Genomic DNA, 57,671 nt, shown 5'->3' on the forward strand with positions numbered 1-57,671 from the left:
AAGCTTACACATGGAACGACGGTGTGTGGTCATGGCCTGCCGGCACGGTTGCCCCCGCAGGTAAACGCCGCAAAGTTGTAGCTGTTGATTATGGTGCAAAACGCAACATCCTGCGCTGCCTGGTCACTGCCGGCTGTGATGTGACCGTTGTGCCAGCTACCGCTTCTGCAAAAGAAATTCTCGACCTGAAGCCTGAGGGCGTGTTTCTCTCCAACGGTCCGGGTGATCCGGCTGCAACCGGCACCTATGCTGTCGCTGTTATTCAGGATATTCTGAAAACCGGCCTGCCATTATTTGGCATCTGCCTGGGGCACCAGCTGCTCGCACAGGCCCTGGGCGGCAAAACCTATAAGCTTGAACAGGGACATCGCGGTGCGAACCAGCCCGTAAAAGACCTGGATACAGGCAAGGTTGAAATTACCAGCCAGAATCACGGTTTTGCTGTTGATGCCAAGAGCCTGCCAGCCGATGTGCGCGTAACCCATGTCAGCCTGTTTGACGGATCAAACGAAGGCCTGGCCTCTGAGCGCTACCCGGCTTTCTCTGTTCAGTATCACCCTGAAGCAAGTCCTGGTCCATCAGACAGTTTTTACCTGTTTGAACGGTTCGTTAAACTGATCGACGACCATGCCAGCAAAAACTGACACACACGCCCCTTCCCTCCGCTTTCCCAGCCCGGACCGGGCTGTCTGCCAGAACTGGACGACACACCATGCCTAAACGGACAGATCTTCGCTCCATCCTCATCCTCGGTGCCGGTCCCATTGTCATTGGCCAGGCCTGTGAATTTGACTATTCAGGCACCCAGGCCTGTAAAGCCCTGAAAGAAGAGGGCTACCGGGTTATTCTGGTTAACTCTAACCCGGCGACCATTATGACCGACCCGGGCCTGGCTGATGCAACCTATGTTGAGCCGATTACACCCGAGTATGTTGAGCGCATCATCATCAAAGAAAAACCCGATGCGATTCTCCCCACCATGGGCGGGCAAACGGCACTCAACACAGCCATGGCGCTTGACGCATCAGGCGCGCTCAAAAAACACGGTGTTGAGCTGATTGGTGCCAGTGCAGAAGTTATTGACCGTGCCGAAGACCGTCAGAAATTTCGCGAAACGATGGATGCCATCGGCATTGAAAGCCCACGCAGCTTTATTGCCCACACACTGAGCGAAGCCCATGACGCCCTGAAAGAAATTGGCTTCCCCACCATTATCCGCCCGTCTTTCACCATGGGTGGCTCAGGTGGCGGTATCGCTTATAACCGCGAAGAGTTTGAGCAGATTGTCCTGTCTGGCCTGGATGCCTCTCCCACCACAGAAGTACTGGTGGAAGAGTCTGTTCTCGGCTGGAAAGAGTTCGAAATGGAAGTTGTCCGCGATAAAGCTGACAACTGCATTATCGTCTGCTCGATCGAAAATATTGACCCGATGGGCGTGCACACCGGCGACTCAATCACTGTCGCCCCGGCTCTGACTCTGACAGACAAAGAATATCAGCGCATGCGCGATGCCTCTATCGCCTGTCTGCGCGCTATTGGTGTTGAAACCGGCGGGTCAAACGTTCAGTTTGGTGTAAACCCCAAAGATGGCCGCATGGTCGTCATTGAGATGAACCCACGCGTCTCACGCTCCTCCGCTCTGGCGTCTAAAGCAACAGGCTTCCCGATCGCCCGCATCGCAGCAAAGCTGGCTGTTGGTTATACGCTCGATGAGCTCAAAAACGACATTACCAAAACAACACCGGCCTCTTTCGAGCCAACAATCGACTATGTTGTTGTGAAGATTCCCCGCTTCACATTTGAAAAATTCCCTGGTGCACCAGCCCTGCTCTCCACATCAATGAAATCAGTGGGTGAAGCCATGGCCATCGGGCGGTCCTTCTCAGAAGCACTGCAAAAAGGCCTGCGCTCGATGGAAACAGGCCTGACCGGCCTTGACCCTGTTACCCCTCCCGGCGATGGCGGCACAGATGCTTTCCGCGCGGCTCTTTCACAGCCACGCCCCGAACGTATCCTTATGGCGGCACAGGCTCTGCGTGCAGGTCTTTCCGTTGAGGATATTAACGAGGTCTGCCACTTTGAGCCCTGGTTCCTCAGAGAGCTTGAAAAGATTATTCAGGCCGAACATGCCATTGAAAATCACGGCCTGCCACGCGATACACAGGGCCTGCGCCGCCTGAAAGCTATGGGTTTCTCTGACATCCAGCTCGCCCGCCTCTCAGGCCTTCAGGCTGACGAAGTCACGCGTCTGCGCGCAGAGAAAAAAGTTGTTCCGGGATACAGGCGCATTGATACCTGTGCCGGTGAATTTGCCTCTGCCACACCTTATTTCTACTCTTCTTACGAAGGTGTTTTTGCAGCGCCCTCCTGTGAGGCAAACCCGACAGAGCGTGAAAAAATTATCATCCTCGGTGGTGGCCCCAACCGCATCGGTCAGGGCATTGAGTTCGACTATTGCTGTGTGCATGCAGCATATGCTCTGAGCGAAGCCGGGTTTGAGACCATTATGGTCAACTGTAACCCTGAGACTGTCTCAACTGACTATGACACCTCTGACCGCCTGTATTTTGAACCTCTGACCGCTGAAGATGTGATTTCCCTCATCCAGTGCGAACAGCAGAATGGCAAAATTCGCGGCTGTATCGTGCAGTATGGTGGCCAGACTCCGCTGAAACTGTCTCATGCTCTTGAAAAAGCCGGCATTCCTCTGCTTGGCACTCCGGCTGATGCAATTGATAAAGCCGAAGATCGTGAGCGTTTCCAGGCTATGCTGCACAAGCTCGGCCTGCGCCAGCCTGCGAACGGTATTGCCCGCTCTCCGCAGGAAGCTGAAGAAATTGCCGAAAAAATCGGTTACCCTGTTGTCGTACGCCCCTCTTACGTTCTGGGCGGACGTGCGATGGAAATCGTACACGATCGTACGGCCCTGCAGCGCTACATGCGTGTTGCTTTGCAGCTGGCTGGTGTTGATGTTGCTTCCGGCCCTCTGCTGATCGACCATTATCTCAATGATGCTATTGAAGCTGACGTTGACTGCATTGCAGACGGCACAGATGTCTACGTCGCCGGGGTTATGGAGCATATTGAAGAAGCCGGCATTCACTCAGGCGATAGTGCCTGCGCCCTGCCGCCTTACACGCTCTCACCGGCTATTGTGACTGAACTGAAAGAACAGACCGAAGCAATGGCTCGTGAGCTGGGCATTATCGGGCTGATGAATGTTCAGTTCGCGATTAAAGGTGCGGATATTTTCGTACTTGAAGTCAACCCCCGTGCCTCACGTACCGTGCCTTTTGTTGCCAAAGCCACAGGGGTACCTGTTGCTAAAATTGGCGCACGCGTCATGGCAGGCAGCAAACTGACTGATTTCGACCTGGATGACCGTGCCGTAACCCCGCATGTTGCTGTTAAAGAAGCTGTCTTCCCCTTTAACCGCTTTGCAGAAGCCGACACGATCCTCGGGCCTGAAATGCGCTCAACAGGTGAAGTCATGGGGCTGGATACGTCGTTTGAGCGGGCTTTTGCCAAATCTCAGCTTGGTGCGGGCGTGCGCCTGCCCACTTCCGGCACTGTTTTCCTCTCTGTCAGAGACAGCGACAAGGCGCACCTGCCTGCCCTTGGCCGTCAGCTTGCCAGACTGGGGCTGAACATCATGGCAACCCGCGGCACCGCACAGAAACTACGCGAAGCCGGCATTGAAGTGAAAGTGGTCAGCAAGGTGCTTGAAGGCCGCCCGCACTGTGTTGACGCTATTCGCTCCGGCGAGGTGCAGATGGTCATCAACACAGCACTTGGCGCACAATCAGTGGCAGATAGCTTTGATATTCGCCGCTCTGCCCTTGTTCTGGGCATTCCTCACTACACAACAATGGCCGGCGCACGCGCTGCAACACATGCCATTGCAGCAATGCGTGAAGGACCGCTTGATGTTGCGCCACTTCAGTCATACTTTAGTGGGACGTTCTGAAAACAGCAAAAGCGGGTTTTCACCCTTCTGCCCCTGACCGGGGCAGAAGGGATACTCTTATCATAGCGGCCAAAACCGCTTATTATGTGCAACTTTCAGCCGGCATCATGCCGGCGAATTTACTCTGGGGACATGTCTTGCAGAAAACTCCAATGACCGGCAAAGGCTTACTGCGGCTTGAAGACGAACTGCGCAAACTCAAAACTGAAGAACGGCCAGCCGTTATTCGCGCCATTGCAGAAGCCCGCAGTCATGGTGACCTGTCAGAAAACGCCGAATACCATGCAGCCCGCGAGCGACAGTCGTTCATTGAAGGACGCGTTCTGGAGCTGGAGGAGATTATTTCGACGGCTGAGGTAATCGATCCGACTTCACTTTCTGGTGATCAGGTGAAGTTTGGTGCGACCATTACTGTTGTTGACGAAGATACCGATAAAGAAATGACCTATCAGATTGTTGGCATGCATGAAGCCGACATCAAACAGGGCCTTCTGTCTGTCTCTGCTCCGCTGGCAAAAGCCATGATTGGCAAAAGCGAGGGAGATACCGTGTCTGTTCCTGCCCCCGGTGGTGACCGGACCTACGAAATCCTTTCAGTGAAATTCATCTGATATGATTACTTTTGAGGATATCTCAGCAGCCGCAAAACGGATCGAAGGGAAAGTTATTCGTACCCCGACAATTCCGTCTCATGCGCTTTCCAGAGCGACGGGTGCTGAGGTTACCCTTAAGCTTGAAAATCTTCAGGCTGTTGGCTCTTTTAAAGAGCGTGGCGCGGCCAATAAACTGGCGCTCCTCTCTGCCGAAGAACGCGAACGTGGTGTTATTGCAGTTTCAGCGGGCAATCATGCGCAGGGTGTCGCCCGGCATGCCAGCCTGCTGGGTATTGATGCTGTAATTGTTATGCCCCGCTTTACCCCCGCCGGTAAGGTTGTACGCACCCGCAACTGGGGCGCCCGTGTTGTGCTGGAAGGTGAGAGCTTCGCAGAAGCTGTTCTCTTCGCCAAAGAACTTCAGGAACGTGAGGGACGGACTTTTGTTCATCCCTATGATGACCCTGCTGTTATGGCCGGCCAGGGTACCTGCGCACTTGAGCTGCTTGAAGATGCCGGCCCGCTGGACATGCTGATTGCGCCGATTGGCGGGGGTGGCCTGCTGGCAGGCTGTTCTGTTGCAACCCGCGCGATGCGCCCTGATGTTGAGCTGATTGGTGTACAGGTTGAGAGCTATAACTCTCTCTCCGCCTTTCCTGGCCCGGCAACACACCCGGTGGGTGGAGCGACCATTGCCGAAGGTATTGCCGTTTTGCAAATTGGTCAGCAAACCGACGAAGTCATTCGCGATATGGTGTCACAGGTACTGATTGTGCCTGAAGCTGCAGTTGAAAACGCCATTACGCTGCTGGCTGAGGGGGCAAAGCAAATAAGTGAAGGTGCCGGTGCGGTCTCTCTCGCTGCCATGCTGACTTATCCTGATATCTTCCGCGGCAAAAAAGTTGCCATGCCTGTCAGTGGCGGCAATATCGACAGCCGGATTCTGGCCAACACGCTGCTGCGCGCTATGCTGCGCGATGGCCGGATTCTACGCCTGATTATGGAAATTCCTGACCGGCCTGGCGTTCTGGCTGACATTTCAGGCAAAATCGGTAAAGCCGGTGGTAATATTATTGAAGTCTCACACAGAAGGCTGCTCTCTGCCCCCTCTGTACAGGCAGCAGAACTTGAAGTCATGATCGAAGCACGCGACCCTGAGCACGCTATTTCGATCACAGCTGAGTTACGTCAGTTTTATACCGTTAAATACGCCTGAGTTTTATCGTTTTATAAATTAAAGACTGCATCTGCTTATTATCATCATTATAATGATCTGGTAGTGTGGTCTTTAATTATAAAATCAAAAAGGCGTAGTACTATGACAGTCCAGTCTCACTCTCACGCACATCGTCCTGTTATGCTTGTCATTCTCGATGGTTTTGGATGGCGCGAACATGATTCTGATAATGCTGTCAGGCTGGCGCGTACGCCTGTTTTTGATAAATTATGGAACAGTAACCCTCACGCTTTTCTGCGTACCTGTGGCGATGATGTTGGTCTGCCCGATGGTCAGATGGGAAACTCAGAGGTCGGGCATCTGAATATCGGTGCCGGTCGCGTTGTTATGCAGGAACTCCCCCGTATTTTTAAAGCACTGCATGATGGCTCTGTCGCTCGCAGCCCGATTATGCAGAAATTTATCAGCACATTAAAAAGCACCGGCGGGACGTGCCACCTTGCCGGGCTGGTCTCCCCAGGTGGGGTTCACTCTCACCAGGAACATGCTGCTGCCCTAGCAAAAATTCTGACAGAGGCTGGTATTCCTGTTACATTTCATGTCTTTACTGACGGACGTGATACAGCCCCACGCTCAGCCGCTGATTACATCAAAACATTGCAGCAGGAGCTGCCTGATGGTGTGAAAATTGCAACGGTTTCAGGCCGCTACTATGCCATGGACCGTGATAAGCGCTGGGAACGTGTCGAGCTTGCCTACAATGCCATTGTCTCAGCACAGGGTCCGAAAGCAGCAACAGCCGAAGACGTGATATCCTCAGCCTACACAAATGATCTCTCTGACGAGTTTATTCTCCCCACTGTCGTGGGTGATTATGCTGGCATGAAAGACGGTGATGGCCTTCTGACTTTCAATTTCAGAGCTGACCGTATACGCCAGCTTCTTGATGCCCTGGCAGAACCTGAGTTTGATGGGTTTAAACGCCGGAAAGTTATCAGCTTTGGTGCTGTTATGGGCATGACCCATTACAGCGACACACTTGCTAAGCGTCTTTCCATACTTTTTCCGCCACAGACCCTTGAAAATATTCTGGGAGAAGTTGTCTCTAAGGCTGGCCTTAAACAGCTGCGTATGGCCGAAACTGAAAAATACCCCCATGTGACATATTTTCTCAATGGTGGACGTGAGGAGCCATTCGCAGGCGAAGATCGTATCCTTGTTCCTTCCCCCAAAGTCGCAACCTATGACCTTCAGCCAGAAATGTCTGCCCCTGAACTTACCGACAAAGCTGTAGAGGCTATTGCAAGCGGCACCTACGACCTGATTATTCTGAACTTTGCCAACCCTGATATGGTAGGGCATACCGGCATCCTCTCTGCTGCGATTAAAGCTGTTGAAACTGTTGATACGGGCCTGGGGCGGATTGTTGAGGCCCTGGAAAAACAAAATGGTGCATTACTGGTCACAGCTGACCACGGTAATTGTGAAACAATGAAAGACCCTGAAACAGGTCTGCCGCACACCGCACATACCCTCAACGAAGTACCTCTGATTGCCTTTAACACCGGGACAAAAACGCTGAACAGTGGCCGCCTCGCCGATCTGGCGCCTACTCTTCTTGCCCTGCTCGACATACCCCGGCCAGCAGATATGGGCGGCTCTTCTCTGCTCGCTCCTCAGGCCTGACCGATAGTGCAGCCCCCCTTACCTGCTTTTCTGCACGTTAAGATAACGGGGCTGATGCTGCTGTCATGCTGCACACTCTCAGGCACTGCTCTGGCCACAACCAGAACGACTGAGCACCATAAGGTGCGGACATCTCAGCATCATCCCTCGTCAAAGCCACCACAAAAAAGCAGCCATAGAAAAGTAACACCCCAGGCCACGCATCAGCCGGCAATGACCCGCAATGAGCTTAATGCTGAAAAATCTGTAAAACAGGCGCGCGACGCACTACAGGCGGCACAAACACAGCGTAATGCCGTAAAACAGCAAACAGCGGCACAGGTCGCTGCGGTTAAAACTTTTGAGGTCAGAAATGAAACCGCGCAGACACAGGCACGACAAAGCGCCGCTGTTGCTGCCACATTATCTGCTGCGGCCTCCTCCGCTGCAGCAACATTGCAAAGTACAGAGCAAAATATTTCTGACCTTGAAACTCAGATTGCAGATATCCGCAAAGAGCAGGAAGAGTTACGCGCTGACCTGATCCAGAAAGGTAAAGCCCTCTCTCCTGTTCTGCCACTGGCGGAACATCTCTCTCTTTACCCCTCTGATACGCTGGTTACGGTCCCACTCCCCCAGGACAAGGCCATAACCGGCTTTCTTGTTATCAAAGGCATCTCTCACGGGCTCGAAAGACAGGCGCAGGAAATGCGCGGACAGCAGGAAAAGCTGACATTGCTTGATGCTGAGCAATCAAAAAAACTAGCCACTCTGACGACTCTTCAGCAAACACAGGCCCGGCAACGCGACGTTGTAAAACAGCAGGCGACTAAAGCCCGGACTGCCCAGCTAAAAGCCGGGAGAGCGGCAAAAGATGCGGCCCGACAGCTTGAAAATGCCACAAGAAAAGCCTCAAGCCTTCAGGATGCTGTCGCCCGGCTTGAATCTCTTGAAAGCTCTGCCGAGGCTTCTTTACAAAAAGAACTCGCCTCTGCCGAAAAAGCACATAAAGATGCGCGGGATGCAGCGGCCCGAGCTCTGGCTCAGCAACGGGCTGAAGCCGCAAAACGCAAATTACTGGCCCTGCAAAAACAATCAGGACCAGGCCTTTCTGCACGAAGTGCTGCCTCTTCACAGTCAGCCGGCTCATCTGCTCAGCAGGCATCGACATCATCAGCACCGGCAGTATCTTCTGTTGCCGGCAATGGTCCTGAAAGCGGATCTCGTCCGGTAGCGGGCCATATTCTCACAGCATGGCATGCTTCAACAGAATCGGGACCCGCTACAGGTATTACTTATCGTACACCATCAGATGCAGGCGTACGCGCACCCTGTACCGGCCAGGTCGATTTTGCTGGCAGCTTTCGCACCTACGGCCAGATGGTCATCTTAAATTGTGGAAAACATTACCGTTTTGTTATCGCTGGTCTGGGAGAACTTTCCGTTAATACAGGGCAGGCACTCACCAGAGGTGCGCCTGTTGGCTCTATGGGAAGCCATAATTCTCTGTTTGTGCAACTTCGTCATGCTCAGACACCTATTAATCCTGCACCTTTCCTTTAAGAATTAGACAGCAAAGAGTTTTCCTGCACGGCAGAAACCGCTATTCTACCCCACACGGGTCGCAAAATATTATCTGTGCCCCTGTAAAAACGCCTGGCTACTATGGCTTGCAAGAACTGATAATTGTTAGAAAATGCTTTCAGCACGGGATACAGCCCGGCGACAGGAGATTAAAAAATATGAAGTTTCGCACAGGCCTGATGCTCGGTGCCACGTTTCTCACGGGCCTTGCCGTAACCTCTCCCTCCGGTTTATTCCATGCAGGCAGTAACAACTTCCTGCAATCCGCTTTCGCCGCACCTGCTTCTGACACTGCGACAGAGCAACACCCACAGGCTAAAGCAGCTGACGATTCACCCACAAAAAATCATGCCGAAACCTACCGCCTGCTAACTCTGTTTGGCACGGTCATGGACCTTGTCCGCTCTGATTACGTTGAACCTGTTTCAGATAAAGATCTGATTACTAACGCCCTTAACGGTGCCCTGTCCGGTCTGGACCCTCACAGCTCATACATGACTGAAAAACAGTATGATGACATGATGACCCAGATGAAAGGAGAGTTTGGCGGCCTGGGCCTGGAGCTGCAGCAGCAGGACGGACATATTCGCGTTGTCTCTCCCATTGACGGCACCCCTGGTTTTCGTGCCGGTGTTAAATCTGGTGACTATATTATTGCTGTTGATGGTCGCCCGGTTGATGGCGTACCTCTGGATGAAGCCGTCAAAAAAATGCGCGGCAAACCCAACACGAAAATTAGCCTGACGCTTGTCAGAGCTAAGACACCCAAACCTATTATTCTGACGCTGACCCGCGAAAATATTCATATTGATGTCGTGAAATCAGCTCTTTATGGCCGCATAGGGTATATCCGCATCGCTCAGTTCAATGAAGAAACTGAAAAAGCTCTTGTCAGTGCGTACGACAAACTGAAACGCGATGCAGGAGGGAAACTGGCTGGCCTGGTTATCGACCTTCGAAACAATCCCGGGGGGCTGCTTGACCAGGCAATTAAAGTCTCCTCCAGCTTTATCCGATCAGGTGCTATCGTTTCGACACGCGCCCGCAACCCTAAAGACAGCCAGTTGTGGAATGCTCATGGCGAAGACATGACCAACGGTATGCCTATCGTCGTGCTGATTAATGGTGGCTCTGCCTCAGCATCTGAAATTGTCTCAGGCGCGTTGCAGGACCACGGCCGCGCTGTGGTGATGGGAACCCGCTCTTTTGGTAAGGGTTCTGTTCAGTCCATCATTCCGATTCCTGGAAATGGTGCAATCCGCCTGACAACCGCACGCTATTACACGCCGTCAGGCCGCTCAATTCAGGCAAAAGGCATTACACCTGATATCGTTGTAAAAGAAACCCGCGAAGACCCGGGCTTTAGCATGCATGAAGCTGACCTGGAGCACATCCTTAAAAACCAGGGTGGTAACCAGACCAAGCGCCAGCCTCGCAATGACCTTCCCTCCGTTGCCAAAGATATTCCTGGTGAACCACCAGCAAACTGGCCGGAATTTGACTACACGAAACCAGAGACTGATTTTCAGCTGCAGGAAGCTCTGAGGGTTGTTAAATTTATGGCAAACCTGCCAGCACCTGACCCGGTTGCTTCTCTCCCCCCGGTAAAAACTGACGCCAAAAAAAGCGAAATTAAGAAAAAACCCTGATTTATCAGAGGAATAAAGAGCATGACGATAACATCCCACTGGCAACAAATGCCTTCCTCCGGACGTATGTTTGTCCGTTTCTGGGGGGGATGTTTCGTATTGACCGGTATTCTTGTCATCAGCCTTCAGGTCATGGGCCCTCCCCGGCTGGACGGGGATGATATTGATGTCGCCTCTTCTAACCTCAATCCTGGCTCCCGCAATGTTATTCCGGCCCCCTTACCTGAACTGCAGGAAAAACACCGGGGTCCGAATGGCTTTCCTCTTCCCAAAAAAGACGCAAAGGGACGCACACCACGCCTTGCTTATGCCTCTCCTACTGTTGAGGTCCCGCCGGGTAATGCTGAAGTCGCTCTTGTTATTACCGGCATAGGGGATGCCAGAAACCTGACAAATGAAGCTATGGCTTCTCTGCCGGCACCGGTCACATTTGCTGTTTCGCCTTATGCTCCTGAAATGAAAAAATTGCTCGAGCAGGCACGTCTTAACAACCACGAGACACTTCTTGCCCTCCCTGTTCAGCAGGATTCAAAATATGATCCGTCTGCCGGAGAAGATGTGACAGGCTCTTATGCGCTTGGCCCTGGCCTCTCTCCGGAGGAAAATCTCCAGAATTATAAATGGGCTCTTTCCAGCCTCAGTGGCTTTATTGGTGTCACAAACGGCTTCCCCGGTTCCGGCACTGAAAGCTACACCCTTTCCAATGCCTTCTCACCCATTCTTAAAGATATTGACGACCGCGGTCTGATTTATCTGAATGCCACGCCTGAAACCACACCCAGAACAAACGGCCCTGGCGGCACAGTAGACGTCAACATCAATACAGATACTGACATTATTAAAATTGACATTCAGCTGCTCAAGCTCCAGCAGGCAGCCCGCCGCAACCATAGTGCCATCGGGATTATTGGGCCGCTGCGGCCGGTTGCTCTGGCCTGCCTGAGAGCATGGATCCCTCACCTGGAAGATGTCGGCATTACCCTTGTGCCTCTTAGCATGCTTGCCAAAACCCCTGATATTAAGGCAACAGCATCTGACGCCGGAGCCAATACTCAGGACGCATTACCACATAAAACAATCTTTCATATTGACCTGAATAACCACATGCAGCCAGCCGACAGTGCTCAGTCACCTCAGCCTTAAGCCCTTACTTCAGTTTATAAGATGCAGGATAATTATGATGCGCGACTCTTCCGGTTACAGCCTGCCATATCGCCGTAATGTCGGAGCTCTGATTTTTCGTGCAGATGGTAAAATTCTCATAGCCCGGCGGGCAGATATGCCAGGAGCAGGCGGGCCTTTGTCAGAAGGTGTCTGGCAGTGCCCCCAGGGTGGTATTGATAATGATGAAGCTCCGGATAGTGCGGTACTACGCGAAGCTGAAGAAGAGATCGGCACGACTAAGCTTTGCATCGTGCAGGAATGCTCTGACTGGATAAGCTATGACTTTCCTGACCATCTGATTGGAAAAGCCATGGGCGGGCGTTTTCGCGGGCAGACACAAAAATGGTTTGCGCTGGCTTTTAGTGGTTCTGACAGCGACATTAACCTGAACCTGCAAAACCCACCTGAGTTTGATGCTTTTCGATGGATTGAACTGGAAGCTCTGCCTGAGCAAAATGTTGGGTTTAAAAAACCCGTTTATGAGAAGCTGGTTGCTTATTTTTCAAAGCATCCACTCATTTACCCTGCTGCGACACGCTGACAGCATTATCTCTTCTCTGGGTTCCAGCGCAGACATCGGGCATAAATCCCGTCAACTTTAACAGCACTCTTAAACATCAGGGGTATGATAAACACCCTCATCGTTGCTTGCGCAGCCTTACTAAAAAAGGCCGCCGAAGCGACCTTTTTCAGTAAATTAATGAGCTGGTTTTGCCTTACCGTCTCCTTTAAGAGGAGACAGCAGGTAACATAGTGGCACGCATAAAAAAGCACCGATACCCAGTGTCATAAAGACCTCGTTATACGTCAGAATAGAGATCTGACGTGAGAACTCACTGAACAGACTATGCTGCGCAACAGCAGCCGCAGCCTGATGTGTCGCCCCTCTGGCCTGGGCAGCAGCCTGCACCTGATTGAGGTAATCGTTATAAGGCTGATGATAAGGGGTCATCCAGTGCACCATATGAGCCTGATGAGCCTGCCGGCGTTCTGTCAGCAAAGCCGTCGCACCCGAAATTGCCAGTGACCCCAGCACGTTACGCGCCATTGAAAAGAGAGCAGAAGCATCAGAGTTAAGATGCTTAGGAATAGTCGAGTAAGCAATAGTCGAAAGTGGCACAAACAGAAATGCAAGACAGGCTGTCTGACTCATACGGAAAAGCACAAGATGCCTGAAATCGAGGGTCGGCACGAGGTCGGCTGAGAAAAAGAACGAGCATCCCATAAGCGTAAAGCCCAGCGCGATAACATTACGCACACTGGTCTTCGTCATTAATTTGCCGACCAGCGGGATCAGAAAAATCACAGCAACCCCGCCCGGAGACAATACCAGGCCTGACAATGTTGCCGTATACCCCATCACCTGCTGTGCAAACTGAGGCACAATTAACGCTGAGGCATAAAGCAGCGCTCCCATAGCCCCCATCAGAGTTGTGGCAACAGCAAAATTGCGGTCTTTAAAGACGCGCAGATCAACTGCAGGGCGTTTTGCACGCAGCAGCCAGAAAATAGCGCCTCCTAAACCCAGAACCGCCATAACGGCCATAATACGAATAAAGTCTGAACCGAACCAGTCCGCATCTTCTCCGCGGTCAACCATGACCTCAAGACAACTGAAACCAAGCGTAATCAGACAGATACCAACTGTATCAATAGGAGATTTCTGCTTTACTGCCCACGGCGGATCATCAACTGTGAGAATCACACCAAGAGTTGTCAGAAAACCAAAAGGCACATTGATAAAAAAGATCCAGCGCCATTCAAAGTTATCCGTGATCCAGCCACCAAGCGTCGGCCCGATAACTGGTGCCACTACTGTTGCAATGGCTGTCAGACCAAAAGCAGCGGCACGTTTTGCCGGAGGGAAACTGTCAAGAATGATCGACTGCTGCACCGGCTGCAAACCACCCCCGAAGAACCCCTGCATCATGCGGAACACGATAAGCTGGGTCAGCGATGTCGCCATGCCACACAGAAACGAAGACACTGTGAACATGGTGATACAGATCATAAAATAACGTTTGCGCCCGAAGACCTTACCCAGCCAGCCAGAAATTGTCAGCACAATGCCATTGGCAACCAGGTAAGCTGTCAGCGTCCACGTCGCATCGTCATATGTGCTCGACAGGCTACCCGCAATATGTGGCAACGACACGTTTACAATGGTCGTGTCCAGAATTTCCATAAATGCGGCCATGGTCACTACAAACGCCACAATCCAGGGATTATGGCGGGGCTTCCACTCTGCCGCAGATGTTCCGGGCTGTGTACTCATTATTTTGTATTTTCAGTCACCGTTGATGGAACTGGCTGTGCAGCAGATGTTGTCCGGGGCGGAACACCATCCGGACGTCCGGGAGTATCAACATGCACAACCGGCTCGACTGACAGACCAAGCGCCAGCTGCTGTTCAGGGTTCAGTCCTTCATCAATGATGATTTTAACCGGAACACGCTGAACAATTTTAACATAGTTACCCGTAGCATTTTCGGGAGGGAACGCACTGAATGTTGCTCCCGTTCCCTTTTGCAACGAATCAATATGCCCTTTCAGCTTAAGTGACGGATACGCATCAACATGAATATCCACTTTCTGGCCGGGTCTCATATCAGTGATCTGGGTTTCTTTATAGTTAGCGACAACCCACACTTCAGGCTCTACAACTGACAACACATGCTGACCCGTTGCAACATAATTACCCTGTTCGATATTACGTTCTGAGATCCAGCCATCACATGGCGCACGAAGCTCTGTCCAGCCAAGGTTGAGAACAGCGTTATCAAGCCTGGCCTGAGCTGTTTTAACCTGACCTTCCTGCTGGCTGACCTGAATTTTGGTATTCGACACATTAGGCTGCACCGGCTCGGCGATCTGCAGAAGACCTTCAGCCTGCATAACCTGCGCCTTTGCCGCATCAAGAGCAGCCCGTGCGTAATCAATATCCTGCTGCGATGTTGCAGCACGCTGCACACGCATCTGACGTTTATAATCGGTCTCAGCTTTAAATACCTGAGCCTTCGCTGCGGCAAGGCTGCCCTGAGCTTCAACCAGATGCCCGGGATACGTTTTCTGAGCAACCAGATACATCATCTGAGATGCTTCAAAAGCAGCCTGCACCTGCTCAAGGTTACCCACGGCTTCATCGCGCTGTGCTGTCCAGTCCCGCGGGTCAATACGCGCAAGCAGCTGCCCTTTGCGAACAAACTGGTTATCATTGACATAAAGACCAACGACATAACCACTGACATGCGGTGCGACAGACACAGCCCGGCCGGCGGTAAAAGCATCGTCCGTCTCGACTTCATTACGTGTGAGATAAAAATACACGCCTGCCAGAACAGCCAGAGCAACAATAACAATTGTCAGAACAACCTTACGCGTTCCGCTTTTCTTTGGGGGTGCACTATTTTCTTTTGCAGATACTTCTTCAGACTGTTCACTATGGACTTCGGCCATTCTGCTCCCCGCTTTTCAACATACACCGTGTAGATTTTCCGACTCACGGCACATTCAACACCACACCGCTGACCGATCGGTTCGGTCATTTTGTGGCACGATCATCAAACCACTTCAAGCAGTACTATGCAGAATGTTAACGCTGCCCTATTATAAATGATAGCGTTTTTCATAAAAAAATTATTTAAAAACAAATAATTATACTTTTTACCATTCCTGAAAAGACACTCTACTGCTCCAGACTTTGCGTACGTACAAGACGGGCATATAAACCATTTTTCTCCATAAGAGTGTCATGGTTACCCTGCTCAATAGCCCGCCCGTCCTGCATCACCACAACCAGATCAGCGGCTCTGACTGTAGAAAGCCGGTGCGCCACGATAATTGTTGTCCGGTCATGGCGAATACGTGCAAGAGCCTGCTGCACGGCGGCTTCATTTTCACTATCAAGCGCACTGGTCGCTTCATCAAGCAGCAACAGCCGCGGGTTACGCAAAAAAGCCCTCGCCAGAGCAATGCGCTGACGCTGACCACCTGACAGGAACTGACCGCCGGAGCCGACACAGGTTTTATATCCCTCAGGTAACTCAAGAATAAAAGCCTCTGCCGCGGCTGCCCGGGCGGCTGCATGCACTTCAGCCTCGGATGCATCCGGCTTACCCAGAAGAATGTTCTCATAAACCGGAAAATCAAACAGAATCGGGTTCTGGCTCACATAGGCAATGGCTTTACGCAGGCTCTCAATCTGCAAATGACGAAGATCCTGCCCATCAAGCAGAATACTGCCAGATGTCACATCATGCAGGCGTGGCACCAGTGATAAAGCTGTTGATTTACCCGCACCCGACAAGCCCACGAGAGCGACGACCTGACCAGCCTGAGCCTCAAAACTAAACGAATCAAGTCCAACACGCCCGTCATTATAAATAAAACCAACATCTTTAAATATCAGATGTCCGCCGCCAGCAGGTAAAGGAACAGCATCTGAAGCCTCAGTCACCGCAGGTTTTTCATCGACAACACTGAAAATTCTGACCAGTCCGGCCAGCCCCTCCTGCAAGGCGGCGTGAAGAGCCCCTAATGCTCTGAGAGGACGTGCCGCCAGCAGCAAAGCCGCAACGAACCCGGAAAAATCACCCAGCGTTGTGCCAGACATAGCAGCCCGCCAGCCGGCAAAACCAAGAACCGCAGCCACTGCTGTTCCCCCCAGCACTTCAAGCAGAGGGTCAACTCTGGCACGTCCCTGGGTAATGCTCAGCATCGCCTTATGAAGACGCTCGAAAGATGTAACTGCGCGCGCTGTTTCTTCCTGCTCCATACCGTAGACCCGCACTGTACGGGCCTGAGAAAAGCTCTCTGTCAGAAACGCCGCAGTCTCCCCGATCTGCTCCTGCATCCCGCCTGAAGCCCGTCTGACCTTTTTACCTAATTTCTGAATAGGTACGACCGCAACCGGATACAGTAACGCAGCAATCAGGCTCAGCTCCCAGTCCATATAGAACATTGAGACAATAAGGCCTGCAATTGTGACCGTATCCCCCAGGGAGTTAACAACCTTAATCATCGCTTCACGAATAGAAACAGCGTCTGTTGTAAAGCGTGCGGCCAGTTTTGCCGGTGCTTCCTGCTCTATCCGGGTGACATCTGCCTGTATCAGGTGGCTGAACATGATATTTTGCAGGTCACGAATAACCACCAGCACAAGCCCCTGCGCTGCCAGTGTCTGCGCATATTGTGACACAGCTTTTGATGCTGTCACAATCACCACGAGCATCGGTACCTGATACAGAATACGCGGATCATGCGAGGCAAACATATCCAGCGCGCGCTGAATAACCAGCGGATAAAGCGCCGTGAGGGCCGCCATCACAACAGTCAGCAGCAAAACAGCCAGAATACGCCCCGGGTAGTGCCTGACCTGCCCCCCCCATAACCGGCGCAGCAGCGCACGGGTATCATCCGGAGATAAAACCTTACGCGCAGGTTTTTGTTTTTTCTTTCGCTTACGTCCACGAGGAGCATGCTCTGTATCATCAGATACCGAATGAGCCTGAGAAGCGGAAGACGCAGAATGTGTACCAGAAGCGGAGGAGCGTGAAGACATCATACCGTTCCTCTACCAGCCTCACGACAAGAGGTAAAATCCGTCAGCAAAAAATTCTGCTGCTATTTTATCTGCCTCAGGTTCATGGCTTGTTTAAGGCATGCCTCCAGCCCCGCCTGACACCCATGCTGTTGCCACCACTGGCGCACCTCTGTGAGAACACGACCAATATCCGGGCCGGTAGCAAGTCCTGCGTCGCACAGATGTTTACCTGCCAGCGGAAAAACCGGTACGGGCATATCGCGGATGCGCGCCCTCAGAGCGATAAACGATTCTGCCAAAACAGATGGTGAGAATGACGCGTCAGCCTGCGCAAGCCAGACCAGAGCAAGTAGCAGGTCTTTAGATTTATCAGATAAGAGATAACGTAATGCATCATCGCTGATATCAGTCGCGGGTGCCTTGTTACACGACACTGCTACCAGATAGCGCGTTTCTGCACGTGACAGTTTCAGGCGTCTGGCCAGCCCGGAAGGATCTTCCGCAATTAATGCAGCCAGTCGCAAAACCGGATCGGCGGGGGCGCCAGCTGCAAGTAGCGCATCGAAACGGGAAATCGTAACACCTGAAGGAAAAAGAACAGACAGCACGCCCGTCTCCTCCATCAGGCGAACCTGACCCCGGGCCCCCTGTCCGGTTAGTATTTTCTGCATTTCCGACCAGATGCGCTCAACAGATAAACGCTTAAGCCAGTCTGCATTCTCCCTGATCGCACTTATCGCCTCAGCATCAGGCTCAGTACCACCATAACGTCCCTGAAAACGAAAAAATCGTAAAATCCGCAAAGCGTCTTCACGGATGCGTGCAGATGCCTCTCCCACAAAGCGCACTCTGCCAGCGGCAAGGTCTGCCTGACCACCGAAATAATCCGTCAGCTGCCCATGACGGTCACGAAACATCGCATTAATCGTAAAATCACGCCGCTTTGCATCCTCTGCCCAGTTGCTGGTCCAGCAGACAGAGGCATGACGCCCGTCAGTCGTGACATCGCGCCGCAATGTCGTAATTTCATAAGGCTGCCCCTCCATCACAGCTGTAACTGTTCCGTGCGCCAGGCCGGTGGGTACGACTTTAATACCCGCAGCTTTAAGGCTGGCCAGAACCTCTGCCGGAGGCTCTGGTGTCGCGAGATCAATATCAGACACAGGCCGCCCCGCCAGCAGGTCTCGCACAACACCACCAACCAGACGCGCCTGAGGCAAAACACGCCACAAGGCAGTCAAAGCATTACGCTGCTTCGTCGTAAGCCCGGTACTCCCCTTTGAATAATCCTCTGACACGCCAGGCTGCATCATGCTTCAGGTTCTTCGGGGGGCATTAACGAGAGAGGAAAAAAGCTGTCACAGCTCCACACCCCCATGCAGGGGATACCATGACACTGCCCGGGCTCAGCCAGTGCTGCCAGCTCATACCACACAGAGCGCGACAGGCGCGCCTCAACAGGAAAAAGACCATCACCGGCACGTACAGTCAGGTAAGGCGGACAGGCACCCTCTGCACAAAAATCAGAAGAAATTTGCCATCTGGTCCGAATCGGATGCTCACGGTCAGCAACAACAGGCTCATCTGTATTTGTGCAAAAACACAGTTTCTGCATGCGGCCACACCCCGACCACTCAAGCTTCACAGCCTGAAACGGAGCATCCTCCACATCAATATATCCTGTTTCAACAGGTGTACGAAGCAGATAAGCCCCCTCCGAATCACGAGTCAGAACAGAGCCAAACAGACACACCATCGCCTTACGATTTAAAGGCTCTCCTTTGTACAGCCACTCCCCGTTTCTTTTAATCAGAAACGGCAGCTTTCTGACCTGCGAACCTGAAGCAGACCGATCAGAGGTTGTATCAGAACAAGAATGTGTCGTGTTCAGGTGTAGATCTTCTTCATCGCGCACTGACAGATAATCCTGTAATAACTGTTTCACTGCTCAGGACATGATATAGGGTGAATACCCTACTTGATGTAAGACCCATATCTGCACAGACTGGACACATGGCCGTATCAGACAAAAAACATTCCGCTGCTCTCTCTCCTTCTGCCCCACCAGATGTCAGAAAAGCTGATGATCTGTGTGAGCACCTCAAAGCTGTGCAGCAGGAAATCTCGCGCATCATTTTTGGTCAGGACCAGGTTGTTAACCAGACCCTGATCACTATCCTCGCCGGAGGGCACTGCCTTCTGGTTGGTGCACCGGGACTGGGCAAAACATTACTGGTGACAACGCTGGGCACCGTGCTGGGCCTGGATACACGACGTGTACAGTTTACTCCTGACCTGATGCCTTCTGACATCACCGGCAGCGAAATTCTCGATGAAGATAACTCAGGGCGACGCAGCTTTCGCTTTGTACCCGGGCCGGTATTCTGTCAGCTGCTGATGGCAGATGAAATTAACCGTGCCAGCCCCCGCACACAATCTGCTCTGCTTCAGGCCATGCAGGAACATCAGGTGAGCGTTGCCGGCACCGAGCATCAGCTACCCGCACCTTTTCATGTGCTCGCCACGCAAAACCCGATGGAGCAGGAGGGAACCTATCCGCTGCCAGAAGCACAGCTCGATCGCTTCATGCTGCAAATTCCACTCACCTTCCCTGATGAAGCGGCTGAAAGAGCTATGCTGCTGGCAACCACCGGCACAGAAAAAGCCACCCCTGAACGCATTATCTCCACCGAAATTCTCAGCGAAGCGCAGGCACTGGTCCGTACGCTGCCAATTGGCGAAAAAATAGTCGATGCTATTTTAAAACTGACCCGTGCCGCCCGCCCCGAGACAACCAGAGATGAAACTCTGCGCCGTCATATTGCCTGGGGTCCTGGTCCGCGCGCAGCACAAACCCTTATGCTGGCAACCCGCGCACGGGCGCTGCTGAATGGTCGCCTCTCTCCCAGTATAGATGACGTCATTGCCCTTGCACGCCCGGTTATGGCTCATCGTATGGCACTGACTTTCGCCGCCCGCGCAGACGGTGTGCAGATTGACTCTGTCATGACACAGCTTTTAAAAATTCTGGACTAAAGTCTCTTGAGCACACCGGTCCTGCGCCTCAGAAATTTTCTCGGGCGCCTTTCCTCCAGAGGCAGGCAGAGCGTCGCTGATGATTTTACACATACAGCCTCACAGCCTCCCTCATCGGGACATGCACCAGCTGATGGCTCTCTGTCAGGGTTTATAGCCTCTCAGGCTGACGATCTGGCTTCGCGCCTGCCTGCGCTTCTGCTTGAAGCCAGTCATGTCGCAGCCTCTCTGAGCACCGGGCAGCACGGCCTGCACCGTGCGGGCAGCGGCGAAAGTTTCTGGCAGTATCGCCAGGCTCAGCCTGGTGAACCTGTCTCACAGATCGACTGGCGCCAGTCAGCACGCAGCCAGTATGCTTATGTACGCGAAACCGAAGCAGAAGCACCACAAACAGTTCTGCTCTGGTGTGATTTATCAGCCTCCATGCAATGGCGTTCTGCCTCAGACCTGCCTGAAAAACGGGACCGGGCCCTGCTCCTGCTTCTTGCCACCGCCAGCCTGCTTTTACGCAGTGGTGAGCGCGTACGCATCCTTACACCATCAGGTCAGGCTACACGCCATGCGACAGGGACCCCTCTTGAACGTCTGGCTCTTGGTCTGCTTGAAACCTTACGAAACAATGGTGGCCAGGTGCCCGCCCTACCAGCGGCAGCACTCATACCCCGCTATTGCAGACTGATTATAGTCAGCGATTTTTTATGTGATGACACCGAACTGGGCAAACTGCTCAGCCACTGTGCCGGCCAGCAGGTCAGAGCACATCTGGTGCAAATTGGAGACCCGGCCGAACGTACACTCCCTTACAAAGGGCACATTACCTTTGAGGGACTTGAGCAGGAACCTGAGCTCGACCTGCAGCATGTTCAGTCTTTGCAGGATGCCTATCAGTACCAGGTCAGACTGCGTGAGACAGCTCTCACCGCCCTGGCAACACGCCACAACCATTCGCTGACAGTACATAACACTAACAACTCCCCCCTGCCGGCACTTATGAGCATACAGGCGCATATGCATAATAAAGGTCAACTGACAGAGGTGCCTGCATGATTTTTCTTGCTCCCCTGGCTTTATGTGGCCTTCTGACCCTGCCACTGGTCTGGTGGCTGCTCAGGGCAACCCCGCCACGCCCACGCCAGATGCGCTTTCCGCCATTGCAAATTCTGCGCACGCTGCGCCCGACCGAAAATGATGCAGCCAAATCTCCCCTGTGGCTGCTGATTTTACGCTTACTGGCTGTCAGCCTGCTCATACTGGGCCTGTCACAACCTGTTATTACCGGCACACCGCTGCCTGTTTCAGGCAATGGTGCCATAGCTCTCGTTATTGATAACGGTATGCTGACAGCCCCTGACTGGAGCAAACGTCTGAGAACGGCCTTAAATATCGTTGATAACGCCGCTCTGACCAGACGTCAGGTTTCACTCATTCTCACTGCGACGAGCAATACAGCAGACACGGCAACCTCACCTTTCACGCCCCGGCCGGCTGAGACTGTCAGACGCACACTCACCCAGTTACGTCCTGTGCCGTGGGGTGTGCGACGGGCTGAAATAGCAAAACTCTCAAAAATCCACCCGCCTGGTCATTTTGGCACCGTTATTTATCTGTCAGATGGTGTGGCGTCCGAAGGTGATGCTGCTTTTGCTCAGGCATTACAGACGATGGGGCCTGTACGGGAGATCCGTTTTCCTGATGCACCGGTTTATGTGCTCAAACCTGCGACCGGGGCTCATAATACGGCGATAGCTCAGCTTGTCACTCTGCCCGCACCACATCCGCGCCAGATAACTGTACGCCTGCACACGCAGGAAGGTGGCACACTGGCGACTATTCCCCTCACTCTGCCGGCCAGTGCCACGCAGGCTGATATTTCTGCCAGCCTGCCTTCAGCAGTAATGAACCGTATTGACCGCATCACGCTTAACGGGCTGCCAGGCGCAGCCTCTGCCTTCCTCCTTGATGAAGGTGACCGTATGCACCCTGTCGGGCTGATTACGTCAGGAGCATCTGACACCCGCCTGACAGGCCCCTTATTTTACCTGCGGCGTGCCCTGAGCCCAACGGCAGAACTGCACGAAGGCACAGGGGCGTCACTCCTCCAGCAGTCACTTTCCGTCATTATCGCTCCTGATGGCACGCTGTCTGACCCGGCCGTACGTCATACAATGGCTAAATGGATTGAACAGGGTGGCACCCTTATTCGTTTTGCAGGCCCCACCCTGGCCGGGCACAATCAGGAAAATGCACAAAATACTGAAGCTGCCAGAACTGCTGACGCAGCAACTGATCTTCTCCCGGTTCCCCTGTTGTCAGGAGCACGGCAACTGGGGGGCACCATGACCTGGGGCACTCCACAAAAGCTTGCTGCGTTTGATACGACATCGCCCTTCCACGGCTTGCAGGTACCGGCAGATGTCACGGTCTCACGGCAAATTCTCGCGAGCCCCGTTGCTGATCTGTCATCCCATAACTGGGCCAGACTGCAGGATGGCACTCCGCTTGTTACCTACACGACACTGGGGAAAGGCACGATCATACTCTTTCACGTCAGCAGCACAGCCGACTGGTCCTCACTGCCACTCTCAGGCCTGTTTGTCAGTATGCTTCAACGTCTTATTGACCAGGCAAATGGTGTCAGTGCCCCGGCAGATAACAGCCTTCTTGCTCCGGTCTTAACACTTGATGGTGACGGCGTGCCAGGCCTGCCACCACCCGAGGCACGCAGCCTGAGAGCCGATGCCTTTACCAGCACACCTGTTTCTGAGCAGCACCCTCCGGGGCTTTATGGTCCCAAATCTATGAGACTAGCCCTGAATGCCGGCACAGCCCTGCCAGCGTTAAAGGCTGAAAAGCCCGCCGGCCCGCTGCTTGATCCGTCGGGTCACAGACCAGACACGCACCTTGCAGGCTTTTGCCTGGCAGGGGCACTCATACTGCTTTGCCTCGACACAATGCTTACATTGCTGCTTCGCTCAGGCTTTCCGGGCACAAAACGATCTGTTAAATCAGGAGCCTCTCTCCTTGCCTGTTTCATCATGCTCTCTCCCTCAGCCAGAGCACAGGAAGCAATGCAAAACACACCACCTGCTGCTCTTGAAACCAGGCTGGCCTACATCATCACAGGGCATAAAGAAGTTGACGATGTCTCTCGTCAGGGGCTGCAGGGTTTGTCTGACTACACCAATGCCAGAACATCAGCCCGCCTCGGCTCTCCTGACGGAGTTATACCAGGTAAAAGTGACCTGAGTTATTACCCCATGATTTACTGGCCGGTCACGGCTGATGCGCAGGTCACTCCCGCACAGACGGCTGCCCTGACATCTTTTATGGCACATGGCGGCATTCTGTTTATTGACACTCAGGGACAGGATATGAACGACCAGAGTGCTGGTAGTTCGTCAGAGAATTTTGCCGGCGATGCTCCGGGCACTGCTGCGGCATTACGCCGTGTTACAATTGGCCTGCCTATCCCTCCGCTGACAGAAATGACCGACCACCATCTGCTGGCTCATACTTTTTATCTGCTGCACGAATTTCCTGGCCGGTATGCCGGGCAACCGGTTTGGGTCACCCGCGAGGGAGAAGCAGAAAATGATGATGTAAGCCCGGTCATTATCGGTTCAGCCGACTGGGCCCATGCCTGGGCTGTCGATGATACCGGCAACTCTCCCTATGCTGTTATTCCGCAGGGAGCTGCGCAGCGAAAAACAGCATATCGCTTTGGTGTGAATGCGGTGATTTATGCTCTGACCGGTAATTATAAAGCAGATCAGCTTCATGTACCTGCTCTGCTTAAACGACTGGGAGGGGAGTAAATCATGCTTAACCGTCTTATGCACGAAGCAGACTTCTCTCCTCTGCTGCCGCTCTGGTTTCTCATCTGTCTCGGCATTCTGGCCTTTGCGCTATGCTGCTATGCCATTATGCGCCGCACAAAGGGAGCCCTGTTCAGGCTTGCTGGCATTCTGCTGGTTCTGCTCTGGCTGAGCGGACCACAGAAACTACATGAACACTGGCGCCCACTGCCACAAACTGCCCTGCTGGTTGTCGACAACTCCCCTTCCATGCATATCAGAAACCGCGAACAGCTGGCGCAGCAGGCGGCGCATATTCTCACACAGGCCAAAACTGAAGGTCTTACACTACGCACAGTAACACTTAACAGCCCACCGCAGGACGGAACCCGCCTGTTTGACGCCCTTGAACAGGCAGCTGCCGATATTCCGGCAGACCAGTTTGCCGGGGCAATTATGCTCACCGATGGCCAGGTCTCTGATATTCCTCACACGCTGCCAGAACGTTTCACAGCAACGTCACAGGATGGCGTAACAACGCACCTGCCTCTGCACCTGCTGCTGACAGGCAAAGGCGAAGAAACTGACCGCCGCCTGCGAATATTGCAGGCTCCGCCCTACGCCATTATCGGACAACCTGTATCGTTACGCGTGCAGGTAGATGACAGCGGACCAGGTACTGCACCTGACACAAAAGCAGAGCTGAAAATACAGGTGAATGGTGAGGCTCCCTTCACCATTCCTGTTCTGACTGGCAAACCACAGGATATTTCAATCCCTGTTTCTCACACAGGGCAACTGCTTGTCAGCCTCACGGCTTCTCCTCTCGAGGGTGAAGCCTCTTCTCTCAATAATCAGACCACCGTTAATATGAACGGCATTCGTGACCGCCTGCGTGTACTGCTGATTTCAGGCACACCAAACCAGGGTGAGCGGGTCTGGCGCCGTCTGCTTAAAGCTGATCCTTCTGTTGACCTGATTCACTTCACCATTCTGCGGCCACCGGATAAAGACGACGGCACCCCGATTTCTGAGCTGGCTCTGATCGCTTTTCCGGTAAAAGCCCTGTTTCAGGATAAAATTGATCAGTTCGACCTCATTATCCTTGATGGTTTTGAGAATATGAACATTTTACCCTACGAGTATCTGGATAATATTGCCAGGTTCGTAAAAAAAGGCGGTGGGCTGCTTCTTACAGGCGGACCTGAATTTACAGGTAATGGCTCGCTGCAGGACACTCCTGTAGGCGGCATTCTGCCTGCACATGTCTCTGGCATAACCCAGCAGGCTTTCCGTCCACAGCTCACAGATGCGGGGCGCAAACACCCGGTCACAGCAAACCTGCCCGGTGCGCCGGCACCCGGGGTGAAAACGCCAGCGGAAAAAACGATACCTGGTCAATGGGGCCCGTGGTACCGCGCTCTCAAAGCTGACAGCACTCACGGGCAGGTGCTGCTAAGCGGCCCTGACAGCAGCCCTCTGCTCGTGCTGAACAGAGAAGAAAATGGCAGGGTTGCTTTCCTGCTTTCTGATCAGATCTGGCTATGGTCGCGCGGTGAAGGCGGTGGCGGCCCGCAGGCTGAGCTGCTCCGCCGTATTTCCCACTGGCTGATGAAAGAACCAGAACTGGAGGAAGAACAGCTGCACGCCAGCCTTCATGACGGCACTCTGAGCGTCGTACGCCGCAGTGCAGCAGATAAAAACGCCATAACGGTTCAGGTGCACGCACCTGATGGCCAATCTTCAGAGCTGAAACTCCGCGAAACCGGGCAGACCAGTGGCACTACGCATGGTCAGATGCAGGCTGAGCAGGCAGGGATATGGGAAGTAAGCGACGGCACACATAAAACTTTTACTGCACCTGCCCCTCTGAATACTGAAGAGTTCGCTGACCTGCGCGCAACGGCCGACAATATGAAAGCAATAGTACAAAAAAGCGGTGGCCATATTTTCTGGACGGGTGATCACCCCACTGAAAAGACGCTGCCCGGCCTTACGCTTGCACATGCTCCATCTGATTCGCTGAGTTTTCCACACAGAAATGCTCATATTGTAACCGAGCGCACAGCGACACCGTTGCTGCCATCATGGGCTATCCTTTTTGTATCTTTAGCTTTTTTATTTGCAGGCTGGTGGCGGGAAGGACGTCCATGAGCAGCTTATCCTTGGATCATCACACCCGTTGTGCTAGAGTCAGGAGATATTATTCCCTGCATGGACACATGATGACACGTTTATTGCGTACTTTTCCTCTCGTTATAGCGTGTTCTGGTTTTTTTCTTACGGTGCTGCCGGATCTTTCACACGCTCAGAGCGCCCGTGACCAGGAAGCACAGGCTGAGGCGGCTGAAGCTGCTCAGAAAGCCGAAGCTGCTAAAGCTGCCAAAAGAGCTGCTCCGCCATCAGCCATTCCTGGCGCGGCAGAAGAAGACGGCGAGGATGAACATGGTAGTGGTGATATCGAGCCCACAGCAGCATTGTTTGATGCCATTAACCGCGGCAGTACGCCATCTGCTAAAGAGTCAATCAACCGTGGAGCAGATCTGAACGGGCGCAACATCCTGGGGCAGACCCCCCTGGAGATGTCGATTGACATGAACAGAAATGCCATCACATTTCTTCTCCTGTCGATGCGTGGACAAAATACCCGTGCATCAACGGTATCCTCTGTCAAAGAAACCGTTGCCTCATCAGGAGACCAGCCTGACTCAGGAAGAAAAATAAAACCTGAAAAGTCAGTTGCAAAACCTGGGAAATTACCCGACCAGTCGGGCGGGAAACCACAGCCATCCGTTGGCTTCCTTGGATTTAGTGGCAGTTAAATCAGTTCAGAAAAAGCCGGGGAAATTTCTTCCCCGGCTTTTTTGTATCAACCTGCTGCAGCTGCAGGTGCTTCAGCCATGAGCTGAGCAGTAAGAGCCAGACTTTCCTGACGTAAGACATCAAGAGGCAGCAACTCGCCACCACGTTCGAAATGCCAGAATGTCCAGCCATTACATGATGGGGCGTTTGTCAGTGCAGCACCCATTTTATGGATAGAGCCCCGCTTATTGCCGCTGATAACCGTACCATCAGGTGAAACAACAACGCGAATACGTCTCTTCTTATCATACAACATGGTTCCGGCATCAAGCAGCCCCTGCTCGACCAGGCTACCAAATGGAACCCTTGGCGCTTCACGCTTATCTGGTGTTGTCACGACTGCATCCTCAGCAAGAGGCACTTCCTGCGCAACACGCTGACGCGCTGCTGCAATATAATCAGGATGACGTTCAACACCGATAAAACGACGACGCAAGCGGCGGGCCATTGCAGGTGTTGTGCCGGTGCCTGTAAACGGGTCCAGCACAACATCACCAACTGACGTGGAAGCCAGCAGCACTCTGTGCAAAAGACTTTCAGGCTTTTGCGTAGGATGAAGCTTCAGCCCATGTTCGTTACGCAACCGCTCGTTACCTGTGCACAACGGCAGGCACCAGTCAGAGCGCATCTGCACATCATCATTAAGAGCCTTCATCGCCTGGTAGTTAAAGCGATAACGGCTGGTTTCGCTCTTAGCGGCCCAGATCATCGTCTCATGTGCATTGGTAAAACGCCGCCCACGAAAATTAGGCATAGGATTTGATTTACGCCAGACGATATCATTCAGGATCCAGAACCCCAGATCCTGCAGGATGGCACCAATACGAAAAATATTATGATAAGAGCCGATTACCCAGATCGTACCGTCCTTATCAAGCAGGCGATGCGCTTCTTTCAGCCAGTCACGTGTGAATTTATCATATGCCTGCAGATCTGAAAATTTATCCCAGTCATCATCAACGCCATCAACAAGCGTATCATCCGGGCGACGCAACTCACCCCGCAGCTGCAGATTATATGGCGGATCAGCAAAAATGCAGTCAACTGAGCCTGACGGAAGCGTTTTCATGACTTCCACACATTCACCACACAGAATCTGATCCAGCGGCAGCTCTTTATCTACCGTTTTTGCGCCGCTCATACCTGCTCTCCTGCATAATAAAGTTCGAATTGTTTACGGACTGTGCCGAATGTTTTGCGATGGTGGGGGGTAATACCTGATGCGATCAGTGCCTGACGATGCACCGCTGTGCCGTAACCTGAATTTTTCGCCCATCCATAAGCTGGCCAGCGCTGATCAAGGCTGTTCATAATGCGGTCGCGCGTGACCTTAGCGATCACAGAAGCCGCCGCGATGGACAGGCTAAGGCTGTCACCGCCGACCAGGCACTCCGCACTGCACCCGAAATCTGGTTTTTTATTACCGTCAACCAGCACATGATCTGGCAAACGAGGCAGGCGCGCGACGGCACGCTGCATAGCCAGATGAGCCGCATTATGAATATTAAGGCGATCTATTGCGGGAGCAGAAACAGCCCCCAGGCCAATTTCAACACCCGGAACCTCAGGCAAACGCGCAGCTATAAACGCACGTAACTGAGGCTTAAGTTTTTTGGAATCATCAATGATCGCTGCCAGATCGTCTGGCACACCGGCACCGAAAACAACGGCCGCAGCGACAACAGGACCTGCCAGAGGACCACGGCCAACTTCGTCCACTCCGGCTACGCGGCCGCCATATTGAAGTTCCCGTGTCAGATCCGGCATTACCCCTGCTTTCATCAGTCATGGTACGACTCGATGTTATTTCACGAGTCGTACCAATCGCGACTCCGTAAAGCAAGGAGAATCACTTTTTGCGACTCAGGGCAAGAGTCGCATCAAAAAAAAGTTCAGGAACTTTTTTTACGCGGGAAAATCAGCCAGCTCAGAATAAGAGCAACACCTGAGACAATCCCCAGAGAAAGAAGAGGTTTATCACGCACAAAAGTTGTGGCTTTTTCTACAAACCCTTCACCTTCTTCATAAAGATCGGCAAAGTCCTGACGTGCGCCACCGGCAAACTGGTCAAACTTACCCTCAGCCTGAAGACCAATATCACCTGTCAGACCACCAACCGCATCCTTAGCGCGACCTTTAGCTTCCGTAGCCAGTCCTTCAACTTTATTCGCTACGACTTTAAGTTTATCATCAGCCATCTGGATTTTTCTCCATTCTGTGGTTAACGACCATCAGCATACACTTAAATTTTATTAATACCACATATTGAATCCACTCTTTTTCTACCAATACCCTACACGAGTTCATGATTAATTATGCAAAAGCCTCTTAATTTACCTCTTATCGTTTTACTTATAGCCAGCACTGTTTTTATGGAGCAGCTTGACGCAACAATACTAACAACAGCCCTGCCCTCTATTGCTCATACCCTTCACGTCAGTATAGTTGACACGTCAGCCACATTAACGGCGTACCTCATCGGCCTGACCATTTTTATTCCGGCATCCGGCCCGCTGGCAGACAGACTGGGCAGCCGCACCACCCTTTGTATGGCGCTGTTTATTTTTATTACTGCTTCTGTTGCCTGCGCCTCAGCACAAAGCCTCAGCTTTCTTGTCGCTATGAGAACATTACAGGGCTTTGGCGGCGCCCTGATGTTTCCGGTCGGGAAACTCATTATCCTGCGCATTACGCCCAAAGATAAGCTGGTTTCGACCATGACATGGATGATGCTGCCCGTCGCGCTCGGCCCTCTTCTCGGCCCGGCCGCGGGTGGCTTTATTACTACATATTATTCATGGAGATGGGATTTTTATATTAACATACCCTTTTGCCTCATAATAATTCCTATGATTTATAAATTTGTACCTGAAATAAGAGTAAAAAATGCAAAATCATTCGATATAAAAGGATTCATTATTACTGCATCCGGACTGACCTGCATCGCAATATCCATTGAATTATTTAGCCACAACCAGACATCCAAACTCATATCACTCGCGCTTTTTGCTACCGGCGCCTGCTGTGCCGGCTTATATAATTGCTACACGCACAATCCATTTCTTGACTTTACTCTTCTCAGGCTAAAAATTTTCAGACTGGCTTTTATTGGAGCCGGCGCCTCACGCATTGCTCTGGGAGCATTCCCATTTCTGCTACCTTTATTTTTACAAAGCATTGCCGGACTGACACCCGCCCGAAGCGGCATCATGATCTCCTTCGCACCCATCGGTGCTATTGCAATGACACCTTTCATACCGCGCCTTCTGCGCAGATTTGGCTTCAGATACACTCTTATGCTCAACGGCTTTTCAGCTGCCATTCTTGGCACACTCATTACGTTCTTCCACAGAGGAGAAGCATTATGGGGACTTATGCTGATTATTTTTACAGCAGGCGTGTGTCAGGCAGTTTTATTCTCCGCCTATAATTCCATCGCCTATTCTGACGTCCCCCCTCAACGGATAAGCAGCGCAACCAGTTTTTACTCAACCATGGAGCAGATACTCGTTGCCTTTGGCATTTCAATTGCGGCAGGAACACTGACTTTTTCTTCGCAGTTTCATCACAATACAGTTCCGGCCGCAGCAGATTTTGCAGCATCTTTTGTTATTGTCGGTATTGTTTCTTCAGTTGCCGCACTTGCGGCCTTCAGACTGCCGCACAATACCGGACTACTCCTCAACAAAAGAGATATAACTAAATGATATGGAATAAAAATTAAGTAACTCAACCACTTTAGCTCCCCCAAAAAACATAAAATGTTAATTAAATTTTAATTTTATATTAAAAATGCAAAATCTAAAAATAAATTAATAAATGATGTTTTGTTTAAATAAATATAAGAAATTATAATAATACAAAATTGATTTTTTTTAATTATAAGGATTATATTTTTATTTATGTATTAAAAATTTACTTCTACTGCCTGATAAATATTTATTTAAAACATAAGGCATGTATAAAAATAAAAATTATATAAAAATATCAAAGTAATAGTTGCGAAACAACGATACGTATGCTTTATGTTTAAACGAGAATGGTATTTTGATACTGAATTTCACATCAGTGAAATACCCGGCCCTTCCTCAGGGAAGCACTCCTGCACTGAGGCGGGCAACAATAACTTTGGCGGATGACACTGACCCTCTTATGGATAATGATCTCACAGATTACCCTCAACATATGTCACCGCCACCAGAGCCGCCATCTTCAGATAAGCGGATCACGGTGCGGACGATTATTATTATTGCCGTTGTATGCCTGCTGGCTCTGGGTGTGAAATCCTGCTTTTTTCACGCACCCTCACACCCAAAGAATCAGCCAGGTAATACCTCTTCTGAAAATGATGATACTCAGCCTGTAGCTGTGACCGCTGCCAGGCGCGGGTCGATCCCTGTCAACCTGATTGAACTGGGTACGGTTGTCCCCATTACAAACGTCACTGTTCAGACACGTGTCGAAGGGTACCTGACTGATGTTCTGTTCACTGAAGGGCAGCACGTACATAAAGGGGACCTTCTGGCAATTATTGATCCGCGCCCTTACCAGGTTCAGCTCGAGCAATATGAAGGACAGCTTGCACGTGATCAGGCCCAGCTTGGTCAGGCTCGCGTTGATAATGCCCGCTACCAGCGCCTGATTAAACAGGACAGTATCGATGCAAAAACAGCACGTGACCAGCAATTTCAGGTTGAACAGCTTGAGGGAACAGTAAAGGCTGACCAGGCTCAGGTTGATAGTGAAAAGCTACAGCTTATTTACTGTCATATTGTTGCACCTGTTGATGGTCGTATCGGTATCCGTGCAGTTGACCGGGGGAATTTTCTGTCTGCCGGGCAATCAGGCGGACTGGCCATTCTGACACAGATGCAACCCATCTCGGTTGTCTTTACACTCCCGCAGGAGCAGCTGCCTGAGGTTGCAACCCAGCTAAGAGAGAAAAGAGAGCTGAAGGTTGCTGCATGGGACAGCTCTAACACACATAAAATTGCCGATGGTATTGTTAGCGCCCTCGATAGTCAGATTGATACCTCAACAGGCACAGTGCGCCTGCGCGCCATTTTTGCCAATGAAAATGAACATTTATTTCCTAACCAGTTTGTGAATGCTCATCTCCTGGTTAAAACCCTCGATAATGTCGTTCTTGTACCATCAAATGCTTTGCAAACCGGCCCTTCAGGACGTTTTGTCTATATTGTCAATAATAATGACACCGTTGATATTCGAAGAGTTGTTCCCGGCGTTTCAAACGAAACCACAACGGTTATCAGCTCAGGTCTGAGAGGCGGAGAGCGTGTCGTCACTGATGGCACTGACCACCTGCGTATTGGTACGCATGTGACTATTCCGGTCGCTGAGAAAACTGACCTCTCTCCAGGCTCTTCAACACCGTGAACCCTTCAGCTCTTTTCATACGCAAACCGGTTGCCACGACTCTTCTGATGATCGCCATCATGATGGCGGGCATGCTGGGGTATTATTTTCTGCCTGTTTCAGCACTACCGCAGGTTGATTACCCGACTATCACAGTCGAGACCTTCTATCCCGGGGCCGGGCCGGAGGTTATGGCCACATCAATCACGGCTCCCCTGGAAACACAGTTCGGGCAGATGTCAGGTGTTGATCAGATCACCTCACGTTCCTCAGGTGGCGCATCCATCATTACGATGCGCTTCAGCCTGTCGATGACAATGGATGTTGCTGAGCAGGAAGTACAGGCCGCAATTAATAACGCCAACTCACTTCTGCCCTCCGACCTGCCTGCGCCTCCGGTTTATGCAAAAGTTAACCCTGCTGATACCCCGGTTATCACTCTGGGCATTACGTCAGCGACAATTCCTTTGCCTGAAGTTGAAGACTATGTGGATACACGTCTGTCTCAAAAAATCAGCCAGATTTCGGGCGTTGGTCTCGTAACTCTGTCAGGAGGCAACCGTAAGGCCATTCGTGTGCGCGTTAATGTGCCAAAACTCACCTCTTATGGTGTGGACATGGATACACTGCGCACCACCATTGGCAACGTCAACGTTAACTCTCCGACCGGCACATTTAACGGTCAGGAACGGGCTGTTACATTACGCGTAGATGGCCAGATTTCCTCAGTGGATATGCTGCTTAACCAGGTTATTGCCTATCAGAACAGCGGACCGGTTCGCGTACGGGATATCGCCAGCGTTGTCATCGGTGCTGAAAATAGCCAGCTGGCAGCATGGGCCAATCTGACTCCTGCTCTGATTATGAACGTACAGCGTCAGCCCGGAGCAAATGTCATTGATGTTGTCGATAATATTAAAGCAGCCCTCCCTCAGCTCCGTCTGTCATTACCTCCCGGCATTGATATTACCCCCCTCACTGACCGTACGACCACAATCAGGGCTTCAGTCGCAGACGTTGAATTTGAGCTGTTTCTGGCTCTGCTCCTCGTAGTAGGCGTCATTTTTATCTTTTTGCGTAATATCCCAGCAACAATTATCCCCAGCCTGTCTGTTCCCCTGTCAATCGTCGGCACATTTGCTGTGATGTACCTGATGGGCTTCTCGCTCGATAATCTTTCTCTCATGGCTCTGACAATCGCAACGGGTTTTGTTGTCGATGATGCCATCGTAATGATCGAAAATATCTCGCGCTATATCGAGCTGGGTGAAGACCGTATGACCGCCGCTATAAGAGGCGCCGGTGAGATCGGTTTTACTATTATATCACTCACAATTTCACTGGTGGCAGTTCTTATTCCGCTGCTGTTTATGGGAGATGTTGTCGGACGGCTTTTTCATGAATTCGCCATGACACTGGCTGTGACCATCATACTCTCAGCCATCGTGTCTCTGACACTTGTCCCCATGATGTGTGCTTATATTCTCAGTGAGCGCATTCATAACCCGCACCTCCCCCAAACGGCCTTTCAGCGCTGGTCTCAGAGTGTTGAAAATGCAACTGAGCGCCTCATTGCTTTCTATGGTCGCGGGCTGGATATCGTTCTTGAACATCGTGGCCTCACATTATGTGTCGCCACAGCTACGGTCGTTCTGACATGCGTGCTGGCAATTATTATTCCCAAGGGTTTTTTCCCTGATCAGGATACCGGTGTTATTCAGGGCGTTTCGGTGGCCTCTCAGAGCATTTCTTTTGAAAGTATGAAACAGCACCAGCAGGAACTGGCACGTATCATCCTTAAAGACCCTGATGTCGCCTCCCTCTCCTCTTTTGTTGGCATTGACGGACAAAACTCTACCCTTAATCAGGGGCGTTTTCTGATCAATCTTAAAGATCGGGAGCAACGCTCCGGCAGTGCAGCAGAAATTGCCAGTCGCCTGTCACAAACCACAGCGAAAGTTGTTGGTATTAAACTGTATATGCAGCCGGTTCAGGATCTGACACTGGATACAACAGTAACTGCCACACAATATCAGTTTCTGCTTGAAAACCCCGATCCAAAGCTGTTCGACACCTGGATCCCGCTTCTGCTGCAACGTCTGCGTAAGGAGCCGGCACTTTCTGAAGTCACGTCAGATCTTCAGGCACAGGGGCTGGTTGTTAAGGTTGTGCTCGACCGTACAACGGCCGCGCGTTACTCAATTACTCCCCAGACAATTGATAATATTCTTTATGATTCTTTTGGCCAGCGCCAGATTTCAACCATTTACACACAAGCCAACCAGTACCGTGTGATTATGGAAGCAGATCCCCTGCTTCAAACCAGCCAGAAATCTCTCAACCAGCTTTATCTGCCTGGCATTAGTGGCAATTCTGGTGAGAGCGTATCGGGCCCGACCCGTTCACCAACATCCGGCCTGGTGCCCTTACCTGCGGTAACACAAATTCAGCATAAGACTGCACCCTTACTGATCACACATTTTGGCCAGTTTCCGGCCACGACTATTTCGTTCAACCTGTCGGACGGATACTCGCTGGGGGATGCTACAGCCGCTATCCGCAGAGTAGAAAAAGACATTAAGCTCCCTCCGTCTTTTCAGACATCATTTCAGGGCACAGCAGCAGCTTTTGAAGGCTCCCTGGGAAATGAGCTTTTTCTGATCGGTGCAGCACTTGTGGCGGTCTATATTGTACTTGGCGTACTCTACGAAAGTTTCATCCACCCGGTTACTATTCTTTCTACTCTGCCTTCTGCTGCTATCGGCGCACTTCTGGCTCTCATGATCTCAGGGGCTGGGCTCGATATCATGGGTATTATTGGTATTGTCCTGCTGATAGGCATTGTAAAGAAAAACGCCATCATGATGATTGACTTTGCTTTAGAAGCCAGTCGTGTATACGGCATGGACTCTCTGCAGGCGATCAGACAGGCTGCTCTCCTGCGTTTTCGTCCTATTCTGATGACCACACTTGCCGCAATGCTCGGCGCATTGCCTATGGTGCTTGTACACGGTAACGGAGCAGAACTGCGCTATCCGCTGGGTCTGTCGATTATCGCCGGTCTGGCTATGTCACAGATACTGACACTGTTTACCACTCCGGTAATTTATCTGGCTCTCGACGGATTGAGTAACCGCTGGAAAACCTGGCGTAACGGCAAAAGCATGCCGGAGCCAGAAGCACCGTGAGCTCAGAAAAACCATTCAGCGTATGCCGTGTTTTTATTGAAAGACCTGTTGCAACGGTCCTTCTGGCACTGGCTATGGTCCTGACAGGCATTATGGGGTTTGTTCGCCTGCCTGTTGCCGACCTGCCGAATGTTGATTTTCCGGTTATTGTTGTACAGGCCAGTCAGCCTGGCGGGTCTCCCGAAGAAATTGCAAGTTCTGTCGCGGCCCCCCTTGAGCGTCACCTGGGGCAGATCGCCGGACTTTCAGAAATGACCTCCCGATCATCTGAGGGTGAAGTACGTATTATTCTTCAGTTTGACCTGTCTCGCGACATTAATGGCGCAGCAAGAGACATTCAGGCAGCTTTACAGGCCTCCCACGCCGACCTGCCGACCTCTCTGCGTTCAAACCCGTATTACTATAAAGCCAACCCCAACGCAGCACCTGTGTACGTTCTGGCACTGACCTCTGATATACATACACAGGCACAGATGTATGAATATGCCTCTAATGTTCTGGTGCAGCAGATCTCACAGATTGAGGGAGTAGGACAGGTTGATATTGGCGGCAGCTCTCTGCCGGCCGTGCGTGTTGAGCTTAATCCCAAACCACTTTTTCAGTATGGTATCGGTTTTGAGGATATTCGCGCAGCACTGGCCTCAGCCAATGCGAACACCCCAAAAGGTGTTATAGATAATAATGGCGTGCGCTTTACCCTGCAAACCAACGACCAGGCACGCGATGCCAAAGCTTACCGTGACCTTATTATTGCCTGGCGCAATAACCGCCCGGTCAGGCTGGCCGACGTCGCAACCGTAGAAAATAATGTTGAGGACATTCACAACAGCGGTTTTTTTGGTCAGGCTCACTCTGTCATTGCGCTGGTTTTACCTCAGGCTAATGCCAATGTCATTGAGCTTATCGATAAAATACGACAAAAAATCCCACTCATGCGCAGTGCTCTGCCCGGCGGTGTTGATCTGCATATCGGGCTTGACCGCTCTCTGACAATCAGAGCCGCGCTGGCGGACACAGAGTTTACGCTGATTATTTCAGTTATTCTTGTCACGCTTGTTGTTCTGGCGTTCCTTAACTCTCTTCGTATGACGCTTATTCCGGCACTCGTCGTACCTACTTCTATTATCTCAACATTCGCTGTCATGTGGCTGCTGGGCTATTCACTCAACAACATGTCCCTCATGGCGCTTACGGTTTCAACCGGCTTTGTTGTTGATGATGCCATTGTCGTTGTCGAAAATATTGCACGCTACCTTGAAAAGGGCTTCTCCCCCCGGGAGGCATCGCAGAAAGGATGTGATGAGGTCGCTTTTACTGTTGTGTCTATTTCTATCTCTCTCATTGCCGTTTTTATACCGATTATGTTCCTGAGCGGACTTTCAGGCCGTCTGTTTCATGAATTCACAATGACACTGACTGTGTCTATTTTTATCTCCATGATTTTGTCATTAACGCTGACACCAATGATGGCGTCTCAGCTGCTTAAAGCACATGATGAAACCGGAAAAAAACTCAGCCCGCCACTACAAAAATTTATTGATATCATTCTCTGCCCTCTGAACTGGATTGAAAGAGTGTATGCCTCAACACTCGAAATCGCCCTGCAACACAGGCGCATTACACTCTGGTCCCTGCCGGCATCATTTATTTTAATTGCTATTCTTTTAGTCAGTCTGCCAAAAGGGTTTATTCCTACCTCAGATACTGGTCTGGTTATTGGTCATGTTAAGGGAAGCCAGAGCATATCTTTTGCCCAGCTTTCACAAAAACTGCTCTATATTCAGAAAATCATTGGCGAAGATCCGGATGTTGAGGACGTTGCAAGTTTTGTAGGTGGACAACATGACGCCCTCAATGCCGCAACTATGTTTTTACGCCTGAAAGATAAAACATTACGCCCCGACACGGGGGCCCACATGATAACCCGCATAGAAAAAAAGCTTAAAAACCTCGTAGGGGCAGAGCTGTTTCTGGTAGAGCCTGGTACAATTCACTCAAGCGCCAGACAAAGCGACGGATCGTATCAGTATACGCTCCAGGGAGGGAATGCTCAGGAGCTTTACCAGTGGACTAAGAAACTAACGGCTGAACTTCAGCGCCATAAACAGCTTCAGTCCATCTCATCAGACGTCGATGAAGGTGCTCCTGCTATCGGTGTGCACATAACACGTGATACAGCAGCCCGCTTTAATCTGACCCCGCAAATGATTTCTAATACATTATATGACGCTTTTGGGCAGCGTGCGGTCTCTATTATTTATAACTCTATGAATCAGTACCGTGTGATCATGGAGGCTAATCCGCTCTACTGGTCCTCACCTGAAATGCTTAAACAGGTATGGGTCAGTGTTTCTGGTGGTTCAGCCGGTGGTGGTACAAAATCAAACACTATTCGTGTCAGAAAAGCGAGCGTAACAAGCTCATCTGGTGGCAGTGGTACGACAGAGGCTGATCTCAGCCAGGCCTCCTTTAAAAACCAGATTGCGAACTCTCTGGCCGGTGGCACCGGGGCATCAAATGGTTCTGCTGTTTCTACATCAAAAGAAGCAATGCTTCCTTTAACCTTTGTCTCTCAGATTAATGACACAATTGCTCCCCTGACGGTTAACCATCTGGGGCAATCTGTGGCGACAACCATTTCGTTTAATCTGGCAGATCATACTTCACTCAGCCAGGCAATCCATATTATTCGCCGGGCCGAGCTCAGAATGCACATGCCCCACACTATCCGGGGAAGTTTTATCGGCAATGCTGCACAACTTAAAAAATCTGGCGTTACCCAGTCTCTTACTCTGATAGCAGCTCTGGCTGCTGTCTATATAACTCTTGGTATTTTATATGAAAGCTATATTCACCCACTGACTATTCTTTCAACACTTCCTTCTGCCAGCTTAGGTGCCCTTATTGCATTACGATTATTTGGCCAGGAACTTTCTTTAGTCGCGGGGCTGGCAATTATTATCCTGATCGGCATTGTAAAGAAAAATGCTATTATGCTGGTCGACTTTGCTCTCGACACCGAACGCACTGATGGTACGCCAGCTCTGCAGGCTATAAAAATGGCGTGCCTTTTACGTTTTCGTCCTATCTTTATGACGACACTGGCTGCAGCCTGTGGCGCTTTACCGCTCGCCCTTGCACATGGGTATGGTTATGAAATCCGCCGCCCGGTCGGCATCGCCCTTATGGGGGGGTTAATCCTCAGTCAGGCACTTACTCTGTACACAACACCGGTTGTTTACCTCCTTCTTGATAAACTCCGTATGCGACCAAAACCCAAAACTAAACCGCGGCCCGTATCATCATGACAGGCAAGCCAGCTGAGACACACAAGATGAAGCCTCTATTCTTCCACCTGCTTTCTCGCCGTCTATACCTTCTTCTGGGCCCACTGGTCCTTGCGGGCTGTATGGTAGGACCGGACTATAAACGTCCTAAAGCCATTGTCTCAGCTAAATTTAAAGAGCTGCAACCCTCTGAAGGGTGGAAATATGCGGCACCTGGTGCGGCTGAAATTCCTAAAGGGGCATGGTGGACAATGTATCACGACCCGGTTCTTAACGAACTAGAGGAACAGGTTGCCATTAATAACCAGAACGTTAAGCAGTATGAAGCACGATATCATTCTGCCAGGGCTTATATTAACGCTGTTAAAGCACAGCTCTACCCGACCCTGAGTTCATCTGCTGCGTTTAACCGCCAGAGTACAGGGCGTGGAACGTCTGACAGTGTCGCGGCCCTGCCATCAAATACAACCAAGAACAACTATAGCCTTGGTCCTTCTGCCTCATGGGACCTTGATTTGTGGGGAAGAATTCGTCGTCAGATCGAAGGACAGGTTTCAGAAACCCAGGCCTCAGCAGCTGATCTTGCAAATGCCAAACTCTCATACCAGGCTCAGCTTGCCAGCGCTTATTTTAATATGCGTTATCAGGACAGTCTCTTTGACCTTCTTGACCGCAATACAAAGTTTTATCAGCGCTCATACGAGATCACTCACAACCAGTATGAAGCCGGCACGGCTGACCCTACAACATTGTTTCAGTCAAAAACACAGCTGGAACAAACACGTGCTCAAACCACGGCCACAAAAATTGCCCGTGCGCAATATGAACACGCGATTGCTGTCTTTATAGGAAAAGCACCTGCCGACTTATCCATTCCTCACGGTGCGCTGACACGTGAGGTGCCGGCAATACCGGTTTACATGCCATCTCAGCTCCTTGAGCGTCGTCCGGATATTGCTGCAGCTGAGCGCCGTATGGAGGAATATAATGCGCAGATCGGTGCGGCTGAAGCAGCTTTTTACCCACAGGTCACATTAAGTGCGTCTTACAGCTATGCAGGCGATCCTATTGGTTCGCTCATTCAGGTAGCCAACCGCGCATGGTCTCTCGGTGCATCTGCCTCTGAAACACTTTTTGCCGGCGGAAGTCGTACGGCTGACGTACGTCAGGCCGAAGCCAACTATGATTACTATGTTGCAAATTATCGTCAGACCGTTCTGACTGCCTTACAAAATGTAGAAGATCAGCTTTCTAACCTGCGCCTTCTCGCCCAGCAGGCCGATCAGCAGCAGATGGCAGTTGAAGCCGCTAACCGTGCCGTACAGGTCTCTCTTAACCAGTATATGGCGGGTACACAAATCTACACCAGCGTCGTAACTGCTGAAGCAACTGCACTTTCAAATGACCAGACTGCCCTGCAAATTCAGCAGGGACGCATTATTGACAGCGTATCTCTGATCGAAAATCTGGGAGGAGGATGGGACGCTTCAGAAATTCCCGACAAAGATTCAATGCAACGGGATATCCCTCTTCTGCCCAGCTTTATTCAGAAAGACAAAAATTATCTGCCTAACGATAAAGAACAACAAAAAGCGGCAGTGAAGAAGCAGAAATAAAAAAGTCTCTGTCTTTTTTAAGACAGAGACTTCTTATGAAAAGAAAGGAGGGTTATTTCACCATAGCCCGACCAAAAAGCAAAGCAGCGACAAGAAACACCACAAACAAGATAATGGCTATAAAGAACAGTATTTTAGCGACACCTGCTGTCGCAGCCGAAATGCCGGTAAAACCAAACAAACCCGCGATAAGAGAGACTATAAAAAAGAAAAGTGCCAGCCTGAGCATATCTTATGATCCCAACAAAAGAGAAAAGTAAAAAAGAGAACTAAAGAAAACAGATCAGCGCCGACGTAAGAGACGCCCTGTAAAAAATACAATAAATGCAGCTGCCGCCAGACTCACAAAGGGTCTGTCAACGACAACATCTCTCACTGCGTCAGCAAAAGGAAATTTATCAGATGCTTCATTACCGCCTCCGGCCTGGCTGAACAAACCCTCAGCACCATCCTGAAGGCGGCCCACCCCTTCTTCAAGTTTAAACTGTGCCGTTTCACTTTTTACAGTCATTTTACAGATCCTCTTATCTAGCTGTGTTAACTGATACACCGGCAATCATAGAACGCAACTGCAACACGGCCTGTTTGAAAGGAACAGACTCTGCTTCCTTCATTTCTGCCGTAACATTGAGACAACCAGCAATTTTTGCCGGAGCTCCGGCCAGAACAACAATACGCGTAGCAAGCTTTAAGGCTTCTTCTATATCATGGGTAACAAACAAAATTGTTTTATGTGTCTGCTCCCAGATTTTCAGAAGCTCATCCTGCAAAGTATGGCGTGTAATCGGATCAAGAGCACCAAAAGGTTCATCCATTAACAAAAGATCCGGGTCAACGGTCAAAGCCCGCGCAACCCCGACACGTTGCCGCTGGCCACCTGAAAGCTTACGTGGCCAGCGATCAGCCTCAGCAGTCAGACCAACCAGACGCAAAGCACTCTCAATACGATCCTGCTTTTCCTGCCTGGTCAGAGCAAGCCCCTCCAGGCCAAAAGCCACATTTGCAGCGACACTACGCCAGGGGATAAGACGGGCATCCTGAAAAACCAGAGCATTCTTACGCCGCCTGGGATCGGGTGCGGCAGAGACCTCATGAACAGCTCCCTCCAGAGGGACCGTAAGCCCCATGACAACCCGTAATAATGTTGACTTACCAACACCTGAGGGGCCAAGCAGCGCAACAAACTCACCTCTTCTGAGAGAAAGTGTTACGTTACGCAGAATAAAATGTGCCCCCTGATCGTAGGACAAACCTATATTGTCGAGGGAAGCAACCAGATCATCATTCATACCTGCCACCGAAGCACGTATCTTCTTACAAAACCAAACAGAAAATCTGTTAAGGCATAAAGCAAAGCCATTGTCAGCATATAAACAACAACAACATCGGTAGCGAGCAAACTCGAAGCCTGCATCATACGCGCACCAATACCCGGCACACCAAACAGCTCGGCCGCTACTACCGACATCCACCCCTGCCCGAGGCCTGTACGCAAGCCAGCCATGATACCAGGTGCTGAAGCGGGTAACGTGATCTTAAATAAACCTGCCAGAAAGCGACCATGACCAAATGCGGCAGCAAGCTCGTAAAGTTCAGGATCAACGCTCTTGACGGCACCATATGCCGCATAAAAATTGATCCAGAACACTGAAATAGCGATAACAAATGTTGCGCCAGCCGTATTAAGGCCAAACCATAAAATGGCAAATGGCACCCATGCAAGGCCAGGCACCGGGCGCAACAGGCGGATGACCCCTTCAAGAAGACCATCAAGCAGCTCAAGCATACCGCACAAGATGCCAAGGAAAGCCCCAAAGACTGAACCGATCAGAAGACCAAGAACATAATGCGTTAAACTATCGCAAATCGCCTGCTGCCAGAACCCGCTGCGCACCTCATCAAGCCATGCGGGCCAGAGTGTGCCCGGAGCAGGCACCATGCCGGAAGGTAAGACGCCACTTGTAACGGCGAACTGCCAGCCAGAAAAGAAAACAATAAGCCCGACTGCTGAAAGTAAAATATGCCGTCTGTGCGAAACTTTTCTGATCACTTTTGAATCTGCCGCCACATATCGAGGTCAAAGAGCGCATCAACAGGCTCAGTCTTACGAAGAAGCCCCTGCTCTGCTTCAAAGTTCTGAAGCTCTGCCACACCTTTAACAATGCGTTGCGGATCACTGATAAAGTGCGATGAGGCATGAGTGAGAGCCTGTGTCATAATGCTCTCGCTCAGAAGCCCCCCACCCAGTACTTTCGTCACAAAAGGTGCCGCCTCCTCAGGATGCTCAGATAAAAATGTTGTTGCGCGCACAAAAAGCTGACCAAGCTTCAGTGTCCAGTCACGATGTGCCGGGTCTTCAGGTGCAACCACGGCCAGCACTGAACCTGGCTGATCTGGCATCAGATCATGGCCGGTGGCTAAAATTTTACTCTCAGGCAACCGATTACGAATAACGGTCAAAGCTGGCTCACGCAAAATAGCCGCATCAACAGCCCCTGCCAGAAAAGCCTGCTGTGCCGCATCAATATCGACACCGACAACAGAAACACTGTTTGTAAGAGGCGGTGATATCTTTACCTGCTGAAGCAGCCAGTACCGCAAAACGGTATCAGGTACAGACCCGGGAGGCTGAGCTGCGATACGCACATTTCGAGACTGTTGCTTTTTAAATGTTTCAAAAAGCGTTTTTACATCAGCAGATGCTGGTGTTTTTTCTTCATTTTGCGTCAGTAATGCAGCCAGAGAGCCCCGTGAAATAACTTCAAGCTCTTCGACTGAGGCCGCTGTAATTACCTTAACATCCACACCATGAGCGCGCGCCTGAAGCAAAGGCAGGACACCGGCCACATAGGCATCTATCCGACCAGAGACCAAAGCCTGTAAAGCCTGTGGGCCAGAAGTGAAACGTACAGGCTGCAGGGTCAGACCGGCATCATGTGCCCATCCCTTGCCATCAATTACGAAAAGAGCGGAAGAGCCTATAACAGGTATATAGCCTATACGGATTGGTTCTGCTGCACGGGCAGAAAACGCGAAAATCTGCACGGTAAAAACACATAGCAGTATCGCTTTTAAAGAAAATCGCTTCATTTTTTCACGACCATTCATTGTGTGTTGCAGAGACATTACACAAATTTGTCTGTGATAAAACGATTATACTAAAATTTTATAAAAATAATAACTCATGAAACATGAAAAATGCCCATAGCAGAACATTATTAACACGCTGAGCTTCTGTATTAAATATTACAGGAAATCTGCGTTAAAAACGCATATATTTTTAGTAATCACCAGATTACGGAAAACACGATAAAACGGCAGGGTCTCACCAGAGACTGAAAGCCTCTGGTGATGAAAACCTTAAATCAGGCTGCGATGTCCTGATCTTCTGTTACTTCAGGGCGAGGACCGCTGTCCTGGCCTTTTGCGCTGACATCACGGTCAACCAGCTCAATAACAGCCATATCTGCTGCGTCACCATAGCGTACGCCAGCACGCATAACGCGGGAATACCCACCTGTGCGGCCTTTATAGCGATCAGCAATTGTAGAAAACAGTTTTTTCACGATTGCATCGTCACGCAGCATAGCGAATGCCTGACGACGAGCATGAAGATCACCACGTTTACCAAGCGTGATCAGTTTTTCTACAACCGGGCGAAGTTCTTTCGCTTTTGGCAGTGTTGTAGAAATCTGCTCATGTTTGATCAGTGCAACAGCCATGTTGCGAAACATAGCTGCACGGTGAGTTGAGGTTACGCCGAGTTTACGGCCGGCAATACGATGACGCATAGTTTATTCCTAGTCGTAAGAAGACGGCTTAAAACGACTCATCAAGCCGTTTAGCCATATCTTCAATATTTTCCGGTGGCCAGGCCGGCACATTCATACCCAGAGAAAGCCCCATAGACGTCAGAACTTCCTTGATTTCATTCAATGATTTGCGGCCAAAGTTAGGCGTGCGCAGCATTTCCTGTTCGCTCTTCTGAACGAGATCACCGATATAGATGATGTTATCGTTCTTAAGGCAGTTTGCACTACGAACAGAAAGCTCAAGCTCATCAACCTTACGCAGCAGATTCCGGTTAAAGGGAAGATCATCCTGCGGCTCTTCAGGCTGTACGCGGCGTGGCTCATCAAAATTGATAAACAGCTGCAGCTGATCCTGAAGAATACGAGCTGCCAGAGCAACTGAATCTTCCGGAGAGATCGCTCCGTTAGTTTCAACTGTCAGAAGCAGCTTATCAAAGTCTGTTACCTGACCAACGCGGGTTGGCTCAACCTTGTAAGACACACGCTTAACAGGAGAGTAAATCGCATCAACAGGAATCAGACCAATCGGTGCATCTTCCGGACGGTTAGCCGCAGCAGGAACGTAGCCTTTGCCCATTCCGACCAGGAACTGCATGCCCAGTTTAACACCTTCATCAAGCGTACAGATAACCAGGTCAGGGTTCATGATTTCAATATCATGACCTGTCTGGATCTGGCTTGCACGTACTTCGCCAGGGCCAGTAGCCGTCAGCACCATACGCTTTGGGCCCTCGCCATGCATACGCAGAGCGAGCTGCTTAATGTTCAGAACGATGTCTGTAACATCTTCACGAACACCTGCGACTGAAGAGAACTCATGCAACACGCCATCAATCTGAATGCCGGTCACGGCGGCGCCCTGAAGAGAGGACAGCAGAACACGACGCAGTGCATTGCCCAGTGTCATACCAAAACCGCGTTCAAGCGGCTCAGCAACAACTGTTGCAATACGTGCTGGTTCAACTCCAGGTTCAACCTCAAGTTTTTCAGGCTTGATCAGAGATTGCCAGTTTTTCTGAAGGACCAAGGTACCGGCCTTTCAATAGGAGGAACAACTGCTAAACAGAAGTTTCTCTAGCTTACACACAAACCGAAAAAATGGTGGCTGAACAGGCAGCCACCGATTTTTCAACTCTCAGACGCGACGACGCTTACGCGGACGGCACCCGTTATGGGGAACCGGTGTCATGTCACGAATAGAGGTAATGGAGAACCCGACAGCCTGAAGCGCGCGCAGTGCACTTTCACGACCTGACCCAGGACCGGAAACTTCGATTTCCAGCGTTTCCATACCGTGTTCACGGGCCTTACGACCTGCATCCTCAGCAGCAACCTGTGCAGCATAAGGTGTAGATTTACGTGAGCCTTTGAAGCCCTGAGCACCGGCTGAAGACCAGGAAATAGCATTTCCCTGAGAGTCAGAAATGGTGATCATTGTGTTGTTAAACGTGGACAGAACATGTGCCACGCCAGAAATAATGTTCTTGCGCTCTTTTTTACGAATGCGCTGCACTGCGGCTTTCGCCATATTTTTTTACCTCAGTCCCTGCCCAGAAGCCCTCTAAAGCCATCCGGAGTTTTTCAACAAATCGGATTAGCGTGTAACTTTTTTCTTACCTGCAATCGCAACAGCTTTACCCTTACGGGTACGAGCGTTGGTATGCGTACGCTGACCACGAACCGGCAGACCGCGACGATGACGCAGACCGCGGTAGCAGCCCAGATCCATCAGACGCTTGATGTTCATAGCGACTTCACGACGAAGATCACCTTCAACGCGATACTGGGTATCAATCAGTTCACGCAGCTTTGTGATTTCGTCATCACTCAGCTCATTAACGCGTTTTGCATCAGCAACACCAGCAGCAGAGCAGATCTGCTGAGCTTTAGTTGCACCAATCCCGTATATGTACTGAAGCCCGATAACAACACGTTTGTTGCTAGGGACATTCACGCCGGCAATACGTGCCACGCCTTATACTCCTGTAAAAATCTGCCCTCACAGACAGATTCCCATGCGCTTTCACCAGGAAAGCAGATTTCACTTAGTGGCCGCGAAATATACCGGCCACCACAATAAGTCAACGAAAGCTGATCACTTTTTCGTGATAAGCTTCTATTTAGTCACAAACTGTTCAATTTGTGCCGCAACTTCCGCTGCAGGCGCCATGCCGTTAACGGTCCGCAAACGCCCGCTCTCCCGGTAAAAAGGCAGAATCGGTGCTGTCAGATTACGGTATTCCTGAACACGTTTTACGACAGTTTCCCGCGTGTCGTCAGAACGTCTTTTAAAGTCATGACTTCCACATACATCACATGTGCCTTCCTTTGCAGGAGGGCTGGAAACTTCGTTATAAGTAGTACCACAATTAACGCAAGTGTAACGCCCGGCTATACGATCAGCCAGTGTATTTTCGTCAACGTCGAGAAACAGAACGACATCTATCGTCTTGTTGTCAGCTGCCAGCATAGCATCAAGTGCTTCTGCCTGCCCGGCAGTACGGGGAAATCCATCAAGGATAAACCCATGACGACAATCAGGCTGCTCAATTCTGCTTTGCAGCATTGAAATGATCAGAGCATCGGGAACAAGTTTACCGGCTTCCATAAGAGCCTTAGCCTGTTTTCCGGTCTCTGAATTTTTTGCAACTTCTGCACGCAGCATATCACCGGTAGAAATCTGCACCAGCCCGTGACGTTCTTCAAGACGTTTAGCCTGAGTGCCTTTCCCTGCTCCGGGAGGGCCAAGAAAGATAATATTCATCGACGAGAGATCCTTTGTTTTCTTCCGCCGCGAGAACGTTTCATAAGTCCCTGATACTGGTGTGCCACCAGATGAGACTGAACCTGAGTTACAGTATCAATTGTCACAGAAACAATAATGATCAGACTTGTTCCACCAAAGTAGAAAGGCACATTGTAACGACTAATCAGAATTTGCGGCAATAAACAGACAAGCACCATATAGGCGGCGCCGATAGTTGTCAGTCGAGTCAAAATTTTGTCAAAATATGTAGCTGTTGCGGCCCCGGGACGAATACCTGGAATAAACCCTCCCTGTTTACGCAGATTATCAGCCGTTTCCGGCGGATTAAACGTAACTGCTGCATAAAAATAGGAGAAAAACACAATCATCGCTGCATAAATGAATAAATAAAGAGGCTGACCCTGCCCCAGTGCATCTCCAAGAAATGAGAGCCAGTGCGGCATATTTTTACCGTTCATAAAACCAGAAACGGTGGCCGGCACCAGAAGAACTGAAGAAGCAAAAATAGGAGGGATAACCCCTGCCGTATTGACCTTTAGTGGCATATGCGTGGAGTCACCACCAAACATCCTCTGCCCCATCTGGCGCTTAGGATACTGAATAACAACCCGGCGCTGTGCCTGTTCCATAAAGACAATGAAGGTAATTGTCGCTGCTGCAAGCAGTAAGAAAAGCGGGACGAATACAGGAGAACGTGCTCCGGTATAACCCAGCTGAAACAGAGACATCATTGCCTGTGGAAGGTTAGCTACGATACCAGCAAAAATAATGAGGGATATCCCGTTACCAACACCACGTGACGTAATCTGCTCCCCAAGCCACATCAGGAACATTGTGCCGCCGACAAGCGTAATGACACAGGAAACCAGAAAGAAAACGCCAGGATGCACAACCGCAGCTGCACCAGTCGCTGTACGCATTGTCTCCAGCCCGATGGCAATGCCATAAGCCTGAAAAACAGCAATTAACACTGTCAGATAACGAGTATACTCATTAAGCTTTTTACGACCCTGCTCACCCTCTTTCTTCAAAGCTTCAAGAGAAGGTAAAGCCGTCGACATCAGCTGAACAATAATAGAAGCTGATATGTAGGGCATGATGTTCAGAGCAAAAACGGTCATACGACCAAGAGCGCCACCTGAGAACATGTTAAACATGCCCAGAATGCCACCCTGATTCTGAGCAAGAAGCTGCCCCATCACGGTCGCATCAACACCAGGAACAGGAATATAGGTTCCCAGGCGATAAATAATCAGCGCACCAAGCGTAAACCAGATCCGTTTTTTGAGTTCTGTAGCTTTTGCAAAGGAGCCCACATTAAAGTTGGCAGCCAGTTGTTCGGCCGCGGAAGCCATGCATCCGTCCTTTCACACAAACAGCGCCACCACAATTTAATGCGGGACGCTGGTATGATAATCGTCTGAAAAGTTTAAGTCAGAAAACTTTCTGAGAAACAGACCGAAAGGAGAAGAGAGAAATACCCCCTTCCCCTTTCTTATGTGTCAGGAAGCGCTAACTTCAGGTGCCTTAGCAGCAAGAACTTTAACAGAGCCACCGGCTTTTTCAATTGCTGCAATAGCAGCAACAGAAGCACCAGAAACTTCGAAAGTTACTGCGCGTGTCAGTTCACCTTCACTCAGAATACGCACACCAGCATATTTACCTGTACCAACAAGACCTGCATTTTTCAGCAGCTCTTCTGTCACAGTTGCACCAGCTTCAATTTTACCTTCTGCAATAGCTTTTTCTACTGCACCGAGGTTAACCGGTGCGTAAACTTTGCGGAAGATGTTCTTAAAGCCGCGCTTAGGCAAACGACGATACAGCGGAAGCTGACCACCCTCAAAGCCGTTCAGAGACACGCCTTCACGTGCTTTCTGACCTTTTACGCCTCGGCCTGAAGTTTTGCCTTTGCCAGAGCCGATACCACGCCCCAAGCGTTTTTTGCGGTAACGAGAACCCTCATTATCGCGAAGCTCATTCAAGTTCATATCAATCCTCCACCTTCACAAGGTGCGCCACTTTACGGACCATACCACGTGTTGAAGGAGTATCTTCCAGAACCCGTTCACGACCGATTTTATTCAGACCGAGACCGACCAGAGTTGCCTGCTGGCCAGGTTTACGACCGTTACCAGATGCGATCTGGATAACTTTGAAAGTTTTCGTATCAGACATCTGCAGTTTCTCCTGCCGGTGCATTCTGATCACGCTTGCCGAAAATTTCAGCAACCTTCTTACCACGACGGTTAGCAATAGAGCGTGGGCTTGCACAACGGGTCAGAGCGTCAAACGTCGCTTTAACCATGTTATGCGGGTTACGAGTGCCGAGAGATTTAGCGACAACGTCGTTAATTCCCAGGCTTTCGAACACTGCACGCATTGGACCACCAGCAATGATACCTGTACCGGCTTCAGCCGAACGCAGGATAACTTTACCAGCACCAAAGTGACCAGAAACGTCATGATGCAGTGTGCGACCTTCTTTCATCGGCACACGAATCATTGCACGTTTTGCACGCTCAGTTGCTTTACGGATAGCTTCAGGCACTTCACGTGCCTTACCTGCACCGTAACCGACGCGACCTTTCTGATCACCAACAACAACCAGCGCAGCAAAAGCAAAGCGACGACCGCCCTTAACAACTTTTGCAACGCGGTTGATCGTGACCAGCTTGTCGATCAGTTCATCGCCTTCACGTTCGCGATCACGGCCGCCACGACCGCCTTCTCTTGGTTCACGAGCCATTACGTGATCCTTTCCTCAGAAGGAGAGACCACCCTCGCGGGCAGCCTCCGCCAGGGCTTTCACGCGCCCATGATAAAAATATTCTCCACGGTCAAATACAACCTGAGAAACGCCTGCTGCGACTGCACGCTGAGCAACGAGTTTGCCAACAACGTTAGCACTCTCTTTAGTTGCCCCTGTTTTCAGGGTCTCACGCAGCTCTTTATCAAGACTGGAAGCAGAGGCGAGTGTACGTCCCTGCACATCGTCGATAACCTGCGCATAAATGTTTTTTCCAGAACGGAAAACCGACAAGCGCGGGCGACCACCAGCCTTGTGACGGAGCTGGTAACGGAGACGGGCGCGCCGCCGGTTCCGCAGTTCCTGCTGAGTGCTCATTATTTCTTCTTGCCTTCCTTACGACGAATGGTTTCCGTTTCGTACCGTACACCTTTACCTTTATAAGGCTCTGGTTTGCGGTAGCTGCGAATATCAAGAGCAACCTGCCCTACACGCTGTTTGTCGATACCTTCAACGACAATCGCGGTCGGACGTGGTGTGGAAATCTTGATACCCTGCGGGATCGGATAAACCACATCATGAGAAAAACCGAGATTCATCACAAGGTTGGATCCCTGAACAGCAGCACGGTAACCCGTTCCGCTGATTTCAAGAGTTTTTGAAAACCCTTCAGAAACACCTTTAATGAGACTTGCGATCAGCGCACGGGTTGTACCCCACATCATACGCGCCTGAGCAGCGGTTCCCACCGGAGAGACTGCGATCTGGTCGCCTTCAATTTTCGCTTCAATGTGAGAAGAAAGCGGCAGCGTAAGTTCGCCGAGCTTTCCTTTCGCTTTGAAAACACCGTCAGCAATAGAAACGGTGACCCCGCCAGGAACAGTGACAGGATATTTGCCTACACGTGACATGTATCCCTCCTCAGAATACGCGGCAGAGAACTTCGCCGCCAACATTGGCAGCGCGAGCCTCTACGTCAGAAAGAACACCACGTGGAGTAGACAAAATCGAAACACCAAGACCTGCACGAACACGTGGCAGCTCTTTAATCTTCGAATAAACGCGACGTCCAGGACGGGAAACACGGTTAATTTCTTTAATAACCGGTTCGCCTTCAGAGTATTTCAGCTCAATATGAAGCTGAGCAACACCTTTACGGACTTCTTCACGTTTGTAGCCACGGATGTAGCCTTCGCGCTGAAGTGCTTCAAGCACATTCAGGCGCAAATTAGAAGCCGGAGACACACAGGAGGCATGACGCGCACGCTGTGCGTTACGGATGCGGGTGAGCATATCACCCAACGGATCAGAAAGTGACATTACGCGCCCTTACCAGCTTGCTTTAACCAGACCTGGGATCTGACCACTTGAAGCCAGATCACGCAGTGCGATACGGCACAGCTCGAATTTACGATAGTTACCGCGTGAACGACCTGTCAGCTTGCAACGCAGACGGACACGAACCCGTGAACCGTTGCGAGGCAGCTCAGCAAGCTTGAGAGACGCATCAAAACGATCTTCTACAGGAAGAGTGCGGTCCATAATGATATTTTTCAGCGCCGCACGCTTATCCTTGTCACGTGCAGCCAGACGAGTACGTCTGGCATTCCGCGTGATGGCAGAAGTTTTAGCCATATAATTCTATCCTCCGGAACCCTTCGAAAACCTTCGACGGTTTTCCAAGACAACAACACCTGAAACCAGGTAAAGAATTTCCCTTAAGCAACAAAGGGAAGATCAAATGCTTTAAGAAGCGCTTTGGCTTCAGCATCTGTCTTAGCACTCGTCACAAACACAACGTCCATACCACGGATGTCTTCGATTTTATCATAATCGATTTCCGGGAAAACGATCTGCTCTTTCAGGCCCAGCGCAAAATTACCGCGACCGTCGAAACCCTTATTGGCAGGCAGACCACGGAAGTCACGGATGCGAGGCATAGCAATGGTTACCAGACGGTCGAGGAACTCATACATCTGAACGCGACGCAGAGTAACTTTACAACCAATCGGCAGACCTTCACGAATCTTGAAGCCCGCAATAGCTTTTTTAGCCACTGTCTTAACTGGCTTCTGACCAGCAATCAGTGTCATTTCAGCAACTGCAGCGTCAAGTTTTTTCTGATCGCCAGCAGCCTCACCTACGCCCATATTCAGGACGATTTTTTCAAGGCGAGGTACCTGCATGATGTTTTTGTAACCAAACTGCTCACGAAGCTTGGCACGCAGTTCATTCTGATAACGTTCCTGAAAACGGGGAACGGAACGAACACCTGTAGATCCAGTCATTCTTACCCCCTCAGCCTTCGATCACTTCGCCAGTTGCCTTGGCAACACGCGCTTTCTGGCCATTTTCCAGAACACGGAAACCAACGCGGGTTGGTTTTTTCGATGCAGGATCAATCAGCTTGAGGTTGGAAAGGTGAATCGGAGCTTCACGAGCAATGATACCGCCTTCTTCACCCATACGTGTTGCACGACGGTGACGCTTTGCAATCGCTACGCCACGAACAACAGCGCGGTTTTCAGCCGGACGAACAGAGAGAACTTCGCCCTGCACGCCTTTTGAAGAACCGGTGATAACAACGACTGTATCGCCTTTTTTAATACGCGCAGCCATTACAGCACCTCCGGTGCCAGAGAGATAATTTTCATGAACTTACGCGCACGCAGTTCACGAACAACCGGGCCAAAAATACGTGTGCCAATCGGTTCCTGCTGTTTGTTAATCAGAACAGCAGCGTTCTTATCAAAACGGATCGCACTGCCGTCGGCGCGGCGAACCGGATATGATGTACGAACGATAACAGCTTGGTGGACGTCGCCCTTTTTTACCTTCCCACGGGGAATGGCTTCCTTAACGGAAACGACGATCACGTCGCCGACCGAGGCAGACTTCCGCTTGGAACCGCCCAGCACCTTAATGCACTGCACCTGACGGGCACCGGAATTATCTGCCACGTCAAGGTTGGTCTCGGGATGGATCATTTTCTAGATACCCTTACCTTACACCGACACGCCGACGACAGATGCGTCAACAACTTCGCCGTTACGAGAAACGACAGCCCATGTCTTACGACGGGAGATCGGTGTACACTCGATGATACGGACGGTATCACCGATTTTACAGATATTTTCTTCATCATGCGCCGCATATTTTTTAGAACGACGAATGAATTTCTTATACAGCGGATGCATAACCCGACGATCGACAAGAACCGTTACGGTCTTGTCCATCTTGTCACTGGTTACACGTCCGGTAAGGACGCGCCTTGGCATCGTCCAACTCCCTTCAGGAAATGGCAACAGATGTTTTTGCACCTGCTGCGGACTTCTCATTCTGCGACACGATCGTTTTGATGCGCGCAATCTCACGACGAACGACACGAATGCGGCTCTGGCCTTCGTTTTGTCCGGTAGCCTGCTGGAAACGCAGATTAAGCTGCTCACGCTTCAGATCAAGAAGAAGCGCATTCAGTTCGTCTGATGTTTTGGCACGCAGGTCAGCTGGCTTTGTTGCCTTTGCCATCTCACGCATCTCCGATTCGGGTCACAAACTTCGTTTTGATCGGCAGCTTCGCTGCACCGAGAGCGAGCGCTTCACGTGCAACTTCTGGCGGTACACCTTCGATTTCGAAGATAATACGACCTGGCTTTACACGGGCAACCCAGTACTCGGGGGATCCTTTACCAGATCCCATACGCACTTCTGCTGGCTTTGTCGAGACCGGAAGGTCAGGAAAAATACGAATCCATACGCGACCGGCACGTTTCATAGCACGAGTAATGGCACGACGTGATGCTTCGATCTGACGTGCAGTAATACGTTCGGGCTGAAGAGCCTTCAGGCCGAATGTTCCAAAATTGAGCGTAGTCCCGCTTTTGGCAAGGCCGTGAATACGACCTTTATGTGCCTTACGGAATTTTGTACGCTTTGGAGAAAGCATTATATTCTATCCTTCGCCTCAGCGCTGAGGGGCCTGTTCGGCCGCCCGGCGATCCAGAGCCATCGGGTCATGCGCAAGGATCTCGCCTTTGAAGATCCAGACCTTCACACCACAGGTACCGTATGTGGTATGAGCTGTTGCTGTCCCGTAATCGATATCAGCACGCAGAGTGTGCAATGGCACGCGGCCTTCACGATACCACTCGATACGTGCAATTTCTGCGCCGCCCAGACGACCGGAGCAGTTAATACGAATACCCTGTGCGCCAAGACGCATAGCTGACTGAACAGCACGCTTCATAGCACGACGGAAAGCAACACGACGTTCCAGCTGCTGAGCAATGTTGTCAGCTACCAGAGTTGCATCGATTTCAGGTTTACGGATCTCAACGATATTCAGCGCTACTTCTGTACCCGCCATGCGGGTCAGCTCTTTGCGCAGAGCGTCAATATCCTGACCTTTTTTACCAATAACAACACCTGGACGTGCTGCGTAAATCGTAACGCGAGGCTTTTTAGCAGGACGTTCGATAACAACACGAGCAACACCAGCACCTGCAAGCTTACGACGAAGGAAAGCACGCAGTTTCAGGTCTTCATGCAGCAGACGAGAATAGTCTGCGTCAGCGTACCAACGGCTATCCCATGTGCGATTAATGCCGAGCCGGAGCCCGATTGGATTGACTTTATGTCCCATACGTCAGGCCGCCTTCTGTTCGCTAGCAGCTGCCTCAGGTTCCGCAGCCCGTTCAGCAACAACAATCTTCAGATGGCTGAAGAATTTTTCCACACGAGCGGAACGACCACGACCACGTGCGTGAAAACGCCGCATAACCGTAGCTTTTCCAACTTCCACAATCTTAACTACCAGCTGATCAACATCAAGCTGATGGTTATTTTCTGCGTTTGCGATTGCGCTTTCCAGAGTCTGTTTCACCTGCTGAGCGATACGACGTTTAGAAAACGTCAGTGTCGCAACAGCCTGTGATGCTGGCTTATTACGAATAAGGGCAGCAACAAGATTCAGTTTACGGGGACTAACCCGGATATTACGCGTAATTGCTTGCGCTTCTGTTTCCGCGAGCATGCGCGGGTGATTAGGCTTGCTCATTTTAGCCCCGCTTTGACTTCTTGTCGGCCCCATGACCATGGAACGTACGGGTTGGTGAGAACTCACCAAACTTATGTCCCACCATGTTTTCCGTTACCTGCACTGGCAGGAACTTCTGACCATTATAAACACCGAACGTCAGCCCAACGAACTGCGGAAGAATTGTTGAACGACGTGACCAGATTTTGATCACTTCGTTACGGCCTGAAGCGCGAGACGCTTCAGCCTTATTCAGCAGATACCCGTCGACGAACGGGCCTTTCCAGACGGAACGTGCCATCTTCTATTGCCCCTTACTTGCCGGTCTTGCGACGACGGATAATCAGACTGTCCGTACGCTTATTGACCCGAGTTTTATAACCTTTGGTAGGTTTGCCCCATGGTGTAACCGGATGACGACCACCAGATGTACGGCCTTCACCACCACCATGCGGGTGATCAACCGGGTTCATCACAACGCCACGGTTATGTGGGCGACGACCCAGCCAGCGTGCACGGCCGGCTTTACCAAGGTGCTGGTTCATGTTGTCAGGGTTAGACACGGCACCAACTGTTGCCATGCATTCACCACGAACAACACGCAGTTCACCAGACTGCAGTTTGATCTGTGCATAACCGGCATCTTTACCAACCAGCTGCGCATAGGTTCCGGCTGAACGAGCCAGCTTGCCACCGGCAGCCTGCTTCAGTTCAATATTGTGTACGATCGTACCAACCGGAATAGATGCCAGCGGCATAGCATTGCCTGGTTTGATATCAACGCGATGACCCGCGATAACATTATCGCCAACCTTCAGACGCTGCGGAGCCAGAATATAATTCAGCTCACCATCTTCGTACTTAATCAGCGCAATAAATGCTGTACGGTTCGGATCATATTCCAGACGCTCAACTACACCCTGAACGTCGAATTTACGACGCTTAAAGTCGATGTAGCGATAAGACTGTTTATGACCACCACCACGAAAACGAGAGGTTGTACGACCGTTATTGTTACGGCCACCCGTTTTGTTTTTACCTTCGGTCAGCTGCTTAACCGGCTTGCCTTTCCAGAGGTCGGCGCGGTCAATCAGAACCGTGCCACGAAGGCTCGGTGTAACGGGATTAAAGTGCTTCAATGCCATCTGTTTCTACCTCACGTCACGTCAGGCTGGTGGTCAGATCGATAGACTGACCTTCTGCGAGCTGAACGAACGCTTTCTTAATATCGGAACGCTGTCCCAGACGACCTTTAAAGCGTTTAGCCTTACCCTTCTGAACAAGAGTGTTCACGTCAACGACTTTAACACCAAAAAGCGTCTCTACAGCCACCTTGATTTCAGGCTTCGTGGCTGTCATTGCAACCTTGAAAACAACCTGATTTTTCTCTGAAAGAGCTGTCGCTTTCTCTGTGATATGCGGCGTACGAATGATGTCGTACAGCGCTTCACGTGAAAGACGCTCAGCCTTCTTACGAATTGCTAGAACGTTGGTCATACCAGACGCTCCTTCAGGCCTTCAAGGCCAGCTTGTGTAATTGCCAGAACTTCATGATTCAGGATATCATAAACGTTGGCACCAATCGTTGGCAGAACATCAATCTTGGGCAGATTGCGGGCTGCACGAACAAAACCTTCATCAACTGCTGCATCAACAATGAGAGCAGATTTCAGACCGAGGTTTTTCAGCTTAACAGCCAGTTCGCTTGTGCGAGTCACGCCAGAAGCAGACTGCAGAACAACAAGCTTACCTTCCTGTGCTTTCTGAGAAAGAACAGAGATCAGACCCAGACGACGTACTTTTTTCGGCAGATCATAGCCATGGTCGCGAACAACCGGACCATGAACAACACCACCGGTGCGGTACTGAGGCGCACGGAGTGAGCCCTGACGTGCACTACCGGTACCTTTCTGACGATAAGGCTTCTTGGTTGTGCCTGAGACTTCGCTCATGCCTTTAACTTTGTGCGTACCAGCGCGGCGTTTTGCCAGCTGCCAGTGCACAACGCGCGCCATGATGTCAGCACGTGGGGCAACAGCAAACAACTCAGCAGGAAGCGTCACAGAACCGGCGCTGCCATTATCGAGAGTTTTGATTTCAATTTCCATGACTTCAGGCCTCCGCCGTCACGAGAGCAGCCGGGTAAGGCGCATCCGCATGGCGGGCTTTTTTGATCGCATCACGAATCAGAACAGTGCCGTTTTTAGCTCCTGGAATAGAGCCGCGCACCATGATCAGATTCTTTTCCGGATCAATTGCTGCAATTTCAAGATTGAGGGTCGTCACGCGTTCATCGCCAAGATGACCAGCCATCTTTTTATTCTTAAAAGTTTTACCAGGATCCTGACGGTTACCGGTAGAACCATGAGAACGATGGGAGATGGAAACACCATGCGTTGCTTCCAGACCAGCAAAGTTCCAGCGCTTCATAGCACCTGCGAAACCTTTACCCTTACTGGTACCAGTGACGTCGACTTTCTGACCAACAACAAAATGAGAAGCAGAAAGTGTTGCGCCAACTTCAAGTGCTGCATCTTCTGCAACACGAAATTCACGTACAACCTTTTTAGGCTCTACTTTTGTGCGGGCAAAATGACCACGATTTGGTTTGGTAACATTTTTTACCTTGGCGCTGCCCATACCAAGCTGAACAGCCGTATAGCCATCCCGCTCCTGAGTACGGACATCAACAACCTGCAGTGCATCCACATGCAGGACTGTAACGGGCACATGAGTGCCGTCTTCCTTGAAAAGTCGGGACATTCCCAACTTTTTTGCAATTAATCCGGTGCGCATCGTCTGGACCTT

General features: G+C 50.9%; 59 protein-coding genes (2 of these 59 cut by a window edge). 19 read left to right on the plus strand and 40 right to left on the minus strand.

Going from position 1 to position 57,671, the window contains the following annotated elements; translation table 11 throughout:
* The 9 genes from carA to GOB58_RS05405 all read left to right on the plus strand — a co-directional run.
* A protein-coding gene (gene carA / locus GOB58_RS05365; RefSeq protein ID WP_173559556.1) for a glutamine-hydrolyzing carbamoyl-phosphate synthase small subunit crosses the window boundary here: on the plus strand, nt 1-644 show its final stretch. 766 nt of this gene lie to the left of the window's left edge; only the last 644 of its 1,410 coding nucleotides appear in the window; the start codon falls outside the window, past its left edge; the stop codon is at nt 642-644.
* Nucleotides 645-712: 68 nt separating this feature from the next.
* Nucleotides 713-3,967 (plus strand): carbamoyl-phosphate synthase large subunit, encoded by a 3,255-nt coding sequence (gene carB, locus GOB58_RS05370; RefSeq protein WP_173559557.1) that lies wholly within the window; start codon nt 713-715, stop codon nt 3,965-3,967.
* A 137-nt stretch (nt 3,968-4,104) separates the two neighbouring features.
* On the plus strand, nt 4,105-4,578 hold the full coding sequence (greA, locus tag GOB58_RS05375; protein WP_086554497.1) for a transcription elongation factor GreA: 474 nt from the start codon (nt 4,105-4,107) through the stop codon (nt 4,576-4,578).
* Between the two features lies 1 nt (nt 4,579).
* Nucleotides 4,580-5,776: a threonine ammonia-lyase gene (locus GOB58_RS05380; RefSeq protein WP_086554353.1), complete on the plus strand. Its 1,197-nt coding sequence runs from the start codon at nt 4,580-4,582 to the stop codon at nt 5,774-5,776.
* A gap of 102 nt (nt 5,777-5,878) precedes the next feature.
* A complete protein-coding gene (gene gpmI, locus GOB58_RS05385) occupies nt 5,879-7,423 on the plus strand; it encodes a 2,3-bisphosphoglycerate-independent phosphoglycerate mutase (protein ID WP_173559558.1) in 1,545 nt (514 codons plus the stop codon).
* A 54-nt stretch (nt 7,424-7,477) separates the two neighbouring features.
* Nucleotides 7,478-8,965: a murein hydrolase activator EnvC family protein gene (locus tag GOB58_RS05390; RefSeq protein WP_173559698.1), complete on the plus strand. Its 1,488-nt coding sequence runs from the start codon at nt 7,478-7,480 to the stop codon at nt 8,963-8,965.
* 179 nt (nt 8,966-9,144) lie between these two features.
* Nucleotides 9,145-10,635 carry a S41 family peptidase gene (locus GOB58_RS05395; RefSeq protein ID WP_173559559.1) on the plus strand — a complete coding sequence of 497 codons (1,491 nt, stop codon included), beginning with the start codon at nt 9,145-9,147 and terminating at the stop codon, nt 10,633-10,635.
* Nucleotides 10,636-10,656: 21 nt separating this feature from the next.
* The gene (locus GOB58_RS05400) at nt 10,657-11,778 is read left to right on the plus strand and encodes a divergent polysaccharide deacetylase family protein (RefSeq protein WP_173559560.1); all 1,122 of its coding nucleotides are present in this window, start codon (nt 10,657-10,659) and stop codon (nt 11,776-11,778) included.
* 37 nt (nt 11,779-11,815) lie between these two features.
* A complete protein-coding gene (locus tag GOB58_RS05405; protein WP_173559699.1) occupies nt 11,816-12,340 on the plus strand; it encodes an RNA pyrophosphohydrolase in 525 nt (174 codons plus the stop codon).
* Between the two features lie 156 nt (nt 12,341-12,496).
* On the opposite strand, the gene GOB58_RS05410 is transcribed toward GOB58_RS05405, so the two are convergent.
* The 5 genes from GOB58_RS05410 to GOB58_RS05430 all read right to left on the minus strand — a co-directional run bounded on the left by GOB58_RS05410 (nt 12,497) and on the right by GOB58_RS05430 (nt 19,163).
* Entirely contained in the window at nt 12,497-14,074 is a 1,578-nt protein-coding gene (locus tag GOB58_RS05410) for a DHA2 family efflux MFS transporter permease subunit (RefSeq protein ID WP_086554360.1), read from the minus strand.
* Nucleotides 14,074-15,255 carry an HlyD family secretion protein gene (locus tag GOB58_RS05415; protein ID WP_086554361.1) on the minus strand — a complete coding sequence of 394 codons (1,182 nt, stop codon included), beginning with the start codon at nt 15,253-15,255 and terminating at the stop codon, nt 14,074-14,076. The genes GOB58_RS05410 and GOB58_RS05415 overlap by 1 nt, the downstream gene beginning before the upstream one ends.
* Nucleotides 15,256-15,484: 229 nt before the next feature.
* A complete protein-coding gene (locus GOB58_RS05420; protein ID WP_242005236.1) occupies nt 15,485-17,362 on the minus strand; it encodes an ABC transporter ATP-binding protein in 1,878 nt (625 codons plus the stop codon).
* A gap of 59 nt (nt 17,363-17,421) precedes the next feature.
* A complete protein-coding gene (locus GOB58_RS05425) occupies nt 17,422-18,651 on the minus strand; it encodes a CCA tRNA nucleotidyltransferase (protein ID WP_173559701.1) in 1,230 nt (409 codons plus the stop codon).
* Nucleotides 18,651-19,163: a DUF1285 domain-containing protein gene (locus tag GOB58_RS05430; RefSeq protein WP_322973236.1), complete on the minus strand. Its 513-nt coding sequence runs from the start codon at nt 19,161-19,163 to the stop codon at nt 18,651-18,653. The genes GOB58_RS05425 and GOB58_RS05430 overlap by 1 nt, the downstream gene beginning before the upstream one ends.
* A gap of 191 nt (nt 19,164-19,354) precedes the next feature.
* Between GOB58_RS05430 and GOB58_RS05435 the strand changes: the two genes are divergently transcribed.
* The 5 genes from GOB58_RS05435 to GOB58_RS05455 all read left to right on the plus strand — a co-directional run bounded on the left by GOB58_RS05435 (nt 19,355) and on the right by GOB58_RS05455 (nt 26,993).
* Nucleotides 19,355-20,377 (plus strand): AAA family ATPase, encoded by a 1,023-nt coding sequence (locus GOB58_RS05435; RefSeq protein ID WP_173559561.1) that lies wholly within the window; start codon nt 19,355-19,357, stop codon nt 20,375-20,377.
* A gap of 6 nt (nt 20,378-20,383) precedes the next feature.
* On the plus strand, nt 20,384-21,424 hold the full coding sequence (locus GOB58_RS05440; protein ID WP_173559562.1) for a DUF58 domain-containing protein: 1,041 nt from the start codon (nt 20,384-20,386) through the stop codon (nt 21,422-21,424).
* Nucleotides 21,421-24,192 carry a DUF4159 domain-containing protein gene (locus GOB58_RS05445; protein WP_173559563.1) on the plus strand — a complete coding sequence of 924 codons (2,772 nt, stop codon included), beginning with the start codon at nt 21,421-21,423 and terminating at the stop codon, nt 24,190-24,192. The genes GOB58_RS05440 and GOB58_RS05445 overlap by 4 nt, the downstream gene beginning before the upstream one ends.
* Before the next feature lie 3 nt (nt 24,193-24,195).
* A complete protein-coding gene (locus GOB58_RS05450; RefSeq protein WP_173559564.1) occupies nt 24,196-26,325 on the plus strand; it encodes a VWA domain-containing protein in 2,130 nt (709 codons plus the stop codon).
* 68 nt (nt 26,326-26,393) lie between these two features.
* Entirely contained in the window at nt 26,394-26,993 is a 600-nt protein-coding gene (locus tag GOB58_RS05455; RefSeq protein ID WP_233133338.1) for an ankyrin repeat domain-containing protein, read from the plus strand.
* Between the two features lie 47 nt (nt 26,994-27,040).
* On the opposite strand, the gene GOB58_RS05460 is transcribed toward GOB58_RS05455, so the two are convergent.
* From GOB58_RS05460 to GOB58_RS05470, 3 genes are all read right to left on the minus strand, one after another.
* A complete protein-coding gene (locus GOB58_RS05460; RefSeq protein WP_086636038.1) occupies nt 27,041-28,174 on the minus strand; it encodes a site-specific DNA-methyltransferase in 1,134 nt (377 codons plus the stop codon).
* Nucleotides 28,171-28,815 (minus strand): ribonuclease HII, encoded by a 645-nt coding sequence (locus tag GOB58_RS05465; protein ID WP_173559565.1) that lies wholly within the window; start codon nt 28,813-28,815, stop codon nt 28,171-28,173. The genes GOB58_RS05460 and GOB58_RS05465 overlap by 4 nt, the downstream gene beginning before the upstream one ends.
* Nucleotides 28,816-28,925: 110 nt before the next feature.
* Nucleotides 28,926-29,231 carry a CsbD family protein gene (locus GOB58_RS05470; protein WP_086554369.1) on the minus strand — a complete coding sequence of 102 codons (306 nt, stop codon included), beginning with the start codon at nt 29,229-29,231 and terminating at the stop codon, nt 28,926-28,928.
* A 117-nt stretch (nt 29,232-29,348) separates the two neighbouring features.
* Between GOB58_RS05470 and GOB58_RS05475 the strand changes: the two genes are divergently transcribed.
* The 5 genes from GOB58_RS05475 to GOB58_RS05495 all read left to right on the plus strand — a co-directional run bounded on the left by GOB58_RS05475 (nt 29,349) and on the right by GOB58_RS05495 (nt 40,500).
* A complete protein-coding gene (locus GOB58_RS05475) occupies nt 29,349-30,740 on the plus strand; it encodes an MFS transporter (protein ID WP_173559566.1) in 1,392 nt (463 codons plus the stop codon).
* Nucleotides 30,741-31,185: 445 nt separating this feature from the next.
* On the plus strand, nt 31,186-32,430 hold the full coding sequence (locus GOB58_RS05480) for an efflux RND transporter periplasmic adaptor subunit (protein WP_086554502.1): 1,245 nt from the start codon (nt 31,186-31,188) through the stop codon (nt 32,428-32,430).
* Nucleotides 32,427-35,597 (plus strand): efflux RND transporter permease subunit, encoded by a 3,171-nt coding sequence (locus GOB58_RS05485; RefSeq protein WP_086554371.1) that lies wholly within the window; start codon nt 32,427-32,429, stop codon nt 35,595-35,597. Before GOB58_RS05480 ends, GOB58_RS05485 begins: the two co-directional genes overlap by 4 nt.
* Nucleotides 35,594-38,905 (plus strand): efflux RND transporter permease subunit, encoded by a 3,312-nt coding sequence (locus tag GOB58_RS05490; protein ID WP_265792979.1) that lies wholly within the window; start codon nt 35,594-35,596, stop codon nt 38,903-38,905. The genes GOB58_RS05485 and GOB58_RS05490 overlap by 4 nt, the downstream gene beginning before the upstream one ends.
* 26 nt (nt 38,906-38,931) lie before the next feature.
* Nucleotides 38,932-40,500, plus strand: coding sequence for an efflux transporter outer membrane subunit (locus GOB58_RS05495; protein WP_173559703.1), 1,569 nt, complete (start codon nt 38,932-38,934; stop codon nt 40,498-40,500).
* A 52-nt stretch (nt 40,501-40,552) separates the two neighbouring features.
* On the opposite strand, the gene GOB58_RS05500 is transcribed toward GOB58_RS05495, so the two are convergent.
* The 32 genes from GOB58_RS05500 to rpsJ form a co-directional block, all read right to left on the minus strand.
* Nucleotides 40,553-40,729 (minus strand): DUF1328 domain-containing protein, encoded by a 177-nt coding sequence (locus GOB58_RS05500; protein ID WP_086554373.1) that lies wholly within the window; start codon nt 40,727-40,729, stop codon nt 40,553-40,555.
* Nucleotides 40,730-40,783: 54 nt separating this feature from the next.
* Nucleotides 40,784-41,011, minus strand: a complete 228-nt coding sequence (locus GOB58_RS05505) for a hypothetical protein (RefSeq protein WP_086554374.1) — start codon at nt 41,009-41,011, stop codon at nt 40,784-40,786.
* A gap of 13 nt (nt 41,012-41,024) precedes the next feature.
* A complete protein-coding gene (locus tag GOB58_RS05510) occupies nt 41,025-41,789 on the minus strand; it encodes an ABC transporter ATP-binding protein (RefSeq protein WP_086554504.1) in 765 nt (254 codons plus the stop codon).
* Nucleotides 41,786-42,550 (minus strand): ABC transporter permease, encoded by a 765-nt coding sequence (locus tag GOB58_RS05515; protein ID WP_086554503.1) that lies wholly within the window; start codon nt 42,548-42,550, stop codon nt 41,786-41,788. The genes GOB58_RS05510 and GOB58_RS05515 overlap by 4 nt, the downstream gene beginning before the upstream one ends.
* Nucleotides 42,547-43,590: an ABC transporter substrate-binding protein gene (locus tag GOB58_RS05520; protein ID WP_408736583.1), complete on the minus strand. Its 1,044-nt coding sequence runs from the start codon at nt 43,588-43,590 to the stop codon at nt 42,547-42,549. Before GOB58_RS05520 ends, GOB58_RS05515 begins: the two co-directional genes overlap by 4 nt.
* 275 nt (nt 43,591-43,865) lie before the next feature.
* Nucleotides 43,866-44,291 (minus strand): 50S ribosomal protein L17, encoded by a 426-nt coding sequence (gene rplQ / locus GOB58_RS05525; protein WP_086554375.1) that lies wholly within the window; start codon nt 44,289-44,291, stop codon nt 43,866-43,868.
* Nucleotides 44,292-44,319: 28 nt separating this feature from the next.
* Nucleotides 44,320-45,339 carry a DNA-directed RNA polymerase subunit alpha gene (locus GOB58_RS05530; RefSeq protein WP_086554376.1) on the minus strand — a complete coding sequence of 340 codons (1,020 nt, stop codon included), beginning with the start codon at nt 45,337-45,339 and terminating at the stop codon, nt 44,320-44,322.
* Between the two features lie 108 nt (nt 45,340-45,447).
* Nucleotides 45,448-45,840 (minus strand): 30S ribosomal protein S11, encoded by a 393-nt coding sequence (rpsK, locus tag GOB58_RS05535; protein ID WP_086554377.1) that lies wholly within the window; start codon nt 45,838-45,840, stop codon nt 45,448-45,450.
* A 66-nt stretch (nt 45,841-45,906) separates the two neighbouring features.
* Nucleotides 45,907-46,284 (minus strand): 30S ribosomal protein S13, encoded by a 378-nt coding sequence (gene rpsM, locus GOB58_RS05540; RefSeq protein ID WP_086554378.1) that lies wholly within the window; start codon nt 46,282-46,284, stop codon nt 45,907-45,909.
* A gap of 144 nt (nt 46,285-46,428) precedes the next feature.
* On the minus strand, nt 46,429-47,076 hold the full coding sequence (locus GOB58_RS05545; protein ID WP_086554379.1) for an adenylate kinase: 648 nt from the start codon (nt 47,074-47,076) through the stop codon (nt 46,429-46,431).
* Nucleotides 47,073-48,434, minus strand: coding sequence for a preprotein translocase subunit SecY (gene secY / locus GOB58_RS05550; protein ID WP_086554380.1), 1,362 nt, complete (start codon nt 48,432-48,434; stop codon nt 47,073-47,075). The genes GOB58_RS05545 and secY overlap by 4 nt, the downstream gene beginning before the upstream one ends.
* A gap of 147 nt (nt 48,435-48,581) precedes the next feature.
* A complete protein-coding gene (rplO, locus tag GOB58_RS05555) occupies nt 48,582-49,070 on the minus strand; it encodes a 50S ribosomal protein L15 (RefSeq protein WP_086635894.1) in 489 nt (162 codons plus the stop codon).
* Between the two features lies 1 nt (nt 49,071).
* Nucleotides 49,072-49,257, minus strand: a complete 186-nt coding sequence (rpmD, locus tag GOB58_RS05560) for a 50S ribosomal protein L30 (protein WP_206752255.1) — start codon at nt 49,255-49,257, stop codon at nt 49,072-49,074.
* Entirely contained in the window at nt 49,250-49,828 is a 579-nt protein-coding gene (rpsE, locus tag GOB58_RS05565; protein WP_086554383.1) for a 30S ribosomal protein S5, read from the minus strand. The genes rpmD and rpsE overlap by 8 nt, the downstream gene beginning before the upstream one ends.
* 15 nt (nt 49,829-49,843) lie before the next feature.
* Nucleotides 49,844-50,206 carry a 50S ribosomal protein L18 gene (rplR, locus tag GOB58_RS05570; protein ID WP_086554384.1) on the minus strand — a complete coding sequence of 121 codons (363 nt, stop codon included), beginning with the start codon at nt 50,204-50,206 and terminating at the stop codon, nt 49,844-49,846.
* Nucleotides 50,206-50,739 (minus strand): 50S ribosomal protein L6, encoded by a 534-nt coding sequence (rplF, locus tag GOB58_RS05575; RefSeq protein ID WP_086554385.1) that lies wholly within the window; start codon nt 50,737-50,739, stop codon nt 50,206-50,208. Before rplF ends, rplR begins: the two co-directional genes overlap by 1 nt.
* A gap of 10 nt (nt 50,740-50,749) precedes the next feature.
* Nucleotides 50,750-51,148: a 30S ribosomal protein S8 gene (gene rpsH / locus GOB58_RS05580; protein WP_086554386.1), complete on the minus strand. Its 399-nt coding sequence runs from the start codon at nt 51,146-51,148 to the stop codon at nt 50,750-50,752.
* A gap of 9 nt (nt 51,149-51,157) precedes the next feature.
* Complete coding sequence (rpsN, locus tag GOB58_RS05585; RefSeq protein WP_086554387.1) at nt 51,158-51,463, minus strand: 30S ribosomal protein S14; 306 nt, start codon at nt 51,461-51,463, stop codon at nt 51,158-51,160.
* Between the two features lie 83 nt (nt 51,464-51,546).
* The gene (gene rplE, locus GOB58_RS05590; protein WP_086554388.1) at nt 51,547-52,116 is read right to left on the minus strand and encodes a 50S ribosomal protein L5; all 570 of its coding nucleotides are present in this window, start codon (nt 52,114-52,116) and stop codon (nt 51,547-51,549) included.
* 10 nt (nt 52,117-52,126) lie between these two features.
* The gene (rplX, locus tag GOB58_RS05595) at nt 52,127-52,447 is read right to left on the minus strand and encodes a 50S ribosomal protein L24 (RefSeq protein ID WP_086554389.1); all 321 of its coding nucleotides are present in this window, start codon (nt 52,445-52,447) and stop codon (nt 52,127-52,129) included.
* Entirely contained in the window at nt 52,447-52,815 is a 369-nt protein-coding gene (gene rplN / locus GOB58_RS05600; protein ID WP_086554390.1) for a 50S ribosomal protein L14, read from the minus strand. Before rplN ends, rplX begins: the two co-directional genes overlap by 1 nt.
* An 18-nt stretch (nt 52,816-52,833) precedes the next feature.
* Nucleotides 52,834-53,106, minus strand: a complete 273-nt coding sequence (gene rpsQ, locus GOB58_RS05605; protein ID WP_086554391.1) for a 30S ribosomal protein S17 — start codon at nt 53,104-53,106, stop codon at nt 52,834-52,836.
* A 13-nt stretch (nt 53,107-53,119) separates the two neighbouring features.
* Entirely contained in the window at nt 53,120-53,356 is a 237-nt protein-coding gene (rpmC, locus tag GOB58_RS05610; RefSeq protein WP_173559567.1) for a 50S ribosomal protein L29, read from the minus strand.
* A 1-nt stretch (nt 53,357) separates the two neighbouring features.
* Nucleotides 53,358-53,774 carry a 50S ribosomal protein L16 gene (rplP, locus tag GOB58_RS05615; RefSeq protein ID WP_086554392.1) on the minus strand — a complete coding sequence of 139 codons (417 nt, stop codon included), beginning with the start codon at nt 53,772-53,774 and terminating at the stop codon, nt 53,358-53,360.
* A gap of 18 nt (nt 53,775-53,792) precedes the next feature.
* Nucleotides 53,793-54,470 carry a 30S ribosomal protein S3 gene (rpsC, locus tag GOB58_RS05620; protein ID WP_086554393.1) on the minus strand — a complete coding sequence of 226 codons (678 nt, stop codon included), beginning with the start codon at nt 54,468-54,470 and terminating at the stop codon, nt 53,793-53,795.
* A gap of 3 nt (nt 54,471-54,473) precedes the next feature.
* Nucleotides 54,474-54,884 (minus strand): 50S ribosomal protein L22, encoded by a 411-nt coding sequence (gene rplV, locus GOB58_RS05625; protein WP_086554394.1) that lies wholly within the window; start codon nt 54,882-54,884, stop codon nt 54,474-54,476.
* Between the two features lies 1 nt (nt 54,885).
* Nucleotides 54,886-55,164, minus strand: coding sequence for a 30S ribosomal protein S19 (gene rpsS / locus GOB58_RS05630; RefSeq protein WP_025860199.1), 279 nt, complete (start codon nt 55,162-55,164; stop codon nt 54,886-54,888).
* Nucleotides 55,165-55,177: 13 nt separating this feature from the next.
* Entirely contained in the window at nt 55,178-56,008 is an 831-nt protein-coding gene (gene rplB, locus GOB58_RS05635; RefSeq protein ID WP_086554395.1) for a 50S ribosomal protein L2, read from the minus strand.
* Between the two features lie 16 nt (nt 56,009-56,024).
* On the minus strand, nt 56,025-56,360 hold the full coding sequence (locus GOB58_RS05640; RefSeq protein WP_086554396.1) for a 50S ribosomal protein L23: 336 nt from the start codon (nt 56,358-56,360) through the stop codon (nt 56,025-56,027).
* Nucleotides 56,357-56,971: a 50S ribosomal protein L4 gene (gene rplD / locus GOB58_RS05645; protein WP_086554397.1), complete on the minus strand. Its 615-nt coding sequence runs from the start codon at nt 56,969-56,971 to the stop codon at nt 56,357-56,359. Before rplD ends, GOB58_RS05640 begins: the two co-directional genes overlap by 4 nt.
* A gap of 4 nt (nt 56,972-56,975) precedes the next feature.
* Entirely contained in the window at nt 56,976-57,659 is a 684-nt protein-coding gene (gene rplC / locus GOB58_RS05650; protein ID WP_173559568.1) for a 50S ribosomal protein L3, read from the minus strand.
* Between the two features lie 10 nt (nt 57,660-57,669).
* A protein-coding gene (gene rpsJ, locus GOB58_RS05655) for a 30S ribosomal protein S10 (RefSeq protein WP_007282720.1) crosses the window boundary here: on the minus strand, nt 57,670-57,671 show a 2-nt sliver of it. The gene runs 307 nt beyond the window's last position; only 2 of the gene's 309 nt are visible here; the start codon falls outside the window, past its right edge; its stop codon straddles the right edge of the window (only 2 of its three bases are visible, at nt 57,670-57,671).

The organism is Acetobacter thailandicus (assembly GCF_011516655.1).
Lineage (GTDB): Bacteria > Pseudomonadota > Alphaproteobacteria > Acetobacterales > Acetobacteraceae > Acetobacter > Acetobacter thailandicus.

Excerpts from the sequence above, each read along its gene's own strand:
- carB (WP_173559557.1), top strand. The coding sequence starts at position 713 with ATGCCTAAACGGACAGATCTTCGCTCCATCCTCATCCTCGGTGCCGGT.
- GOB58_RS05380 (WP_086554353.1), top strand. The coding sequence starts at position 4,580 with ATGATTACTTTTGAGGATATCTCAGCAGCCGCAAAACGGATCGAAGGG.
- gpmI (WP_173559558.1), top strand. The coding sequence starts at position 5,879 with ATGACAGTCCAGTCTCACTCTCACGCACATCGTCCTGTTATGCTTGTC.
- GOB58_RS05390 (WP_173559698.1), top strand. The coding sequence starts at position 7,478 with ATGCTGCTGTCATGCTGCACACTCTCAGGCACTGCTCTGGCCACAACC.
- GOB58_RS05395 (WP_173559559.1), top strand. The coding sequence starts at position 9,145 with ATGAAGTTTCGCACAGGCCTGATGCTCGGTGCCACGTTTCTCACGGGC.
- GOB58_RS05400 (WP_173559560.1), top strand. The coding sequence starts at position 10,657 with ATGACGATAACATCCCACTGGCAACAAATGCCTTCCTCCGGACGTATG.
- GOB58_RS05405 (WP_173559699.1), top strand. The coding sequence starts at position 11,816 with ATGCGCGACTCTTCCGGTTACAGCCTGCCATATCGCCGTAATGTCGGA.
- GOB58_RS05410 (WP_086554360.1), bottom strand. The coding sequence starts at position 14,074 with ATGAGTACACAGCCCGGAACATCTGCGGCAGAGTGGAAGCCCCGCCAT.
- GOB58_RS05415 (WP_086554361.1), bottom strand. The coding sequence starts at position 15,255 with ATGGCCGAAGTCCATAGTGAACAGTCTGAAGAAGTATCTGCAAAAGAA.
- GOB58_RS05420 (WP_242005236.1), bottom strand. The coding sequence starts at position 17,362 with ATGATGTCTTCACGCTCCTCCGCTTCTGGTACACATTCTGCGTCTTCC.
- GOB58_RS05425 (WP_173559701.1), bottom strand. The coding sequence starts at position 18,651 with ATGCAGCCTGGCGTGTCAGAGGATTATTCAAAGGGGAGTACCGGGCTT.
- GOB58_RS05435 (WP_173559561.1), top strand. The coding sequence starts at position 19,355 with ATGGCCGTATCAGACAAAAAACATTCCGCTGCTCTCTCTCCTTCTGCC.
- GOB58_RS05445 (WP_173559563.1), top strand. The coding sequence starts at position 21,421 with ATGATTTTTCTTGCTCCCCTGGCTTTATGTGGCCTTCTGACCCTGCCA.
- GOB58_RS05450 (WP_173559564.1), top strand. The coding sequence starts at position 24,196 with ATGCTTAACCGTCTTATGCACGAAGCAGACTTCTCTCCTCTGCTGCCG.
- GOB58_RS05455 (WP_233133338.1), top strand. The coding sequence starts at position 26,394 with ATGATGACACGTTTATTGCGTACTTTTCCTCTCGTTATAGCGTGTTCT.
- GOB58_RS05460 (WP_086636038.1), bottom strand. The coding sequence starts at position 28,174 with ATGAGCGGCGCAAAAACGGTAGATAAAGAGCTGCCGCTGGATCAGATT.
- GOB58_RS05465 (WP_173559565.1), bottom strand. The coding sequence starts at position 28,815 with ATGAAAGCAGGGGTAATGCCGGATCTGACACGGGAACTTCAATATGGC.
- GOB58_RS05470 (WP_086554369.1), bottom strand. The coding sequence starts at position 29,231 with ATGGCTGATGATAAACTTAAAGTCGTAGCGAATAAAGTTGAAGGACTG.
- GOB58_RS05475 (WP_173559566.1), top strand. The coding sequence starts at position 29,349 with ATGCAAAAGCCTCTTAATTTACCTCTTATCGTTTTACTTATAGCCAGC.
- GOB58_RS05480 (WP_086554502.1), top strand. The coding sequence starts at position 31,186 with ATGGATAATGATCTCACAGATTACCCTCAACATATGTCACCGCCACCA.
- GOB58_RS05495 (WP_173559703.1), top strand. The coding sequence starts at position 38,932 with ATGAAGCCTCTATTCTTCCACCTGCTTTCTCGCCGTCTATACCTTCTT.
- GOB58_RS05500 (WP_086554373.1), bottom strand. The coding sequence starts at position 40,729 with ATGCTCAGGCTGGCACTTTTCTTTTTTATAGTCTCTCTTATCGCGGGT.
- GOB58_RS05505 (WP_086554374.1), bottom strand. The coding sequence starts at position 41,011 with ATGACTGTAAAAAGTGAAACGGCACAGTTTAAACTTGAAGAAGGGGTG.
- GOB58_RS05510 (WP_086554504.1), bottom strand. The coding sequence starts at position 41,789 with ATGAATGATGATCTGGTTGCTTCCCTCGACAATATAGGTTTGTCCTAC.
- GOB58_RS05520 (WP_408736583.1), bottom strand. The coding sequence starts at position 43,590 with ATGAAGCGATTTTCTTTAAAAGCGATACTGCTATGTGTTTTTACCGTG.
- rplQ (WP_086554375.1), bottom strand. The coding sequence starts at position 44,291 with ATGCGTCATCGTATTGCCGGCCGTAAACTCGGCGTAACCTCAACTCAC.
- rpsK (WP_086554377.1), bottom strand. The coding sequence starts at position 45,840 with ATGGCGAAAGCCGCAGTGCAGCGCATTCGTAAAAAAGAGCGCAAGAAC.
- GOB58_RS05545 (WP_086554379.1), bottom strand. The coding sequence starts at position 47,076 with ATGAATATTATCTTTCTTGGCCCTCCCGGAGCAGGGAAAGGCACTCAG.
- secY (WP_086554380.1), bottom strand. The coding sequence starts at position 48,434 with ATGGCTTCCGCGGCCGAACAACTGGCTGCCAACTTTAATGTGGGCTCC.
- rplO (WP_086635894.1), bottom strand. The coding sequence starts at position 49,070 with ATGAACTTGAATGAGCTTCGCGATAATGAGGGTTCTCGTTACCGCAAA.
- rpmD (WP_206752255.1), bottom strand. The coding sequence starts at position 49,257 with ATGTCTGATACGAAAACTTTCAAAGTTATCCAGATCGCATCTGGTAAC.
- rpsE (WP_086554383.1), bottom strand. The coding sequence starts at position 49,828 with ATGGCTCGTGAACCAAGAGAAGGCGGTCGTGGCGGCCGTGATCGCGAA.
- rplR (WP_086554384.1), bottom strand. The coding sequence starts at position 50,206 with ATGAGCACTCAGCAGGAACTGCGGAACCGGCGGCGCGCCCGTCTCCGT.
- rplF (WP_086554385.1), bottom strand. The coding sequence starts at position 50,739 with ATGTCACGTGTAGGCAAATATCCTGTCACTGTTCCTGGCGGGGTCACC.
- rpsH (WP_086554386.1), bottom strand. The coding sequence starts at position 51,148 with ATGTCACTTTCTGATCCGTTGGGTGATATGCTCACCCGCATCCGTAAC.
- rpsN (WP_086554387.1), bottom strand. The coding sequence starts at position 51,463 with ATGGCTAAAACTTCTGCCATCACGCGGAATGCCAGACGTACTCGTCTG.
- rplE (WP_086554388.1), bottom strand. The coding sequence starts at position 52,116 with ATGACTGGATCTACAGGTGTTCGTTCCGTTCCCCGTTTTCAGGAACGT.
- rplX (WP_086554389.1), bottom strand. The coding sequence starts at position 52,447 with ATGGCTGCGCGTATTAAAAAAGGCGATACAGTCGTTGTTATCACCGGT.
- rplN (WP_086554390.1), bottom strand. The coding sequence starts at position 52,815 with ATGATCCATCCCGAGACCAACCTTGACGTGGCAGATAATTCCGGTGCC.
- rpsQ (WP_086554391.1), bottom strand. The coding sequence starts at position 53,106 with ATGCCAAGGCGCGTCCTTACCGGACGTGTAACCAGTGACAAGATGGAC.
- rpmC (WP_173559567.1), bottom strand. The coding sequence starts at position 53,356 with ATGGCAAAGGCAACAAAGCCAGCTGACCTGCGTGCCAAAACATCAGAC.
- rplP (WP_086554392.1), bottom strand. The coding sequence starts at position 53,774 with ATGCTTTCTCCAAAGCGTACAAAATTCCGTAAGGCACATAAAGGTCGT.
- rpsC (WP_086554393.1), bottom strand. The coding sequence starts at position 54,470 with ATGGGACATAAAGTCAATCCAATCGGGCTCCGGCTCGGCATTAATCGC.
- rplV (WP_086554394.1), bottom strand. The coding sequence starts at position 54,884 with ATGAGCAAGCCTAATCACCCGCGCATGCTCGCGGAAACAGAAGCGCAA.
- rpsS (WP_025860199.1), bottom strand. The coding sequence starts at position 55,164 with ATGGCACGTTCCGTCTGGAAAGGCCCGTTCGTCGACGGGTATCTGCTG.
- rplB (WP_086554395.1), bottom strand. The coding sequence starts at position 56,008 with ATGGCATTGAAGCACTTTAATCCCGTTACACCGAGCCTTCGTGGCACG.
- GOB58_RS05640 (WP_086554396.1), bottom strand. The coding sequence starts at position 56,360 with ATGACCAACGTTCTAGCAATTCGTAAGAAGGCTGAGCGTCTTTCACGT.
- rplD (WP_086554397.1), bottom strand. The coding sequence starts at position 56,971 with ATGGAAATTGAAATCAAAACTCTCGATAATGGCAGCGCCGGTTCTGTG.
- rplC (WP_173559568.1), bottom strand. The coding sequence starts at position 57,659 with ATGCGCACCGGATTAATTGCAAAAAAGTTGGGAATGTCCCGACTTTTC.